At 44.2% G+C, this 57,671-nt stretch carries 50 protein-coding genes, 3 tRNA genes and 5 pseudogenes (2 of these 58 cut by a window edge); 39 read left to right on the top strand and 19 right to left on the bottom strand.

Going from position 1 to position 57,671, the window contains the following annotated elements; all coding sequences use genetic code 11:
• The 4 genes in view from GT348_RS01170 to hflX are tightly spaced (at most 28 nt apart) and all read left to right on the top strand, a layout consistent with a single transcriptional unit that may run on beyond the window.
• Positions 1–1,429 carry the 3' portion of a sensor histidine kinase NtrY-like gene (locus tag GT348_RS01170; protein WP_236646533.1) on the top strand. It extends 926 nt beyond the left edge of the window, so only the last 1,429 of its 2,355 coding nucleotides appear in the window; the start codon falls outside the window, past its left edge; its stop codon occupies positions 1,427–1,429.
• A gap of 9 nt (positions 1,430–1,438) precedes the next feature.
• Entirely contained in the window at positions 1,439–2,857 is a 1,419-nt protein-coding gene (gene ntrX, locus GT348_RS01175; RefSeq protein WP_160618168.1) for a nitrogen assimilation response regulator NtrX, read from the top strand.
• A 28-nt stretch (positions 2,858–2,885) separates the two neighbouring features.
• A complete protein-coding gene (gene hfq / locus GT348_RS01180; protein ID WP_160618169.1) occupies positions 2,886–3,146 on the top strand; it encodes an RNA chaperone Hfq in 261 nt (86 codons plus the stop codon).
• Positions 3,143–4,468 (top strand): GTPase HflX, encoded by a 1,326-nt coding sequence (gene hflX, locus GT348_RS01185; protein ID WP_160618170.1) that lies wholly within the window; start codon positions 3,143–3,145, stop codon positions 4,466–4,468. Before hfq ends, hflX begins: the two co-directional genes overlap by 4 nt.
• A 41-nt stretch (positions 4,469–4,509) precedes the next feature.
• On the opposite strand, the pseudogene GT348_RS01190 reads toward hflX, so the two are convergent.
• Positions 4,510–5,969: pseudogene (locus GT348_RS01190) on the bottom strand (SulP family inorganic anion transporter).
• 214 nt (positions 5,970–6,183) lie between these two features.
• On the opposite strand from GT348_RS01190, the gene GT348_RS01195 reads away from it, so the two are divergent.
• Positions 6,184–6,259, top strand: a tRNA-His gene (locus GT348_RS01195).
• 52 nt (positions 6,260–6,311) lie between these two features.
• On the opposite strand, the gene GT348_RS01200 is transcribed toward GT348_RS01195, so the two are convergent.
• Entirely contained in the window at positions 6,312–7,865 is a 1,554-nt protein-coding gene (locus GT348_RS01200; RefSeq protein ID WP_160618171.1) for a hypothetical protein, read from the bottom strand.
• Between the two features lie 378 nt (positions 7,866–8,243).
• On the opposite strand from GT348_RS01200, the gene rplM reads away from it, so the two are divergent.
• The 4 genes from rplM (at position 8,244) to GT348_RS01220 (ending at position 10,929) form a co-directional block, all read left to right on the top strand.
• The gene (gene rplM, locus GT348_RS01205) at positions 8,244–8,717 is read left to right on the top strand and encodes a 50S ribosomal protein L13 (RefSeq protein WP_160618172.1); all 474 of its coding nucleotides are present in this window, start codon (positions 8,244–8,246) and stop codon (positions 8,715–8,717) included.
• Positions 8,718–8,727: 10 nt separating this feature from the next.
• The gene (gene rpsI / locus GT348_RS01210; RefSeq protein WP_160618173.1) at positions 8,728–9,231 is read left to right on the top strand and encodes a 30S ribosomal protein S9; all 504 of its coding nucleotides are present in this window, start codon (positions 8,728–8,730) and stop codon (positions 9,229–9,231) included.
• A gap of 295 nt (positions 9,232–9,526) precedes the next feature.
• Positions 9,527–10,609 (top strand): branched-chain amino acid aminotransferase, encoded by a 1,083-nt coding sequence (locus GT348_RS01215; protein WP_160618174.1) that lies wholly within the window; start codon positions 9,527–9,529, stop codon positions 10,607–10,609.
• Positions 10,610–10,626: 17 nt separating this feature from the next.
• Complete coding sequence (locus GT348_RS01220) at positions 10,627–10,929, top strand: hypothetical protein (RefSeq protein WP_160618175.1); 303 nt, start codon at positions 10,627–10,629, stop codon at positions 10,927–10,929.
• Positions 10,930–11,136: 207 nt separating this feature from the next.
• On the opposite strand, the gene GT348_RS09285 is transcribed toward GT348_RS01220, so the two are convergent.
• The 5 genes from GT348_RS09285 to GT348_RS01245 all read right to left on the bottom strand — a co-directional run bounded on the left by GT348_RS09285 (position 11,137) and on the right by GT348_RS01245 (position 14,082).
• Positions 11,137–11,583, bottom strand: a complete 447-nt coding sequence (locus GT348_RS09285; RefSeq protein ID WP_236646534.1) for a tetratricopeptide repeat protein — start codon at positions 11,581–11,583, stop codon at positions 11,137–11,139.
• Between the two features lie 148 nt (positions 11,584–11,731).
• Positions 11,732–11,817 (bottom strand) — tRNA-Leu (locus GT348_RS01230).
• Positions 11,818–11,894: 77 nt separating this feature from the next.
• The gene (locus tag GT348_RS01235) at positions 11,895–12,566 is read right to left on the bottom strand and encodes a M48 family metallopeptidase (RefSeq protein ID WP_160618176.1); all 672 of its coding nucleotides are present in this window, start codon (positions 12,564–12,566) and stop codon (positions 11,895–11,897) included.
• 27 nt (positions 12,567–12,593) lie between these two features.
• On the bottom strand, positions 12,594–13,064 hold the full coding sequence (locus GT348_RS01240; RefSeq protein ID WP_160618177.1) for a YcgN family cysteine cluster protein: 471 nt from the start codon (positions 13,062–13,064) through the stop codon (positions 12,594–12,596).
• 4 nt (positions 13,065–13,068) lie between these two features.
• Entirely contained in the window at positions 13,069–14,082 is a 1,014-nt protein-coding gene (locus GT348_RS01245) for an extracellular solute-binding protein (RefSeq protein WP_160618178.1), read from the bottom strand.
• 218 nt (positions 14,083–14,300) lie between these two features.
• On the opposite strand from GT348_RS01245, the gene GT348_RS01250 reads away from it, so the two are divergent.
• From GT348_RS01250 to GT348_RS01270, 5 genes and pseudogenes are all read left to right on the top strand, one after another.
• The gene (locus GT348_RS01250) at positions 14,301–14,588 is read left to right on the top strand and encodes a hypothetical protein (RefSeq protein WP_160618179.1); all 288 of its coding nucleotides are present in this window, start codon (positions 14,301–14,303) and stop codon (positions 14,586–14,588) included.
• Positions 14,589–14,702: 114 nt separating this feature from the next.
• Complete coding sequence (locus GT348_RS01255; protein ID WP_160618180.1) at positions 14,703–15,149, top strand: hypothetical protein; 447 nt, start codon at positions 14,703–14,705, stop codon at positions 15,147–15,149.
• 321 nt (positions 15,150–15,470) lie between these two features.
• A complete protein-coding gene (locus tag GT348_RS01260; RefSeq protein WP_160618181.1) occupies positions 15,471–15,665 on the top strand; it encodes a DUF1656 domain-containing protein in 195 nt (64 codons plus the stop codon).
• 12 nt (positions 15,666–15,677) lie between these two features.
• On the top strand, positions 15,678–16,589 hold the full coding sequence (locus GT348_RS01265; RefSeq protein WP_160618182.1) for an efflux RND transporter periplasmic adaptor subunit: 912 nt from the start codon (positions 15,678–15,680) through the stop codon (positions 16,587–16,589).
• A gap of 1 nt (position 16,590) precedes the next feature.
• Positions 16,591–18,092: pseudogene (locus GT348_RS01270) on the top strand (efflux transporter outer membrane subunit).
• On the opposite strand, the gene GT348_RS01275 reads toward GT348_RS01270, so the two are convergent.
• Entirely contained in the window at positions 18,070–19,035 is a 966-nt protein-coding gene (locus tag GT348_RS01275; RefSeq protein ID WP_160618183.1) for a glycosyltransferase, read from the bottom strand. The pseudogene GT348_RS01270 and the gene GT348_RS01275 overlap by 23 nt on opposite strands.
• Before the next feature lie 133 nt (positions 19,036–19,168).
• Here GT348_RS01275 and GT348_RS09155 point away from each other — a divergent pair, with 133 nt between their 5' ends.
• From GT348_RS09155 to GT348_RS01290, 4 genes and pseudogenes are all read left to right on the top strand, one after another.
• The gene (locus tag GT348_RS09155) at positions 19,169–19,330 is read left to right on the top strand and encodes a hypothetical protein (RefSeq protein ID WP_201740050.1); all 162 of its coding nucleotides are present in this window, start codon (positions 19,169–19,171) and stop codon (positions 19,328–19,330) included.
• Positions 19,327–20,231: pseudogene (locus tag GT348_RS01280) on the top strand (DnaJ C-terminal domain-containing protein). The gene GT348_RS09155 and the pseudogene GT348_RS01280 overlap by 4 nt, the downstream one beginning before the upstream one ends.
• A gap of 5 nt (positions 20,232–20,236) precedes the next feature.
• A complete protein-coding gene (locus GT348_RS01285) occupies positions 20,237–20,395 on the top strand; it encodes a hypothetical protein (RefSeq protein WP_160618184.1) in 159 nt (52 codons plus the stop codon).
• A gap of 39 nt (positions 20,396–20,434) precedes the next feature.
• Positions 20,435–21,943: a peptide MFS transporter gene (locus GT348_RS01290; protein ID WP_160618185.1), complete on the top strand. Its 1,509-nt coding sequence runs from the start codon at positions 20,435–20,437 to the stop codon at positions 21,941–21,943.
• 210 nt (positions 21,944–22,153) lie between these two features.
• Here the strand turns inward: GT348_RS01290 and queF are convergent, their stop codons facing one another.
• A complete protein-coding gene (queF, locus tag GT348_RS01295) occupies positions 22,154–22,642 on the bottom strand; it encodes a preQ(1) synthase (protein ID WP_160618186.1) in 489 nt (162 codons plus the stop codon).
• A gap of 116 nt (positions 22,643–22,758) precedes the next feature.
• Between queF and typA the strand changes: the two genes are divergently transcribed.
• Together typA and GT348_RS01305 are read left to right on the top strand one after the other, a co-directional pair.
• Positions 22,759–24,579, top strand: a complete 1,821-nt coding sequence (gene typA, locus GT348_RS01300; protein ID WP_160618187.1) for a translational GTPase TypA — start codon at positions 22,759–22,761, stop codon at positions 24,577–24,579.
• Between the two features lie 239 nt (positions 24,580–24,818).
• Entirely contained in the window at positions 24,819–25,115 is a 297-nt protein-coding gene (locus tag GT348_RS01305; RefSeq protein WP_236646535.1) for a putative quinol monooxygenase, read from the top strand.
• 487 nt (positions 25,116–25,602) lie between these two features.
• Here GT348_RS01305 and GT348_RS01310 read toward each other — a convergent pair.
• Positions 25,603–26,621, bottom strand: a pseudogene (locus GT348_RS01310) (NAD(P)/FAD-dependent oxidoreductase).
• 936 nt (positions 26,622–27,557) lie between these two features.
• Between GT348_RS01310 and tsaE the strand changes: the two are divergent.
• The 8 genes and pseudogenes from tsaE (at position 27,558) to GT348_RS01340 (ending at position 37,206) form a co-directional block, all read left to right on the top strand.
• Complete coding sequence (tsaE, locus tag GT348_RS01315; protein ID WP_160618188.1) at positions 27,558–28,007, top strand: tRNA (adenosine(37)-N6)-threonylcarbamoyltransferase complex ATPase subunit type 1 TsaE; 450 nt, start codon at positions 27,558–27,560, stop codon at positions 28,005–28,007.
• Complete coding sequence (addB, locus tag GT348_RS01320) at positions 28,004–30,772, top strand: double-strand break repair protein AddB (RefSeq protein ID WP_256375723.1); 2,769 nt, start codon at positions 28,004–28,006, stop codon at positions 30,770–30,772. Before tsaE ends, addB begins: the two co-directional genes overlap by 4 nt.
• A complete protein-coding gene (locus GT348_RS09550; RefSeq protein ID WP_256375727.1) occupies positions 30,658–31,089 on the top strand; it encodes a PD-(D/E)XK nuclease family protein in 432 nt (143 codons plus the stop codon). The genes addB and GT348_RS09550 overlap by 115 nt, the downstream gene beginning before the upstream one ends.
• Before the next feature lie 9 nt (positions 31,090–31,098).
• Positions 31,099–33,855 (top strand): UvrD-helicase domain-containing protein, encoded by a 2,757-nt coding sequence (locus GT348_RS01325; protein WP_369692612.1) that lies wholly within the window; start codon positions 31,099–31,101, stop codon positions 33,853–33,855.
• 53 nt (positions 33,856–33,908) lie between these two features.
• Complete coding sequence (locus GT348_RS09640) at positions 33,909–34,682, top strand: PD-(D/E)XK nuclease family protein (protein WP_369692613.1); 774 nt, start codon at positions 33,909–33,911, stop codon at positions 34,680–34,682.
• A 118-nt stretch (positions 34,683–34,800) separates the two neighbouring features.
• Positions 34,801–35,130 carry a thioredoxin TrxA gene (gene trxA, locus GT348_RS01330; protein ID WP_160618189.1) on the top strand — a complete coding sequence of 110 codons (330 nt, stop codon included), beginning with the start codon at positions 34,801–34,803 and terminating at the stop codon, positions 35,128–35,130.
• A 78-nt stretch (positions 35,131–35,208) separates the two neighbouring features.
• Positions 35,209–36,401 (top strand): annotated as a pseudogene (gene rnd / locus GT348_RS01335) (ribonuclease D).
• Positions 36,402–36,525: 124 nt separating this feature from the next.
• Positions 36,526–37,206 (top strand): GcrA family cell cycle regulator, encoded by a 681-nt coding sequence (locus GT348_RS01340; protein WP_160618190.1) that lies wholly within the window; start codon positions 36,526–36,528, stop codon positions 37,204–37,206.
• A gap of 75 nt (positions 37,207–37,281) precedes the next feature.
• On the opposite strand, the gene GT348_RS01345 is transcribed toward GT348_RS01340, so the two are convergent.
• Positions 37,282–37,896 carry a bactofilin family protein gene (locus tag GT348_RS01345; protein WP_201740051.1) on the bottom strand — a complete coding sequence of 205 codons (615 nt, stop codon included), beginning with the start codon at positions 37,894–37,896 and terminating at the stop codon, positions 37,282–37,284.
• 284 nt (positions 37,897–38,180) lie between these two features.
• Here GT348_RS01345 and GT348_RS01350 point away from each other — a divergent pair, with 284 nt between their 5' ends.
• Complete coding sequence (locus GT348_RS01350; RefSeq protein WP_160618191.1) at positions 38,181–39,182, top strand: adenosine kinase; 1,002 nt, start codon at positions 38,181–38,183, stop codon at positions 39,180–39,182.
• Here the strand turns inward: GT348_RS01350 and hpnK are convergent.
• From hpnK to GT348_RS01370, 4 genes are all read right to left on the bottom strand, one after another.
• Positions 39,179–40,015 (bottom strand): hopanoid biosynthesis-associated protein HpnK, encoded by an 837-nt coding sequence (gene hpnK, locus GT348_RS01355; protein WP_160618192.1) that lies wholly within the window; start codon positions 40,013–40,015, stop codon positions 39,179–39,181. The two genes, GT348_RS01350 and hpnK, sit on opposite strands and share 4 nt — an antisense overlap.
• Before the next feature lie 96 nt (positions 40,016–40,111).
• Positions 40,112–41,536: a hopanoid biosynthesis associated radical SAM protein HpnJ gene (gene hpnJ, locus GT348_RS01360; RefSeq protein ID WP_160618193.1), complete on the bottom strand. Its 1,425-nt coding sequence runs from the start codon at positions 41,534–41,536 to the stop codon at positions 40,112–40,114.
• A complete protein-coding gene (gene hpnI, locus GT348_RS01365) occupies positions 41,536–42,789 on the bottom strand; it encodes a bacteriohopanetetrol glucosamine biosynthesis glycosyltransferase HpnI (RefSeq protein WP_160618194.1) in 1,254 nt (417 codons plus the stop codon). Before hpnI ends, hpnJ begins: the two co-directional genes overlap by 1 nt.
• Before the next feature lie 74 nt (positions 42,790–42,863).
• Positions 42,864–43,532, bottom strand: a complete 669-nt coding sequence (locus GT348_RS01370) for an ABC transporter substrate-binding protein (protein WP_160618195.1) — start codon at positions 43,530–43,532, stop codon at positions 42,864–42,866.
• 334 nt (positions 43,533–43,866) lie between these two features.
• On the opposite strand from GT348_RS01370, the gene hpnH reads away from it, so the two are divergent.
• The 7 genes from hpnH (at position 43,867) to GT348_RS01405 (ending at position 50,745) form a co-directional block, all read left to right on the top strand.
• Positions 43,867–45,060, top strand: coding sequence for an adenosyl-hopene transferase HpnH (gene hpnH, locus GT348_RS01375; RefSeq protein ID WP_160618196.1), 1,194 nt, complete (start codon positions 43,867–43,869; stop codon positions 45,058–45,060).
• Positions 45,061–45,133: 73 nt separating this feature from the next.
• Positions 45,134–46,426 (top strand): hemolysin family protein, encoded by a 1,293-nt coding sequence (locus GT348_RS01380; protein ID WP_160618197.1) that lies wholly within the window; start codon positions 45,134–45,136, stop codon positions 46,424–46,426.
• 180 nt (positions 46,427–46,606) lie between these two features.
• The gene (gene dksA, locus GT348_RS01385) at positions 46,607–47,020 is read left to right on the top strand and encodes an RNA polymerase-binding protein DksA (RefSeq protein WP_160618198.1); all 414 of its coding nucleotides are present in this window, start codon (positions 46,607–46,609) and stop codon (positions 47,018–47,020) included.
• 51 nt (positions 47,021–47,071) lie between these two features.
• A tRNA-Thr gene (locus GT348_RS01390) sits at positions 47,072–47,146 on the top strand.
• A gap of 327 nt (positions 47,147–47,473) precedes the next feature.
• Complete coding sequence (locus tag GT348_RS01395; RefSeq protein WP_160618199.1) at positions 47,474–47,824, top strand: ArsC family reductase; 351 nt, start codon at positions 47,474–47,476, stop codon at positions 47,822–47,824.
• A gap of 475 nt (positions 47,825–48,299) precedes the next feature.
• Positions 48,300–49,622 (top strand): amino acid permease, encoded by a 1,323-nt coding sequence (locus GT348_RS01400; RefSeq protein WP_160618200.1) that lies wholly within the window; start codon positions 48,300–48,302, stop codon positions 49,620–49,622.
• Positions 49,623–49,665: 43 nt separating this feature from the next.
• Entirely contained in the window at positions 49,666–50,745 is a 1,080-nt protein-coding gene (locus tag GT348_RS01405; RefSeq protein ID WP_160618201.1) for a RidA family protein, read from the top strand.
• Between the two features lie 13 nt (positions 50,746–50,758).
• On the opposite strand, the gene GT348_RS01410 is transcribed toward GT348_RS01405, so the two are convergent.
• The gene (locus GT348_RS01410; protein ID WP_160618202.1) at positions 50,759–52,225 is read right to left on the bottom strand and encodes a glycosyltransferase family 2 protein; all 1,467 of its coding nucleotides are present in this window, start codon (positions 52,223–52,225) and stop codon (positions 50,759–50,761) included.
• Positions 52,215–52,691 carry a hypothetical protein gene (locus GT348_RS01415; RefSeq protein ID WP_236646536.1) on the bottom strand — a complete coding sequence of 159 codons (477 nt, stop codon included), beginning with the start codon at positions 52,689–52,691 and terminating at the stop codon, positions 52,215–52,217. The genes GT348_RS01410 and GT348_RS01415 overlap by 11 nt, the downstream gene beginning before the upstream one ends.
• Positions 52,692–52,846: 155 nt before the next feature.
• Between GT348_RS01415 and gap the strand changes: the two genes are divergently transcribed.
• Together gap and GT348_RS01425 are read left to right on the top strand one after the other, a co-directional pair.
• A complete protein-coding gene (gene gap, locus GT348_RS01420; protein ID WP_160618203.1) occupies positions 52,847–53,869 on the top strand; it encodes a type I glyceraldehyde-3-phosphate dehydrogenase in 1,023 nt (340 codons plus the stop codon).
• A 2-nt stretch (positions 53,870–53,871) separates the two neighbouring features.
• Positions 53,872–55,086: a phosphoglycerate kinase gene (locus GT348_RS01425; protein WP_160618204.1), complete on the top strand. Its 1,215-nt coding sequence runs from the start codon at positions 53,872–53,874 to the stop codon at positions 55,084–55,086.
• Positions 55,087–55,249: 163 nt separating this feature from the next.
• Here the strand turns inward: GT348_RS01425 and rpoH are convergent, their stop codons facing one another.
• The gene (gene rpoH, locus GT348_RS01430) at positions 55,250–56,146 is read right to left on the bottom strand and encodes an RNA polymerase sigma factor RpoH (protein ID WP_160618205.1); all 897 of its coding nucleotides are present in this window, start codon (positions 56,144–56,146) and stop codon (positions 55,250–55,252) included.
• A 262-nt stretch (positions 56,147–56,408) separates the two neighbouring features.
• Complete coding sequence (locus tag GT348_RS01435) at positions 56,409–57,383, bottom strand: RluA family pseudouridine synthase (protein ID WP_201740052.1); 975 nt, start codon at positions 57,381–57,383, stop codon at positions 56,409–56,411.
• A gap of 4 nt (positions 57,384–57,387) precedes the next feature.
• Between GT348_RS01435 and GT348_RS01440 the strand changes: the two genes are divergently transcribed.
• Positions 57,388–57,671, top strand: partial view of a hypothetical protein gene (locus GT348_RS01440; protein WP_201740053.1) — the 5' portion only. Its footprint extends 145 nt past the window's final position; only the first 284 of its 429 coding nucleotides appear in the window; the start codon lies at positions 57,388–57,390; its stop codon lies off the right edge, out of view.

Here is a 57,671-nt window from a genome sequence, read left to right on the forward strand (position 1 = left end):
TTTTGCATTAATGGGGCTGCTCGTTTTAGCAGTGGGTATGCTAACAGGCCTGGCTTTAGCGAATCGTATTGCTCATCCTCTTAGTCTATTAATTTTAGCATCTAAGCGTATTTCTCGTGGCGATTTGGCTGTACGCGTGCCAGTTGATACAAAGTTGGGAGAGCGTGATGATGAAGTTACAGCTCTTTCACGTGCTTTTAATAAAATGACAGATCAATTAGAGAGCCAACGCAAGGAATTGATGGAGGCTTATGATCAGCTTAATGAGCGTCGTCGTTTTACAGAGACCGTATTAGCCGGCGTTACAGCCGGCGTTATTGGCCTGGATAAGCATCAAATTGTTGAACTGCCAAATCGTATGGCTTCGAGTATTTTACAGCGTAATCTGGAAGAAAAAATTGGCAGTCCCCTGGCAGAAACTGTTCCAGAATTTGCGGCTCTTTTAAAAGGTGTTAGTCAGACTCCTGACCATGAGCACACAGCAGAAATTCAGATCGATATAGCAAAATCATCTGCTCCTGGAGGGCCGGGAGAAGGAGGTGGAGCTGGTGCCGGGCGTACACTTTTAGTGCGTATTGTTGCTGAATGGCGAGAAGAAGAAGTAGAAGGCTATGTCGTTACGTTTGATGATATTACCTTGCTCCAGCTTGCCCAAAGAAAAGCAGCATGGGCCGATGTGGCACGTCGGGTTGCTCATGAAATTAAAAATCCTCTGACACCCATTCAATTAGCGGCTGAACGGCTGAGAAAGCGATTCCAAAAAGAGATTTCAACTGACCCTGAAATGTATGGCCAGCTTATTGAGACGATTATACGTCAGGTTGGTGATATTGGGCGTATGGTCGATGAGTTTTCAGCCTTTGCGCGTATGCCGCAACCAGTTATCAAGCCTTATGATTTAGTAAAGCTTTGCCTTGAAGCCTTGATTTTGCAACGTCACGCTCATCCTGAAATTATTTACACGACGCAGGGATTAGATCAGGGTCCTGTTGTAGCCCTATGTGACCGGCGGATGCTTGGACAAGCGTTAATTAATCTTTTACAAAATGCAGCAGACGCTATTTCAATGGCAGGACGTGTCAAAGAGGATGGGTCTGTGATAGGTCATATTACGTTATGCTTAGCGATAAGTCATCATGAAGCTATTATTACTGTTGAAGATGACGGTATAGGCTTGCCGGAACATGAACGCCATCGCTTAATAGAGCCTTATGTTACTCATAAACCGAAAGGTACAGGTCTTGGCCTGGCCATCGTAAAGAAAATTATGGATGCTCATAAGGGAAAGCTGCTTTTAGAGGATAGGTATAATATGTCAGCTTCTGACCAGCCTTCTATTCCTAAAGAGATATTACAGGGAACACGTGTTTCGCTTCATGTTCTCTTGTCAGATAAAGATGGGAAAGCTCAAGGGCTCATCAGATCATGAAGGTGTAGCATGGATTATGAAATTCTAATTATTGATGATGAGCCAGACATTCGTTTCCTTTTAGAAGGGATCTTAAACGATGACGGTTATCTCACACGCAGTGCTAAAGACTCTGATCAGGCTTTAGCAGAGTTCCGAGAAAATAGACCTTCTCTTATTATTCTTGATATTTGGCTCCAAAATTCCAAAATTGATGGTATGGAACTTTTGAAGATCTTCAAAGATGAAGACCCATCAGTGCCAATTCTTATGATTTCAGGCCATGGCACGATCGAGACGGCAGTATCAAGCCTTCATCATGGTGCCTATGATTTTATAGAAAAGCCCTTCCAGTCCGACCGGTTATTGGTAGTTGTTCAGCGTGCCCTCGAAGCTGCACGATTAAAACGTGAAAATGCCGAATTACGAACGCGTGCAGACTCTGAAATGAGCTTAATGGGCCATAGTTCATTAATGGTTAGTGTGCGCAATCAAATCATGAAGGTGGCGCCAACAAATTCGCGTGTTTTAATTACAGGGCCAGCGGGAGCGGGTAAGGAAGTAGCAGCGCGCATGCTGCATGCTCAGTCTAAACGTGTTGATGGGCCATTTGTTGTGCTTAATTGTGCAGCTTTAGCACCAAGTCGTTTTGAAGAAGAATTATTTGGTGTTGAAAAAAATGGTGACCGTCCCACTCGGCAGGGCTTGTTAGAACGTGCTCATCACGGCACCTTATTGCTTGATGAGGTTGCCGACATGCCTCTTGAGACCCAAAGCAAAATTGTTCGGGCGTTACAAATTAGAACATTTGAACGTATAGGCGGCGCCACAAGCGTAAAAGTAGATGTGCGTGTTATCGCGACAACAAACCGTAATTTACAAGAAGAAATTAGAGCAAGGCGTTTTAGAGAAGATCTGTTTTACCGCCTTGCTGTCGTGCCGCTCCATGTTCCTGCACTGAAAGAGAGGCCAGAAGATATACCGGCCTTAGCGAGTTATTTTTTGGAGAAATGTGCACAATCTGCGGGTTTACCCAAGCGTGATCTGTCAGTGGATGCTCTTGCAAGTCTTCAGACTTATGAATGGCCAGGTAATGTGAGAGAATTGCGTAACCTTATGGAACGCATGCTGATTATGGCGCCTAGCAACCCTGCTACGAGTCACGAGCCAATTCGTGCCGATATGCTACCAGAAATGGTGAGCAAAGGCGCACCTTCAATGACCAGACTTAATGCTGAAGCAGATGTAATGAGTTTACCCTTGCGAGAAGCGCGGGATCTTTTCGAAACACAATATCTTCAAGTGCAATTAATGCGTTTTGGGGGCAATATAAGTCGTACTGCAAATTTTGTGGGAATGGAGAGAAGTGCACTTCATCGCAAGCTGAAGCAATTAGGGGTTACGCAAGAAGATCGTCTTGGTGTTCACTCCTCCAACTCTGCTTCTTAGAAACTAAAGTGAGGAATAGGATTTGGTTATGTCGTCACCTATATTAGATTCAGTACAAGATATATTTTTACAGCATCTCATCGCACATGAAGAGCCCGTTACGGTCTTTTTAGTGAATGGCGTTAAGCTACAGGGAATCGTAGTGTTATATGACGCCCATACGCTTTTATTAAGACGCGAAGGGCATGTGCAGCTTGTATATAAAAATGCAATTAGCACTATTATGCCTATCGCAGCCTTAGCTAATTTTATTGTCTCTATAGAAGATAATACAGAGGATCATCTTTGAAGAAACCTGAAGAAACAGCACGACCAGCCACACGTGCCGCCGTTATTCTCCCTTGGGAAAAAAACAAGGCATCGGACTCACCGCGCGCTGCTGACTCTCGCTTAGAAGAAGCGGTCGGTCTGACTGCCTCTATTGGTCTGGATGTTATTTACCAGACAATTTTTCCTTTAAGAGCGCGTCGGCCAGCTACCTTGCTTGGTGTTGGACATCTTGAACATCTTTCAGAAATTGTTCGTTCAGAAGAAATTGGTGTCGTTGTTGTTGATGCAAAGCTTTCTCCTGCGCAGCAAAGGAATCTGGAGAAAGCTCTTGCCTGTAAGGTCGTGGATCGTACTGGGCTGATTTTAGATATCTTTGGGGCGCGTGCCGCTACTCGTGAAGGTGTTCTACAGGTTGAACTTGCTCATCTAGAATATCAGCGTTCGCGGCTTGTGCGTTTATGGACTCACTTAGAGCGCCAACGGGGGGGCTTTGGCTTTCTTGGCGGGCCGGGTGAAACGCAAATCGAAGCTGATCGCCGTATGATCGGTGATCGTATTGTGAAACTCCGAAAAGAGTTGGACCAGGTTAGAAGAACGCGCGGATTACATCGTCAGGCACGCCGCCGCGTGCCGTTTCCGATTGTAGCGCTCGTAGGTTATACGAATGCTGGAAAATCCACTCTTTTTAACAATTTAACGGGTGCCGAAGTCCACGCAAAAGACCAGCTTTTTGCGACACTAGACCCAACGATGCGTGAACTTAAACTTCCTTCAGGTCGGCATGTTATTTTGTCAGACACCGTGGGATTTATTAGTGAGCTTCCTACAGAGCTGGTAGCTGCATTTCGTGCCACTTTGGAAGAAGTGGCCGAGGCAGATATTATTTTACACGTACGTGACTGTGCCCATCCTGATAGCTTAGCGCAGCGGGATGATGTCCTGTCTGTATTAGAGGATATGACCAAGGATGGGATGATTGACCAATCATGGCCAGATCGTACCATAGAAGTGCTCAATAAAGCCGATTTATTAGGTGGCGTTTCGCATGTTCCTGCCAGCCAGGGATCGCTGCCAGTTTCAGCTCTTAAAAGCGAGGGTTTATCAGACCTGCTTGAAAGATTGGATCAGGTTTTATCCCGGTCCATGCAGGATTATGATGTAACCTTGCCCATTACTGATGGAGCTGCTCTGGCGTGGCTTTATGAGCATGGGGATATTATAGAGCGTTCAGATAATGAAGAGCATATAGAGCTTCATGTTCGTCTCACACCGTCCAATCAAGAGCGTTTTATGTGCCAGTTCCTGGCCTGTTCAAGCCAGGAACGTCTTTCAGCTAAGTGAAAAAAAGGCCCCATTGGAAGGGGCCTTTTAAAAAACTAAACCTAATTTTGCGATTGCAAAACGTCTTCGTCAGACTGATCGGCAATAATGGCATGCTTGGTTTTGTTAAAGCCAATCATTTCTATTTTTTTGCCTCTGCTTCTGAGTTTTTCTATTATTTTTTCCAATTCTTCAACAGATGTAATGTCCCAGAAATGGGCAGAAGAGAGATCAATAATAACTTTTTTTGCTGGGGTGTTATAATCTATCGCTTCACTCAAAAGACTTGCTGAAGCAAAAAAGACCTGCCCTGTAACCTGATAGGTTAGAGTGGCGTCAGTTTCTACTTTCTTGACGTGAATAAGATTTGAAGTGCGCCAGGCAAAGAAAACACCTGAAAGCAACACCCCAACAACCACACCTGCTGCCAGATCATGCGTTAAGACGACGACAAAGACGGTGACAATCATAACCAGGCTTGAGAGCTTGGGATGACGCGTGAGAGCTTTTAAACTACTCCAGGAAAATGTGCTAATTGACACCATAATCATAATGGCAACCAGGGCCGCCATAGGGACTTGAGCAACCCACTTATGCAGCACGACCATTAAGAGTAAGAGAAAAGCGCCAGCCGTGAAGGTGGAAAGCCTTCCTCGCCCCCCATAGCGTAAATTGCCAACTGTCTGACCAATCATGCCGCAGCCAGCAATACCACCAAAGATACCCACAAAAACGTTAGATATGCCCAGTCCTGTGCATTCACGTTGTTTTTCACTATGGGTGTCAGTGAGGTCATCCACCACTGTAGCTGTCATAAGTGATTCTAGCAGCCCTACAGCAGCCATTGCGAGCGCATAGGGAAAGACAATTTCCAGAGTCGTAAAATTAAGAGGAACGTGGGGAAGTGTGAAATGAGGCAAACCTGTAGGAAGCTCACCTAAATCGGCGACTGTACGGACAGGCATGGGATGAATCATTGTGATGGCAGTGAGTATCACAATGCAAATCAGCGGGGAGGGTATAATTTCTGTAAGCTTGGGCAGGAGATAAATGATGATTAGGCCCAGAAAAATGAGCAAATAAGTATGCCACGTTACCCCAACCATTTGCGGTACTTGAGCAGAAAAAATCAGAATTGCCAATGCATTAACAAAGCCTGTCCTGACTTCGCTTGCTACAAAACGCATGACAGCCTGTAAGCGGCATAATCCAAAAAGAATTTGCAATAATCCCGCCATCAAAGTGGCTAAAATCATATAGTTTACGCCGTGATGATGAACGAGCGGCGCAACGACTAAAGCGACTGACCCAGCAGCCCCGAGATCATACCGGGGCGACCACCAAATATGGCAATAGAAACCGAAATGACAAAAGAGGCGAAAAGAGAAACAGCAGGAGAAACGCCGGCTATATAGGAAAAAGCAATAACCTCTGGAATAAGGGCAAACGTCCCCACCATGCCCGCGAGTATTTCACGCACCGGGCGTTGCGTCCATTGCTGGACGTAAACGGAAGCTGACATAAAAACTTTGAACCTTCTCAATTTTAAGGAAAAAGATAGGGTGCGCCGTATTCAGGCCCGGAGCGGCAATGACACTTTATTTAATAGGCATTTTTGACAAACATGTGAAGCCTGAAGCCCGAGGAGGAACAAAAAATACGTCTAGGAACAAAAAAATATTAAAAAGGGGCTGGACGAGACGCTCAGGATTATCTAAATCTTCCTCTGCTGTGTGGCGGATGTAGCTCAGTTGGTAGAGCGCCGGTTTGTGGTACCGGTGGTCGCGGGTTCGAGCCCCGTCATTCGCCCCAGCAGTTTTCCCCTCAAATTTATTTACCTTAATCTCCTGGTGAGATGCGCTTTTTATCGCGCATTTACCGAGGTGACATGAAGGGAATCTATAATATTCTCCGCAGATGCTGTAGGTGAGAGCTTGCTAAAGATAGCAGGAGATATGTTTCCCAAACTGATACTTAAAGTGCGATCACGAGGATCAGTCCAGAAATCTGCTAGTGGGCTGATAAAGGAACGCACTTCGGCTAGCTTATCTAAGTTGTGAATAATATCTTCACGCAGACTTTCACGCGTTTCCAAAGGCTCAAGCTGCTGTGCAAAAGCAAGCCCCAAATCTATAAAATGGTCACCATGCATCGTAATGATTGTATTATTAAATTCGGTGGCCTGTGCAAAAGAGCGTGTTAATCCAGTCTTTTTATAAAGTGGATTATAATCTGGGTAGTTATAGTGGCTGTTAAGCGTCAAATTACCAATATTATTTAAAGACAAACGTGCAGTAGCATCACCTTGCCACAGATTATTTTCACGGTGATTTTGTAATGTAAGGCGTAAAGTGCTTTGTGATCCATTAACTGAAAATGGCAGGTTAAATTTCTGTGTAGGCCGGAAATGGAAGCCTTTAAGAAGGGCCTCTGTGCGGATACCGTTATTATCGTCTCTACGTGAGATAGAAAGTGAGTCTAGCCGTGTGCTATTTTGTACCGAGTCCTTGTTAAAAGCTAATTTTAAATCATTAACACTAAGATAGCCTGTGTTGAGCCATGGTAAATCTAATGGCCTTTCCCAGAAAATCCTGGTGATCTGTGAATCACCTTTGAAAGGGCGCTTCAAAAGATGTGGCGTTCCTTCTCTAGCTTCTAGATAAGAGAGGCTAAGCGTGGCTGGTAAAGGTGTTTTGGCATTTTTCCCCTTGGGGAAAAGAAGAGCACTCGCAAATGTTGTTCCAAATGAATTCAGATCATTTTTGCTTAGATTGATCCCTAAAGAAAGATTTTTCAGCATGCCGTAAACACGCTTTCCGTGGCCGTAACCTTCTAAAGTTAGGGACTCGGTATGAGCTTCACGAATCGTTAAGTTATTATAAGATGTTTCAATAGCTTTAGGGAAAAGAAGATTAAGTGCTTCTATATGAGTACGCGAAAAACGTAGGGAAGTCAGGTTTTCTGGATTAAAGGTCAGGATCATTGCTAAAGAGCGCATGCTGTTAGCTGTGAGATCAGACCCTTTTATGATGCCTGGAGCCGCAGGAATCAAAAGATGTCTAAATATAATTTTCTTTATATCAAGTTGTAATTTGGGTGTTTTATAGCCGGTATTTTTTAATAGAAGGCTTGAGAGAGTTAGCCTGCCTCCCGGTAAAAACTGTGGATGACCTAAACGTATGAGTTTGGCATGAAAAGAGCTGGAGCCGTTTTTAAATGTGACATCATGTAAAGTGACGCCTCTAACTAAAAACGCAGGACTTGCCGAACGATAGGTAAAAACAGTGCCTTTAGGAAGGGCTGCCTGAAAGCGCTCAACAGCATGCTCCAACTCTAGGCTGGCATGGCGATAAATGCCCATGCCGGCTATGGCAAACACCAGGGCAATCAGACATAGAGCGAGCCAAGGTCTTTTCACAGAGTTTTCTCCCGAACTTATCTCTATCTGATAAAGAAAGTTTAACCAAAAATGATCATAGACCAAATATCATTACCGAATCCTGCCTAAGGTCGGCAAGTTTTTCGGTTTTTTTTAGGTATAAAGATAAAATTTATTGTGTGGTATAATGATACCACAAGTAGTTATTTGTTGAAGAACTGCCAAAAAATTAGTGCTGCTTTTAGAAAAAAGACTTGACGTGCCTCTTGCTTATAGCGATAACACGCCAACTTATACCAATCTCATAGTTTGGTTTTCTCCCTCTTCTTAATGTTGCATGGGTCAAAGCTAGCTTGAGGTGGGATTCTTTCCTGGTGCGGCGATGAGCGCAGCACCGCTAGACCGGAAATGTCACTAATGAAGACCACACTTTCGCTGAAACCTGCGGAGGTAACAAGGAATTGGATTTTGATCGACGCCGAAGGGCTCGTTCTAGGTCGCCTTGCAACGATTATTGCTAATCGACTCCGTGGTAAACATAAGCCTCAATTCACGCCACATGTTGATTGTGGTGATGCAGTTGTTGTTATTAACGCTGACAAAATTGCCCTTACAGGCAATAAAGTTGGCCAAAAGCTCTTTCATTATCACACAGGTCATCCTGGTGGTATTAAAGAACGCAGCATCACACAGCGTCTGGAAGGTAAAAATCCAGGTCACGTTGTGATGAAAGCGGTTGAGCGTATGATTACGCGCGGCCCGCTTCAACGCGCTCAGATGAAGCATCTTTATATCTACGCTGGTACAGAGCACCCCCATGGTGGTCAAAACCCTGTGAAGCTAGATGTTGCGGCTCTGAACCGTAAGAATACCTTGAACAGCAAGTCGTAAGGCCTGTATCATGTCAGAAACTCAAGAGCGCCTCGTCGCCGAGCGTACCGGCACGCTGCAGGATCTCGCTAGCGTTGCTCCCGTTACCACGAATGCTGCACCCGTTTATGAAGCAAAGCGTGACGCCCAAGGGCGTTCCTATGCAACTGGACGTCGTAAAGATGCAGTAGCTCGTGTATGGCTCAAGCCAGGTAAAGGCGATATTATCGTCAATGGCCGTTCCGTAACGACTTATTTTGCACGTCCTGTGCTTCGTATGCTGATCACTCAGCCATTCTTGGTTGTTGATCGCTATAACCAGTTCGACATTTACTGCACCGTAAAAGGTGGTGGACTTTCTGGTCAGGCTGGTGCCGTGCGTCACGGTATTTCACGTGCTCTTACTCATTATGAGCCAGAACTTCGCCCTGTTCTTAAAGCGGCTGGGTTCCTTACACGTGATAGCCGTGTTGTTGAGCGTAAAAAATACGGTAAAGCAAAAGCACGTCGTTCCTTCCAGTTCTCAAAACGTTAATCCTAGACGTTTTGGCGGATTGTTACGCTTATGGAGAACCCTGGAGGCAAATAGTCTCCGGGGTTTTTCTTTAAGCCAGACATATTATTGTTTTATTCGATGGCTAAATGTCGTGGTGTAATTTTATTAGTTAAAAAGACGATTATTTGATATATTTGACAAGATATTATTGCTAATTCCTTATAGATTCTTTCAAAATTTTATGACTAATATCCTAAAATAGGGTTTCCCAATAAAAGAACCTATGTCAGGGTAGAGAAAATACGAGTGTTACATTTCTGGGAAAGCTGGCCTCATGACACAATTCACTTTTGAAAAAACACCTAATCCAATCTCGCAAGAACGCCGTCAAGCTTTATTGCAAGATCCAAAATTTGGCCGTGTCTTTACCGATCATATGGCTGTTATTCGTTATAATGATGAAAAAGGATGGCATGATGCAAAGGTAACGCCGCGCCAGCCACTGCCTATTGATCCAGCATCTACCGTTTTGCATTATGGGCAGGAAATTTTTGAGGGCCTGAAAGCTTATCGTGGTGAAGATGGTCGCCCGCTGCTTTTTCGCCCTCAAGCCAATGCTGCCCGCTTTGCAGCATCTGCTCGGCGGCTTGCTATGGCAGAATTGCCAGAAAATCTCTTTTTGGGTGCTATTGAGGCCCTGTTGAAATTAGATCATGAATGGATTCCCTCTGGGGAAGGGCAAAGCCTTTATTTGCGTCCTTTCATGATCGCAAATGAAGTCTTTCTTGGAGTAAAGCCGGCAACCGAATATCTCTTTGTACTTTTAGCCTGTCCTGTAGGGGCCTATTTTGGTTCGGGTTGTGTACCGGTCTGGGTGACCGAAACATATAGCCGCGCCGCACCAGGCGGTACAGGAGAAGCGAAATGTGGTGGTAATTACGCTGCAAGCCTTGTTGCGCAAATGGAAGCCAAGGAAAAAGGCTGCGAGCAGGTGCTTTTCCTTGATGCCGTTGAAAAGCGTTATATTGATGAAATGGGCGGCATGAATGTCATGTTTGTGCGGCGTGACGGTACTGTTGTAACGCCACCTCTAAGCGGCACTATTTTAAGAGGCATTACGCGTGATAGCTTATTGAAATTGGGCCGTCATTTAGGAATTTCGATGGTTGAAGAAAAACTATCCATTGATGATGTTTTTGCTCAAGCTCAATCTGGTGAAATTACAGAAGCTTTCGCTTGTGGAACAGCTGCTGTTATTTCTCCTATTGGAGTTTTGAAACGTCCTTCAGCTATTGCGCAGTTTGGTGATGGAAAAAATCCTGGCCCTGTCACCTTGCGTTTGCGCGAGGCGCTTACCACGTTGCAACGTGGCCAGTCAGAAGATCCTTTTGGTTGGCGTTATAGCGTTACCCTCTAATATTAGCGAGAAAAGCCGTGGCGCGATCTGTACTTATTCGTAACACAACTTCGGGAATTACCCGTGAAGGATATGTCGGCTTTAGCTGGACTTATCTTTTTTTCGGATTTCTTGTCCCACTTTTTCGTGGGGAAATTGCTATAGCGGCTTTTCACGCTATTTTGACGTTTTTAACAGGCGGGTTGTGGCAGATATTATACTGTTTTTTCTATAATCGCCATTATATGACACGTATGTTGTCTCATGAGGGTTATGTCTTGGCTGACACGCCAGAGCGTAATCAGATGGCCGCCTGGCAGCTCAACATCACCCAACTTTGATTCTTAATGGGGGTAGGCTCTAGGGAGCGGCCCCTTTTTGAGAATAAAACTCTTCTAGCCGCTTTTCTAAGCGGCTTTTTAGTGCCAGGTCGGATGGAAGATCAGGATTTGAAAGCTCTTTTTTCATAGCCAGAAGAATATCTATTGTGGCTGTCTCAACAGCTTTATGCCACCAATAAAGGGCTTCTTTGGAACGCTGGAGACTTACTAGAGCTGTGGCGTAATTATGCTGCCCTCTATAATCTCCCCCTCGGCAGAACGTTTATACCACTCTAAAGCAGCTTGAGGGTTGCGGGGTGTTTCCCATCCTTCTTCTATAAAACGTGCAAGAAGATTCATAGATTTTGCATGACCTTGTAGAGCTGCTTTTCGAAATAAAAGATAAGCATCAGCACGGTTTGCTTGGATACCCAAACCACGTAAGGTCATAATCCCAAGATTATAACAGCCCCATAAATCACCTAGTTGAGCAGCTTTTTGGTAGTAAGAGACAGCCTGAGAAAGTTCACGGTCACATCCCCATCCAAAATGAGAACAACGCCCTAACATATTATAAGCCGGTCCATATTGCGCTTGAGCCGCAATTAAAAACCAGGAGCGTGCCTGTTCATGGTCTGGTTTAAGATAGGTGCTGTTAAGAAGTATTTTCCCCATAAAACTTGCTCAAGAGCATGCCCATTAGCCGCTTTTTGATAAATTTCAGCTATGTCGGGGGGGAGTGCAGGAACGGAATTCCTGGAAAGAACCCGCTGTAAGAGGGTAAGTCCTATCATGGTACAGACCCTATATAAAATTTCTTGAGTGGTGCGCACTGCGGGACTTGAACCCGCACGCTCTTACGAACCCGAGATTTTAAGTCTCGTGCGTCTACCATTCCGCCAAGCGCGCTACCTGGGGAGGCTTATAGACTATTTATAGTTTCATGGGAAGTAGGGGATGCATTAATTTTACGTTCAAAGCCAATATTAAATGATACTGAGCAAAACTGGACCATGCACTTTAAGCCAATTTTCAGCCGAAACGCGTCCTTCTTTCCCCTGAGGGCAATATTGATCAACTAATGACCAAAACTCAGAACCATGGTTAAAATATTTTAAATGAGCAAGTTCATGAATAATGACATAGTCCCGAATATTAGCCGGAGCTAATAAAAGACGCCAGTTAAGCATAAGACGGCCTTGTCTAGTGCAACTTCCCCAGCGGCTACGCACATCTCGTAATGCAAGAGTGCTTGGAAAGAGGGCCATGTTTTGACTATAAATTTTAACAAAAGGCGTTATGCGCTCTATTGCCAAGCGCCTTAGGAAATCTTTCAAACGCCGTTCATGATGTTCTGCATTTCCACTTATATGGATGCCAGACTCATCGAGCCAAACGCCTCTTTTTGCATTGGGTTCAGTAAAAAGGGGTATATTTATGCCCTCAATTAAAATTGACCTAGCATCCAGAGCCTTAAGAGGAAGCTCTTCAAAGGCTCGTCTCACCCAAAGAGACTGGCTATGTAAAAAGGCAAGTCCTTCTTTTTTACTGATGCGTGGCGGTAAAGTGATAATGACGGCCCGCTTTGCAGGATCAACCCGCAGAGAGAGCCGCCTTGCCCGAGAATTTTTTCGCCAGATCAGAGGTGGTGATAGCATATAATGGCAAATATTTGAGAAAAGGCGTTACTCTTGCACTTTGGCCGTTTCGGGCCATTTTCCGGGCCAGTCAGTGATATAATCTTCTATGATATCGACATAACGCTCATTAATAAAACGTTGTCTTACCGAAGCGCCTGACTCGTGAATAGTGTCAAAAGACCCACTAACGAGTGGGTGCCATTTTGGTAGATCAAATCCATCTCTTAATAAGCGATAAGCGCAACTGGCGGGAAGCCAATCCGTTTCTTCTAAAAGTTCTGGAGTAAGTGTGATGCAATCCCGTATACGCTTATGACGTTTCTCATAATCCTTACAACGGCATGTCTCTTTATCAAGCAGGCGGCACCCAACATTTGTCCATAAAATTTCGTCTGTCTCATCTTCACGAAATTTATGCAAACAACAGCGTCCGCACCCGTCACATAGAGATTCCCATTGTTCTCTGGTCATGTCTTTTAGGGAAGTTGTTTTCCAAAAAGGAATTTTTTCGGTCATAAATTTAATGTCTTAGGTGAGTCGGGGCTGTGATCGGCTTAAAATCCGAAAAGTCAGATTTCAACCATTTTTTAAAAAGGGGTTCCAGTGTAGGACCATGGGCCATCCAAAACCTATCATCAATAAATAAACTAGATGCTGGTAATTTTTTTGGCAGGGACGATAAATGTGGTTCTGAGGTGTCAAGACTTTCTTCAATGAGTTTTATCCGATTTTTAGACAAATAAGAGGGGACACCCCAATAGCGTCTAGAATAAAAAGAATACTCAAGTTCTGGGACAAAATATAAGTTTTTATGTTTTTTGTCATGGGGTGGAAGGGTACTTAAAGGTGCAACGCCAAAAATTATACTTTTTGAAAGCAAAAGCTCTTTATATTCATTTGGTGTGCGGTACCAAACAATATAGGGCCTGAGCTGTTCTAATAAGTTAAAGGCTCTTTGTAAGCCTTTCTGAGTGGATAGGGTTGCATATATTTTTGCAGGAGGCACACCATTAGCAAGTAAGGCTGTTTCTAATGTGCCGCGTGCTTGCTGAGGGAATGATCTTTTTCCAGGAAAGCGAATAACATCCCATAATGCAGCCCAGTTAGGTGGTTCTACAATTCGTTTTTTATCCCAAATCAAAGCACTTTGAAGATAGCCAGCCGAACGCCCACACTCATTTTCATGAAAAATTTTCAACCACCCCTGAGCGCATCCAAGTGCAAGATTATTTTCACTTACCATGATGGCATCCCATAAGGGAGGATGACTTAAGCTGCCATCATGTAGGGTGGATAAAAGTTCATCCCATGTAATGAAATGGCCCTTAAAGTTATCTGGTATAAAAAGCCAGTTCTTACTCAGTAATGTTTCGGGAACTGCAAAAACAAGTGGTTTTAAAACTGTATTTTGAGCAAATGCCTGCGGTAAAAAATTACAACTAATGAGTAAAATTGAAGTCGTGAATGCAATAAAAAAAAGAAAACAGAAGCGTTTAAAATGGTCATAAATGGATTGTAATGAAAGACAACTCACGTGATGGATCACCATTTAAAAAATAAAAGAAGAAAGAGCACGACTTTTGATGACACAAAAATAACATATTCTAGAATGAGAATTAAAGTTTATTTGGTAAATATTTTATTACCAAAGAGGAAATGAGGTTTTTGACTTCAAATTTTTTTAATAAATTATCTTTTTTTTAAGAGTGTCTCCAGAAAACTATAACCTCATTTTCTTATGGAGTGATTGTCATGGCTAAACAGGTTAAAGAAAAAGTAGAATCAGCTTCTGATACGGTTCAGGACCAGTTGAACAATTTACGTAATCAGATGCAGGACTTTATGAAAAATCACAAAGATCTCCCTTTAGATAATGTAAAAAAAGGCCTGGAAACCCATCTGGAAAAAGCTTCAGATCAGTTAAATAGTCTGGAAGGGCCACATATTGAAGGTTTTTGCAAAACAGTTAGTCAAAGACCTATTAGCGCTGTGCTTTTATCAATGTTTGCCGGATTTATTTTTGGTAGATTATCAAAATAATTCCTTCTTATTTGATAAATATGACCTAAGGTGAAAGCTGAAAGCTTTCACCTTGAGATATTTGTCGCTATAAGAATTGAAAACGTTTTCGAGAGAAGAGGTTAAAGGATTATTATGAGCAGCCCGATCGAATTAGGCCAAGAAGTTCTGGCCGCTCAGGGACGAGTTTTTGCCCAGACAGTAAAACGCCATGGCGTTAGAGTCGTTTTTGCTATCATAGCGGCTATTTTTCTCTTATTTGCCGCTATTTCACTTCATGGTGTTTTATGGACACTCTTTTTGGGAGTCTGCCATTTTAGCCCATTAAATGCGGCACTCTGCGTTATGGGAATCGATATTCTCTTTGCCCTCATTTTTCTCTTACTGGCAATGCGTGCCCGCCATTCTACTCCTTCTGAGGAGAGAGCTATTTTGGCCCGGGATCAAAAACTTCAAGAACTTAAACGCTCCATTGGGCTTTCAGCTTTATTAAGTGTGGCTTCCGGTCCGGTAGGACGTTTTGCAGGTGGTCGCGTTTTAAAAATGGTAAAGCTTCCATTTGGGCGTCGTAAAAAAAGATAAGACCACGTCATTGATTTTCCGTGAAAAATAGTCACGAAGTTTTAGGCCCTCTTCTTTTATTTTTAAAAGAAGAGGGCTTTTTTGGTTCGGGCAGTGTTGATAAACATGGAAAAAGGCGCGTTTATTTTTTTATTAGTAAAAATTTATTTTTATAGATGAATGTAATGACTAGTCAGAGTGCTGGTGATTCGATAACTAAAGACCATGTCAGTTTATCCATGGCATAGAAAAGCCTTATAGAGCTTTATTGGGGAAGAGCGTGACTAAGAAGGTTAGATCACCAAAGGCTACTATCCAGCAGCAAAGCAAGATAGTCATATAATGCTTGCGGAAGTTGATCTCTTCGGTATTTTTGTTTCGCCTATTGCTGTTTACGCTGTTGCGGCAGTATTGGTGACACTCTTATGTCGTTATTTTTTGTGGCGTGTGGGTGCACTTAGCTGGTTTTGGCATGTTGCTCTTTTCGAAATTGCCTTTTTCGTTTGTGTGCTGTGTCTCATGGTGATCTATGTTTGATAGGGGAGCGCCATGAACTGGTTGCGTCGCCTGGTTCGGCCGTTATTGACTTTATTAGTCGTCTGTCTTGCTTGTGGCTTGGGCTATGTTGTTTGGGATCTTTATGTCCTCGATCCCTGGACTCGGGATGGCAGGGTTCGAGTCTATGTTGTAGCAACGGCCCCCGAAGTAGCCGGAACTGTTGTTTCAGTTCCTGTAAAAGATAACCAATTTGTCCATAAGGGTGATCCCCTTTTTAGAATCGACCCGCTGCGCTTTCAGATTAAAATTGATGAAGCAAGAGCGCGTGTTTCTGGTGCAGAAGAAGATTATCGTTTAAGTCTCTCAAATGCGCGTCGTCGCCATAATTTGAGTGGCGTTGTATCGCGCGAAGAGCAGGATAATTTTAATTCTGATGTCACAAGCAAAAGAGCTTTGTTGGATGAAGCCAAGGCAGCTCTGGATACGGCTCTTTTAAATCTTCAGCGTGCAACACTTTATGCTTCTGTCGATGGTTATGTGACCAATCTTAATTTACGTGTTGGAGATTACGTCCAGGCAGGGCATCCATATTTATCGGTCATTGATGCCAATAGTTATTGGGTGAACGGGTATTTTGAAGAAACCAAAATGCATGGTGTGCATGTTGGTGACGAAGCCCGCATAAAGTTAATGGGTTATCGTAAGGTTCTTAAAGGCCACGTAGTGAGTATTGGCCGTGGTATTAATGACCAAAATGGCAGTTGGGACCAGCTAGGGCTACCAAATGTTAACCCTATTTTTACATGGGTGCGTCTGGCCCAGCGTATTCCTGTTAGAATAGCTCTTGATGATGTTCCTCCTAATGTTATCTTATCTGCCGGCATGACAGCGACAGTTGCCGTTGGTAAGCAAAAAAAGGGCGGACGAGGCCTTTTAACAACGTGGCTACAGAATCACCTTTAGAATGAAAAAATTCTTACCCTTTCTTGCTTCTGGTCTTTGTCTATTGTCTTCTTGCACAGTAGGGCCTGACTATAAGCCAGATCACTTTCCTCTTCCCAATCATTTTGCGGGACAGCCTCACCCTGCTACGAAAGAGGAAATTGCTTCAACCGAAGCATTGTTGAAAGAATGGTGGGCTCATTTTAATGACCCAGTACTCAATGATCTGATAGAAAGAGCCATTAAGGGAAATTATAATCTTCAGTCTGCTTCTCAGCATATTTTGGCAGAACAGGCTGTTAGGCGTCAGGCCGAATCAGACTGGTATCCTCAACTTGATGCTAATGCGGGGGAGGCGATACACGTTATTCGATTAGTGTCGGAAACTGGGTCAACCGGCCTCCCAATCCTTTAAATCATCCTCACGCGTCTCTTTTGACATGGGGTGCGCGAGCAAATTGGGAAATTGATATTTTCGGGCGTATTTCGCGCCAGGTTGAAGCCCGTAAACGCATAGTTGATGAAACGATAGAAGAAAGGCGAGGTATTCTCGTCTCTTTATTAAGTCAGCTCGTTAGTGACTATATTAGCTTAAGGACTGTTCAGGAGCGGTTAAACGTTACCGAACATGCCATTAAGGTTGCTCATGATGGCAGTCTCTTAGTTGAGCGGCTTTATAGTAATGGTGTAGGAAATACGCTGGCTATAGCTCAGGCCAAGGCAGAAGAGCATACAGAACGTGCGAGGCTTCCGTCGCTTTTTGCCCAGCAAGAGCGTTTGATTCACGCTATTGCCGTATTAATGGGAGAAATGCCGGGGACGATAGAACCCGAGCTGCAAAAACGCCACAAGCTCCCTCTTATACCCTCTTTTCCGTCAGCCATTCCGTCTATTGTGGTTGCTAACCGCCCTGATATTCGAGAAGCTGAGCGTCATTATGCTGAAAATACGGCGCGTATTGGTATGGCCGTTGCGCAGCTTTACCCCAATTTTAGCATCCCTCTGACATTTGATCCCAACTCATCTGCTCTCGCAGAGGCATTTAAACTTAATGCAATGAGTTGGAATATTTTAATGATGATGTCTATTCCTGTGCTTCATGGTGGTAAATTTGGGGCGCAAATTATGCAGGCCCGTGCCGAAGCTGAAGAGAGCCGGTTACAATATCGTCAGACAGTTCTTAATGCTTTTCGCGAAGTTGAGGATGCAATCGTCAACTGGCAGCAGGATAATGAGCTTGTATCTCAGCGTGGCGAGGCGGCAAAGCAGGCAGGTTTGGCCCGTGACAGAGCCAGAAAGCTCTTCACGGCGGGCTTAACTGGTTATCTAAATGTTTTAAATTCACAGCAAACAGCCTTAACAGCTCAGGATGAAGCCGTGCTGGCAAGGGGCAAAAGGTTAGATGACGCTGTAACGCTATATGTCTCTATGGGGGCAGGCTGGCAGGGGCGGGAGCTTGCAGATACGCGGCTTCCCATAGAGAAAAAAGAACATAGCGTTCTTATGAGGGCTTTCGCGCGTTAGCCATTACGTCTGGATAGAGGCTTGCAAAGCGCAAACTCATAAATTGTTCCTGGTTTTTTTCGTCGCGTACGCTGGTTTTGACGTTAAGATCAAGGCGCATCTCATCATGGCCTGCAAGATGAATAATTCCTGCGGGGAAATGAGGATAAGTTAGCTCACAAATTTTCTTTGTTTCTGTATTGAAATGCCAGGGCCCCATATAGTTGCACCCCGGGGGAAGAAATTCGACAGGTAGCTTATCAACATGGCCACAGAGTGAAAGCGATAATTGATCTGAGCAAAAAATCTTACCGTGCTTCAAAACTATTTTTTGCCATTCTTGTAGTTTTTTCCAGTGGGGGGCAGTGCGTGATAGGGCAAAAATACCGCCATTTAAAGTGGGGCGAACCCCAACATAGCGACGAATAGAGCGCGGTAATCTGGCAATAGTTGTATTTTTGTAAAGAATAGAGCGAATTTGGGCGAGATTGAATGGCAGCCATCTCAAACGGAATGGTTTGTGCAGAAAAAGTTCAGGAATGGTGGCTAAAGCAGGGTTTTCTGTTTCTGTGGCTGAAAATAAAAGCTCTAATGCTGAGGATTCTTGCACCCAGCTATCAGCATCAAGCCATAAGATACTGTCAAACTCAGGAAAAAATTCATTAAGCCAGAGTTTAGAGAGCCCAATGGCCAGACTGGGGCGTTTTTTCAAAGCCTTTTTAGATATGGTTTCAGGAATATAAGGTGCCTGAACCGGAATATTTTTTCGGGCAAGACAACGCAGATTGTCAGGGCTCAGTCCGCCATCAACACAGGCAATTGCAAGATTTTTTGCCTCAGGGAAACGCTGGATAGACGCAATTAGCTCTTCAAGTAGAGGAAAATAGCGAGAATCACATCCTGTAACGATGAGTCTTTTTTTAGGAGTGTGAGCGTTAAGAGGGGGTAAAGGTGAAGAGAGCATAATATTTATGATTGACCTTAACTTGCTAATTAAGTCGTTGATTTACGGATTAGTGATGGTTTGTTGCCTGATATAAGATTACTCTATTGAACTTCGTAAAGTCTGTACATATTTCTTCTGAAAGGAGAAAGTTATGAGTAATGTGGAGCCATTGCCCATTGCTGATTTTTTGCGGCCCAAATTGCAGAAAATCGTTTATGATGGTGTGCAGGCTGGTTTTTCTTATGACCAAATTATAGCTGTTTTAATTGATCTCGTTGATGATACTGATTTGAAGGATCCAGAGAAACAATGATAGACCCATATGCCACGCTAGGCATCGCTAAAACAGCGACTGACAAAGAAATACGCAGTGCCTATCGTCGCCTGGCAAAGCAATACCACCCGGATCACAATCCCAATAATGCCAAAGCTGAGGAGAAATTCAAAGCCATTGGTAAAGCCTATGGTATTTTAGGCGATAAAGAAAAGCGCGCACGCTTTGACCGCGGTGAAATTGATGAAAATGGCCAGGAGCGCTCGCCCTTTGGTGGGGGATTTGGGGAGGCACGCGCGGTTACGGCCAGCGTCAGGGCTTTCAAAGCGAAGATGATCTTGGGGCCTTTTTTTCCGATATGTTTGGGGCAGGCGGTTTTCGCACGCCGCCACGACCAAGACGAGGTGAAGATCTTCATGGCGAAATAACCATTAGCTTTGAAGAAGCTGCCCTGGGGGACAAGCGTGAAATTGATCTGGGAACAGGGCAAAAAATCGCTGTAAATATTCCTCCTGGTGTAGAAGAAGGCATGACCCTGCGTGTCAAGGGTAAAGGTATGGCGGGGCATCCAGGACATGATGGTACAGTCGGCCCAGCAGGGGATGTCTTGCTCAAAATTCACGTAAAGCCCGACCCTTATTATGTGCGTGAAGGGCGTAATTTACGTGTAACGCAAGATATTGATTTAAAAACAGCTTTGCTTGGTGGAAAAATTCCCGTTCGTACACCTAAAGGGACTGTAGCTGTATCGGTAGCGGCTCATTCTGACAGCGGTACAATCTTACGCTTAAAAGGGCGAGGGATTGAGGCACATGGCAGGTCAGCTGCAGGTGATTTGCTTGTAACGTTACGCGTTGTGCTTGGTAAGCTCGATTCTGAGCTGCAAAAGCTTATAGAGGGTTATTACCAGCAAGAAGCTTCTTCTGAAAAAGCGTCATAATCATTATGGTCAAAAGCGTATTTCGATTTTCGGCTCTCGGTAATGGGGTTCGTAACCGTGAAATCATTGGTTTAATTGTTGCGATCTCGTTAGTAGCAGTGCTTTTTGTGCTTGGATTTTTGGGTGTGAGTCTTATAGATGGCTTCCATCTTGCAGGGGGGTAAGGTTAAAACACTTACCCTTCACCAATAGCCGGTATTTTTATGTTCCCAGCCTCGTCTTCACATTCTTCTAGCTCACTGCAACGGGGCAAAGCCTTCTCGGTTGTTTTAGCAATCGAGATTTGGGAGCGGTTTGGTTATTATGGCATGCAGGCTGTTCTCACCGTATTTATGGTGCAGAACCTGCACATGCTGGATAAAGATGTTAATTTGATGCTCGGTGCTTTTGCCGTGCTTGCCTATAGCTTACCTATTGTGGGGGGGATTATAGGCGATTACTATCTTGGCACACGCCCTACGCTCGTTATAGGAGCCTGTGGGCTTACATTAGGTTATGCTCTCCTAGCTATTTCATTACAGCAAAGAGCTTTTTTTCTGCCAGCTTTGGCGTTAATCGCTTTATCCAACGGGCTTTTTAAACCTAATGCCGGCAACCTTGTGAGGCGTGTTTATAGCGGTGATGATACAGCTTTAGATGCAGCTTTCACGCTTTATTATATGTCGATCAATGTAGGGTCAGTTATTTCGATGATTCTTCTGCCATGGGTGCAGAGTCATTGGGGACCGGCCATTGCTTTTGGTGGTTGTGCATCAGGCTTGCTAGTGGGTTTGAGCTATTATATATGGCGTGCCTCGTGGCTTAACCCCTTTGCGCCAGCACAGCTCTTACAGAAAAAAAGCAAATTCTTATTTTTTTGCTTATTTATTTTTCTGCTTGTTGCTTTGTGGAGCCTATCAGTTTTAGTCCTGGCAAAACCATCTATCGCACAATTAGGGGTTATTGCCGCAGGAGTGGCTCTTGCTATTTTGTCGGTTTATCTTTTGAGATGCGTAAAATCTTTTGAAAAACCTGGACTCATTCTCACATATATTTTGTGCTTACAGACCGTTGCTTACCAAATATTTTTCCAGCAGATGCAGACGTCTCTGACACTCTTTGCTCTTAGAGCAGTGTCTGGGCAATTCAAGATTGGCTCTATTTACTTATTTACTTTATCAGCAGGGCAATTTTACGCGCTCAATCCTTTCTGGATTATGGTTTTTAGTCCTATTGCGGCTTATTTTTATCACCGTTGGGCCAAAAACGATAAGGACATAGCTCTATTTTATAAAATACTCGCTGGATATGTCATGGTGGGGGCTGGGTTCCTGCTATGGTGGCTTTCGGCCAAACACGCAACGGGGCTTGTTTCACCCTGGGTTATGGTAGCAGGTTATGGCTGCGTTTCTTTTGGTGAGATCCTTACAGTTGGGTTGGGCCTTTCTATCATTGCGCGTTATGCCCCTGTTCGTATGAGCGCCATATTAATGGGTGCGCTATATATGCTGTGGGGAATAGGGATGTATGTTGGTAGTCTGGTTGCAAATGGTGCGGCTATAGCGTCTGTGCCACATCAACAAGTTGTGGCAGGTTTATATGCTCCACTCTTTGGTCATCTTGTTTTGGGTGCCGTTATTTTATGTGCGGTTATAGTGCTTTTGCTGCCGTTCATGAGAATTTTGGATAAAAAACATAATGAGCTGCGCCCTCGTACAGAAAAAACAGCATAATAGTTTTTACTATGAGGCAAAGCTCACTCTGGGTGCAAAATTAGCGTGTAATATTTCTAAGTCGGAATGAAACAGAATTTTTTTCAAAGTTTTGCGAATCGGCTCGAACTGTTTTTGTGATGAAATAAAATTCCTTTTAATTTTATGGCCTGATTTTAAACATAAGTCATGCATCTTTTTTACAGATGCATGACTTATGGCCTTTAGAATTTAACCGCGTCCACGATAACCAGGCACGTCCTGAGCCGGTATCCAAACATCCTGAGGCGCTGATCCTGTCTGCCAAAATACATCAATAGGAATACCCCCGCGCGGATACCAATAAGCACCAATGCGTAGCCATTCAGGATCTAATAACTCAACAAGTCTGGTTGCTATTGTTACGGAGCAATCTTCATGAAATGCACCATGATTTCTAAAGCTGCCTAGAAAAAGCTTGAGAGATTTGCTCTCAACAATCCAATCTTTAGGAATATAGTCAATGACGATATGAGCAAAATCTGGCTGGCCCGTAACGGGGCAAAGAGAGGTAAATTCAGGCGCAGTAAACCGTACAACATAGCGCCGTCCTTTATGAGGAGAGGGAACGCGTTCAAGTACGGCATCTTCAGGCGAATGAGGAAGGGCTGATTGCTGGCCAAGCAATTGCAGATCATCGGGCTTGGAATGTTTTGAATCGTGAGAAAAACTCGAACTCATAGTGTAAATCTTTGCCTTTAATGTGTTAGAGAGAAATGCATAATTTGCAAAATAATCTAATTCAGTGCAGAAGACAGCACATTCTGTCTTAAACTATTGTTCCCTGGAAGATCGCCATGGATATTCGTAACATTGCCATTATTGCCCATGTCGACCATGGGAAAACAACACTTGTTGATCAGCTCCTGCAACAGTCTGGTTCTTTTCGTGAGAATCAGCATGTTGCTGAACGCGCTATGGATAATAATGATCTAGAGCGTGAGCGTGGTATCACCATTCTCGCTAAATGTACGTCAGTTGTCTGGAAAGATACGCGTATCAATATTGTTGACACCCCAGGCCACGCCGATTTCGGTGGTGAAGTTGAGCGTATTCTCAGCATGGTTGATGGCGCTGTCATTTTGGTTGATGCTGCTGAAGGGGCTCTCCCTCAGACAAAATTCGTGCTTGGTAAAGCATTAGCACGCGGTTTACGCCCTATTGTGGTCGTTAATAAAGTTGACCGTAGCGATGCACGTCCTGACGAAGTGCATGACGAGGTTTTTGATCTTTTTGCAGCGCTCGACGCCTCAGAAGAGCAGCTTGACTTCCCCATGCTTTATGCATCTGGTCGTCAGGGCTGGGCTGACATGGAGCTTGATGGGCCTAAAAAAGACCTTTCACCACTCTTTGATCTTATCCTAAAACATGTGCCTTCACCCGGTCTTGATAAAGATAAGCCTTTTGCGATGGTTTCAACGATCCTTGAAAGTGACAACTTTCTGGGCCGTATCTTGACCGGACGCATTGAGCAGGGCCGCGCCAAGGTCAACATGCCGATTCGTGTTTTCAGACCGGATGGTACGATTGTTGAAACAGGCCGCGCCACAAAGCTTCTTGCTTTCCGTGGACTTGAGCGTGTGCCCGTCGACGAAGCCGAAGCAGGCGATATTGTCGCTATTGCAGGGCTTTCCGAAGCAACAATTCCTGACACATTTGCTGATCCTGCTCTTGAAGGTCCTCTTCCTTCAACGCCTGTTGATCCGCCAACCTTGTCCATGACCTTCCGTATCAATGATGGTCCGCTCGGTGGCCGTGAAGGCAAAAAGGTAACATCGCGTCAGATTCGTGACCGCCTTTTCAAAGAAACCGAAGGTAACGTCGCGATTAAGGTATCTGATAGCCCCGAGAGTGAGGCTTTCGAAGTTGCGGGTCGTGGTGAGCTTCAGCTTGGTGTGTTGATTGAGACAATGCGTCGTGAAGGTTTTGAGCTTACAATTGGCCGTCCTCGCGTTCTCTTTAGAGAGAACACCGAAACAGGTGAGCGTGAAGAACCTTTTGAAGAAGTTCTCATTGATGTTGACGAAGAATTTTCCGGTTCTGTCGTTGAGAAAATGTCCTTACGTAAAGGTGTGATGCAAGATATGCGTCCTTCTGGAGGAGGAAAGCTTCGTCTTACCTTCCTCATCCCTTCACGCGGACTTATCGGCTATCACAACGAATTTTTGACCGATACACGCGGCACAGGGATTATGAACCGCCTGTTCCACGACTATCTTCCTTATGCTGGACCAATTGAGGGACGTCGCAACGGCTCTTTAATCTCAGCTGAAGATGGCAATACAACACAGTACGCGCTCTTCTCATTGCAGGATCGTGGTACATTATTTGTTGGTGCTGGCGAGAAAATTTACACAGGAATGATCTTGGGTGAGCATTCTCGTGAAAATGATCTGGAAGTGAATGCTGTTCGTGAGAAAAAACTCACAAATATGCGTGCTGCTGGTAAAGATGAGGCTCTTCTTCTTACGCCACCTCGTAAAATGAGCCTGGAACAAGCCATTGCTTATATTGAGGAAGATGAATTGGTTGAAGTTACACCTTCTGCCATTCGTCTCAGAAAACGCTATCTTGACCCGCATGAACGTAAGCGGGCAGCCCGTAGCAAAGAAGCTTAAGATACTTCAAGAAAAGGGCCGGGTTTACCGGCCCTTTTTTTGTTCCCCGGTGGTTAAAGGGGGCTGGTAAGCAAAAATTTTAATGAGATAACAATTATCGTTACTTAGAACTTGTCTAAGAAAAAGTGCGAGAGGGGCATATAAAGTCTCTCTCACAATTTTCTGCAATGCATCTTCTTTCAGATAGGTATATGACTAAATAAAGGAATTTTTCCCTTATTATACAAAGGACATGATCCATGGCGATGAAAAATTTATATGCCACAATGCGCGCTCTTCCTGATTGTCGTGAAAAACTCCGCACACTTCTTACTGGTCTTGCTCATAATGTGCGTAACGAGCCTGGTAATGTCCGGTTCGTGGTTTACACCCTGGCGGAAGACCCAGATTTATTTCATGTAGAAGAAACATATAAGGATGAGGACGCTTTTCGTGCTCATATGGCGACAGAGCATGGAAAAATCTTTAATAATGCTATTAAAACACTCGTCGAAAATGGTGGCTCTAAAGTCGTATTTCTTGACTTGGTGATTTAAAAAAGCCTGTCTTTTGATTCTGCGGTGAGGCCTTCTTGGCTCAAAAAAAATTCCGAGAGGCTCTTATGAAGAGCTAGTGAATGAAATATCGAATAGGAGTCATCGCTTCAAAAGAGGATTCAATCTTTCCATATTACTCCGGTCACATTCGCATTTTATCTTTAAATTCAAGGGCGACTCGTAAGCGAGGCTTATGGGCACGCTCTTGTTCCTATTTATGCAACAATTTGTATAAGTAACAGAAAGCAGGGCGCTGCTTTTTCGCTATCTTTGCTTTTTAGAAAGGCTTGGGACCTTAACAAGCTTTATTTTGCTATTCTGATAATTATGCTTGTGCGTAATCAATAGTGCCACAAAAAGGCCGGGGCCAGAAAATTCTGGCCCCGGTCATCACTGTTAATTACAGCCTCGTTCAGCTCTGGACAAAGACATTATATCGGCTTGCTCATAAGTTTGGAGAACTAACCCTGATGGTTTCCCTTATTTCTTATGAAGGTTTACCGCGGCTTGTGGAATGCTCAAAACGCAAGGCGGTTTCAGGGTAGGCGATGGGATAAGCGGCATGAGCCGCCATAGCGCCCTCTGAAAAACCTTGTAAGATAAGTTTTAATTTTCCAGGATAAGAGGCAACATCACCAATGGCAAAAATACCTGGTGTGCTTGTTTCTAAAGTAGCTGGGTTTACCATTACCGTACTGCGATGGGTTTGTATGCCCCATGTTGCAATAGGACCTAAATCAGTAGACAGCCCATAAAAAGCGAGTAGATGATCGACCTCTAAGTGACGGATTTCATCTTCGAGGGAAATAACATCAACTCCCGATAAAAGGCCATTTTGTCCTTTTAGGGCGTGAAGCTGATAGGGAACAATTTTTTCTATTGCTCCTATTTTTACCTTTTCTTCGATTTGAGCCAGTGTTTCGGGGGCGCCGCGAAAGCGGTCGCGACGATGTAAGAGATAAACATGTTCGGCAATGTCAGAAAGAGACAAGGCCCAGTCTAGGGCTGAGTCTCCGCCACCAGCAATAAGAAGGCGCTTGCCCGCAAATTCTGCACGTTTGCGAACGTAATAGTGAACTGTACCGCCAGTTTCATAATCATCTAGCCCTTCGAGAGGGGGCGGTTGGGCCCGAATGCACCCGCACCTGCTGCAATGATTACAGCTTTGGCATGAACTTTATCCCCGCGTTCATTTCCAAGCACAAACTTGCCTCTTACTCCCTCAAGGGTCGTCACACGGCTACCCAGGAGTTTAGGAATATCAAAAGGCGCTATCTGAGCTTCTAGAGCTGCGATTAGATCACCCCCTGTTATAGAAGGATGTGCAGGAATGTCGTAAATTGGCTTTTCTGGATAAAGGGCGGCGCATTGGCCTCCTACACTATCGAGAACGTCCATCAGTACGCAGTTAAGACGTAGCATCCGACACTCGAAAGCGGCAAAAAGAGCGGTTGGACCTGCACCGATGATGGCAATGTCAGTAGTGTAAGAAAAACTTTGAGTCATAATAGTGCTTCATAAGCCCTTTTTAAGTATTCTGGTAGGGTTTAAGGCCAGGAACTCCCAAAAAATAACATTTTTACTTCAAAATGAATCCATTTCTTTTAAAGCAATCTCTCATAATTAGCTTTTAAGGAGTGCCTAGAACCAGATGAAGGGGATGTGTGAGTGTCGCAATATTCCACTTATTCCTGACAATGGGCCTGGTCCGAAATTTACCTGCATAAAGCTCTTTGTTTCAAAATCTGTTATTGCTTTCACCCAAGATATCAAACAAATGGTTTTGGTAGTTTTTGACGAGATAAGTGAGTTTACAGCCTTTTCCGTAAGGGAGGCTCAATTCCCAAAAATTGTTTCGATAATTAAGTATTTTGCCGGTCAATGCCCAGAGGCTCGACGTAACCTTGTCAGCTCTGATTGAAATAAAGCTCTAATATGCGAAGATGGGCACCGGGGTTAGTTGTAGGAAAGCTCACTCAGGATTAGATTTTGAGTATTATGAGTTTGCCCGTAAAAAAGTCCGATCTCTTTTTCCGCTTAGCTATGGTCTTTCTCATACGAAATTTGATATAAAAGAGCCTGATCTTTGCGTTATGAGTCAGACAATGACAGCTAGCGTGATAATCTCTGATAAAGACAAATAGTCAGTGCTACAGCCCCTAGGGGCCTGACGATGATAAAACGGGTTTTTGACACGTCCGATGGGCTTTGAAAGTGCATTAGGCCCTATGCGAAGGCCGTTATGCTGAAGTTGCAATAGAACTTCGCTTACTAGCTTGCTTTGATGCAAAGACGCGTTATTGGGTGATCATTAAAGGTAATTATCACATTGCAGTTGGAAAAAATTCCGAGACGGTTTTGGCAAAGCAAGTATCACTCTTGCCGGAGACTATACGCGCACTTCCAAAAAGACTTTTATGACGTAAGAGGAGAGACATTAAAGTGCTTTTGACTCTCTCTTCTCCTCAAAAAACAGTCTCTCTTGCGGCTCAGCTAGCTGCAAGAATAGAGCCGGGTGATTGTTTGGCTCTAACAGGTGAACTCGGTGCGGGCAAAAGTACTTTTGCCCGTGGTTTTTTGCGGGTCCTGAGTGAAGATCCTGCTCTGGACGTGCCTAGTCCTAGCTTTTCTCTCGTGCAGCCTTACGACACGGTGAAAGGACCTGTATTTCATTATGACTTATGGCGCCTCTCAGGCCCTGATGAGCTTTATGAATTAGCATGGGACGATGCTTGTGAGGCTATTATGATCGTAGAATGGCCACAAAGAGCAGAGGAGCTTTTGCCAATAAATGCGCTCCATTTAACATTTAGTTATGGAGAGGCTGAAAATGAACGCAAGGTTTTATTAGAAGGTTGGCCCGAAGAGCGCTTAACTGGGCTGGCATTATGACGGTAGCAACCATTCCCGCATCATGTTCATTTTTAGATAGTGTTGCCCAATCCTGGATAGAAAAGATTGGGTTGGGCGGGGTGCAGGATGGAGATGATCTAGGCGAAAGGGGGCTCATTCTAGTCCCTGGTCGACGCGCCGCCCGAGCCTTGATGGAAGCTTTTTTACGCGTGCTTGATGGCCGTGCGGCTCTTTTGCCTGATATTGTTGCTATTGGTGATGTTGGTGAAAGTGATTTATTTACGCTGCCACTTGAAGCAGAACTCGCACCACCAGTTGATCCCATGCGACGCTTGTCAGTGCTTTCACAATTAATTTTGCATGCCCCTCTTTTTCGGTCAGCACAGGGTGATGAGGCAGTAAGTTTAGAGCGTGTCTGGCCACTTGCCCGAGCCTTGGCTGAATTAATGGATGAGGCTGAACGGTGCAATATTGATTTAAAAGAAGCACTTCCTAAAGCTGTTGAAGAAGAATTTGCCCATCATTGGCAACAAACACTTTTATTTTTACAGATTGTTACAGAGTTTTGGCCAAAATGGCTAAAAGAGCAGGGCCTTACGAACCCCGTTGCGCAACATGCAACCCTTCTTAAAACACATGCGGAACTTTGGCGGCGCCATCCTCCTTCAACGGTTGTGTGGGCTATAGGGTTTTCGGATGGATTAAGTGGTGTCGGGGATTTTTTAAAAGTTGTTGCTTCTTTGCCAAAAGGGGTTGTGATTTTACAGGCCGTAGATATGGCTCTTGAAGACTCCTTATGGGAAGCTTTATCAGAATCTCATCCGCAATTTTTATTTCGTGATCTTTTGGCTGAATTACATGTTGAGCGATCTGAACTCGAAATTTGGGGCAAGCCGGTCAATCCTCAGCGTGAAGATTTATTGCGAGAGGTGCTTTTACCTGAAGAAGGTCTTGCCTCCTGGGCTCATAGAAAAAATTTTATTGATCTTTCAGCCTTATCGCTTTTGAAGGCGGCTGATATTCAGGAAGAGGCTGTAACAATTGCTCTTATTTTGCGCGATGTTGCCTCACATCCTGGTAAATCAGCCGCTCTGGTAACGCCTGATCGTGATTTAGCAAAAAGAGTAAGAGCTGCGTTACTGCGTTATGGGATTCACGCAGATGATAGTGCTGGTGAATCATTAAGCCGTACTCCTGTTGCAGTTTTTTTAAGGCAAATTGCTCAGGCAGTTTCTAGCCAGTTGGCGCCTGTGCCTTTATTATCACTTTTAAAACACCCATTTGCTTCTTTGGGAATGAAGCCAGGAGAATGTCGCTCTCTGGCAAGGCTCTTGGAAAAATTCGTGTTGCGTGGGCCTGCGCCTGAGGCAGGTTTTCCTGGTCTTTATGCTGCCCTGGAAGAAAGATTATCTTCTGGGCGTGGTGTTTATAAGGCTGAGACGCAAAATATAGAAACATCCTCTTTAAAGCAGCGTTTAAAAGCTTTTCTCGAAAAACTTGAAAAAGCATTTGCCCCCCTTTTAAACCTGACGGGCTTTCATCCTATGCCTGTCTGGTTAGAAGCTTTAGTTCGTTGTGCTGAATCTTTGGCTTTCGTGGCTGAAAATAACGAACAGCCTTCTTTGCTTCAGGCGCCTCTCTCTCCTTTATGGCGAGGAGATGATGGGGCCATGATGTCACAGCATCTCATTGATTTGATGACCTATACCGAGGATCTTCCACAGGAAGCAATCAGTGGCGTGGAGGGTTTTCTGACTGTCTCAATGGCTGATATGACGCTGCGAGGTCTAAGAGGCCACCAAGATGGTATAGAGCTTGCTCATCCGCGCATTTCAATTTTGGGTGTTTTAGAAGCACGTCTTTTATCGTTTGATACCGTAATATTAGGGGGGCTGGTTGAAAATAGCTGGCCCCCATCTGCTGACCCTGGTCCGTGGCTTAGTCGCCCCATGCGGCAGAAAATTGGCCTGTTATCGCCCGAAAGAACAATAGGGCAAAGCGCTCATGATTTTACAATGGCCATTCTTTCAGCCCAAAATGTCGTATTTGCCTATGCAGGTAGAGAAGGGGGAAAGCCAACTGTTCCCTCAAGGTGGCTAGCGCGTTTTGAAGCTTTTTTATCGGGGCAGGAAGTTTTATCGGCTAGTGAACAAAAATTACCCTCTCATCCTGCTCTGGATTGGCAGTCATATATCGATTTGCCTTTGGGTGATGCCAAGCCTGTATCTCCTCCTCAGCCACGGCCGCCTTTGGCACTAAGACCGAGGCAGTTATCAATAACTGACATAGACACGCTCATTAGAGATCCGTACGGTCTTTATGCCGAGCGTGTCTTACAGTTAAGAGCACTCCGCCCGCTTGAAGAAAAGGCTGAGCCTTTCGTCTTTGGTTTGGTGGTTCATAGCGCTATGGAAGCGATGACACGCCGTTATCCGCGACAATGGCCGGCTCAGGCTCTTAATGAGCTTTGTCATTATTTTGATGAGGCCCTAAAGGCAATTTCAATTCGTGCTGCTTTACATGCCTGGTGGAAACCAAGATTAAAGCGCATTGCTCAATGGGTTTACGAGCAGGAGCGTGTCATCAGGAGTGCTAAAGTTCCTTTTCGTTCTTATACGGAAATTGAAGCTTCTTATAAATTTGAGGCTTTACCAGGGGGGCAATCCATCTTACGGGGCGAGCAGATCGTATTGATGTTTTCGATCATAATGACGAAGGCACTCATTTTGCCCAGATTTTTGATTATAAAACTGGTGCTCTTCCAGAAATTAAAAATGTGCGCCAGGGATGGAGCTCACAGCTAATATTAGAGGCTGCCCTTTTAGCAGAGGGAGCATTTAAGGGACTGAATCCCGCTCGTATCAAAGAATTAACTTATTGGAAATTAAGTGGGGCCGCGCAATCTGGTGAAGTGCGTCATCTGCTTTCACTTGATAAAAAGCCGGAACATCAAGATATTATTGATCAGGCTTTGGACAATGTGCGCCATTTACTTCATGACTATGATCAGCCAGACCGAGCTTATCTTTCAAGGCCCAGAATAGGGTACGCTCCTCAATATTCTAACTATACGCAACTCGCTCGTGTTGATGAGTGGTTCTATAATTCAGGCGATGAGTAAGCATTTTTCATGCAGAATTCTTCCATAACTCAAGATGATGCCATTGCCACAGCCGACCGGGCACAGCGTTTAGCGTCTGATCCACAAGCATCTGTGTTTGTATCTGCATCAGCCGGATCAGGAAAAACGAAGCTTCTGATTGATCGCTTATTACGTCTTATGTTGCCTATAGAAGTTGAAGATGAAGGAAAGACCATCATCTTGGAAGGCACACATCCAAGGCGTATTTTATGTTTGACCTATACCAAGGCGGCGGCGGCCGAGATGGCGAGCCGTTTGCAATCCCGTCTAGGGAAATGGGTCACCCTTTCAGATGAGGCTTTGGGACAAGAACTAGATGCCCTGGCTGTGCCAAATACCGAAAAAACACGTGCTTCTGCTCGTGGTTTATTTATTAAAGTCCTGGATTTGCCAGGAGGTCTCAGGATCGAGACGATTCATGCTTTCTGTCAATCTCTTTTGCGACGTTTTCCGCTAGAAGCGGCTCTGGACCCTCATTTCTCCCTTATTGAAGAAACAGAGGGGAGGTTGCTGCTTAATCAAGCTTTTGAAAGTGAGATAGCGGCCCATCCTGAAAAAGCAGTTTCGCTTGCTGGTCAGGTGTCTCTTGAGACGATGCTAAAGATTTTGGGAAAATTTATCGAAAAATCTGAAGATTTTAGTGCCCTTATGAAACGCTGGAGCCAGTTCCCACATGAAGGTGAGCTGGCTTATCGTGAGCTCTTAAATTTACAGGATCTGACTTTAGAAACGTTAGAAGAGCAGGATCGTTTTTCCCCTTTTGAAAAGGAGCTTATAGCACAATTTGAATTGGCTGATTCTGCACTGACAGCAAAGGGCCGTGATTTAAGCCAACCTCTTTTGGACTGGCTAAGGCAGCCTCCAGCTCAGAGACAAGCCTTTTCTTTGGATTCTGTTTTTATGACAAAAGAACAAAAACCAAAGAAAATGAATCTTCTTGTCTGTAAAGCTGCCCGAGAGCTAGCGCCTGAGCTGCTTTCTTTATTGGAACAGGAAGCAAAAAGACGGTACGAAATTTTTCAGGCCAAAAAGGCTTTTGAGCTTATTACATTAAACAAAGATCTTCTCGCTTTAAGTTTGCCGCTTTTTGCTCGTTTTCAGACTGAAAAAAACCGCCGTGGTTCGGTAGATTATGGTGATCTTATTACCAGAACAAGGATGTTGTTACGTGATCCTGGTGCAGCATGGGTTCTCTATAAGCTCGATGGGGGTATAGAGCATCTTTTACTTGACGAGGTGCAGGATACATCTGGTCTGCAATGGGAAATAGCAGGGGCCTTAACGTCAGAATTTTTTTCTGGTGAAGGGGCACATGAAGCGTTAGTGCGTCCACGCACTATCTTTGCTGTGGGTGATTTCAAACAGTCAATTTACAGCTTCCAAGGTGCTGAGCCAGAGCAGTTTCATAAATGGCGTAAGGAATTTGCCTTACGGGTCAAAAGAGCAAATTTGCTGTGGCGTGAACCAGAACTTAATGTGTCTTTTCGTTCTGTAACGCCTGTTCTCACATTTGTTGATGAGGTTTTTGCAAGCGAGATTGCGGCAAAAGGTTTGGTAGAAGAGGGCAGTCATGCCCCTGCGCGTCATATTTCTGCACGTCCTGGTCAAGGGGGGCGTGTGGAGCTCTGGCCTCTTGTCCCTCTTAATGAGGCAGATGATGATAATGATGATTCACCGTGGCGTGCTCCGTTGCATAATCAGATGCAGCAAACAGCGATGCAGCAATTTGTAGAGTCTCTGGCGCAGTGGATTAGAGATAAAATAGGTACAATTCCTCAACCAGGAAAAACTCCCTTAAAAGCGAGCGATATTTTAATTCTCGTCTCAAAACGGTCTGCTTTTATCCCGGCTCTCATTCGTGCCTTAAAAACGCGTTCAGTGCCCGTTGCAAGCTTTTTGCGTGCTAAAGTAACAGAGCAGCTGGCCGTGCGTGATTTGCTCACTTTATGTGCAACGCTGCTTTTACCTCAAGATGATTTGAGCTTGAGCAGTGTTTTGACTTCTCCTTTTGGTGGGGTAAGTGATTCCTCTTTAATGGATCTGATTACGAACAATAAAAAGCGTATTCTTTTAGGTAAAAAAGGTCGTCCTTTATGGGATGTACTGCGTGATCGTCATCAGGAAAGACCCGAATGGCAGGATATATGGGAGCGCCTATCAGCTCTTTACCGAAGGGTAGATTTCGATTCACCTTTTGAGCTGTTAATGCAAGCGCTTGGCCCTCTGGGTGGCCGTAGCCGTATTTTTGCTCGGCTTGGGCCTGAGGCATCTGAATCGATAGATGAACTTTTGTCGATGGCCCTTACTTATGAAAGTGAATATGCGCCTTCTTTGCAGGGTTTTCTGCAATGGGTAGAAGAAAGCGCTATTGAAACACGCAGAGAAGCCGAAACAGTTTCGGATGAAGTGCGTATTATGACTGTGCATGGGGCAAAAGGGCTTCAGGCGCGGATGGTTATTTTACCAGATACAACATCATCTCCGAGAGAAGAGGCTGATCTATTGTGGCCTCATTATAGTGGTCAGTCTTATCCTTTTTGGGTACCGCGTGCTCCCATGGCGACTGACAGCATTAATGAAATGCGGAGTCAGCTTAAAAAACGTGCTGAAGATGAAAGTCATCGCCTGCTTTATGTTGCCTTAACACGGGCAAGTGACATGCTCATTATTTGTGGATGGGAAAAGAAAAGAGCCCCAAAGAAGGCGCTTGGTATCATTTATGCGAAGAGGCTTTTAAAAGGATAAAAAATAGTTCTCAGGAGGAACTGGAATTTTCCTGGGCAGAGACCAAACATGTTTTGGAAGAATTACCCGAAACTGTCTCTCATTTGCCGGTGTCTTTTCCAAAAAAAGCGAAATCAGCGCCACCTGCCTGGAGTGGCACAGCTCCACATTGGATTGCAGAAAAGGCTCCATTAGAAAATGCTCTGGCCCGTCCCCTCACGCCAAGCCGTCCTGAAGGGGTAGAGTTTGGACCACCACCGGCGGCACGCTCACCTCTGGATATTTTATATCGTAAGGATCAAATTGCTTCGGCTCAGGCTAGCAGGTTAAAAGCCCTGCAACGTGGCCAGTTAATTCACCGCTTGTTGCAGCGTCTTCCAGAGGTGCCTCGAAGTGAACGCTATCAGGTGGCCAAATCCTGGCTGTCTCGACCAGCATGGCAGTTAACTCAGAAAAATATAAATGCGTTATTGCGTGAAATTTTTAACGTATTGGATGACCCTCGTTTTTTACCTTTATTTGGCGAAAATAGTCGTGCTGAACAGTCAATTTCTGGCACTTTGAGTGCTGCTGATATAGGTGAAGGCAGTGAAGGGCGCGTTGTTTTAGGGAAGGTGGACCGCTTTAGCCTGGAAAAAGACAGTTTGTGGTTATGTGACTATAAAACAAACAGGCACCCGCCACAGCATGTTTCCCTAACGCCAGCTCCTTATTTGAGGCAAATGGCGGCTTATAAAGCTGTGATGAAACAATTATACCCACGCCACGATATAAGATGCTTTTTGCTTTGGACCGAAGGGCCAGAAATAACTGAGTTGCCGGATAGTTTATTAAAAGGGCAACTTTAAATTTCAAATTTATTATCATGCAAAAGAGCTAATGGGCTCTTGTGATTTCACAAAGGGCTACAATATCAAAGGGAGTAAAATTACTCTATTTTGAGAAAAAACGTGAAAAGGTTAGCTCATGGGCGCTCATACAGTTGCAGTTACAGATCAAGGCTTTGAAGATGATGTTCTTAAAGCCTCCGGTCCTGTCCTTGTTGATTTCTGGGCTGAATGGTGTGGTCCCTGCAAAATGATTGGTCCAGCTCTAGAAGAAATTGGAGCTGATTATCAGGGCAAGTTAAAAGTGGCAAAAGTCGATATTGATAGTAACCCACAAACACCAACGACTTTTGGCGTTAGAAGTATCCCAACTTTAATGATTTTTAAAAATGGCGAAGTTGTTGCCCAACAAACGGGTGCTTTGCCTAAAAGTCAGCTTAAAGCCTGGATTGATAAGCACTTAGGATAAAATTTTTTAGTGGAGAGGGGGATGAAATTACCCCCTTAACACCGAAAAATATGGCTAGTTTCAAAAGGATTGTGTAGGATGCGCGCCATGTCTAAGCGTCCTGCCTTTTCCGAACCAGTTATGCTCACTTCTTCTGAGGAAGTGGCACGATATTGTAACTCTTTAGCGCAAGAAGAGTTCGTTACCATAGATACGGAATTTGTCCGTGAGCGGACTTATTGGCCGCAATTATGCCTTGTTCAATTAGCAGGCGTAAAAGATGTTGTGCTGATAGATACATGTGCTCAAGGGCTTGATCTTACCCCGTTAAAAAATCTTTTGGCCAAAAAAGAGTGTTTAAAAGTTTTTCATGCGGCGCGACAGGATCTAGAAATTTTTCTTCATATTTTTGACGAAATGCCTGTTTCGGTTTTTGACACACAAATCGCTGCTATGGTTGCAGGATTTGGAGAGCAGGTAGGTTATGATAATCTGGTTGGCTCTTTAACAGGATGTCGTATCGATAAAGCTCATCGTTTTAGTGACTGGGCGGCAAGACCGCTGCGTCCCGCCCAAATCACTTATGCTGCAGCCGATGTGACTTACTTGCGTCTTGTTTATCAAAAATTGCATCAGCAATTAGAAGAACAGGGACGGCTAGAATGGGTCAAGGTTGAGCAGACTAGCCTTACAGACGTAGCGACTTATCGGCCTGACCCTCGTAATTTATGGCGTAAATTAAAGGCCAGAACCAATAATCGCCGGATTTTGGGAATTTTGCAGGAATGCGCTGCATGGCGTGAAATTGAAGCCCAAAAATTAGATTTGCCACGTCAAAGAGTTATACGTGACGAAAGTCTTATGGAAATTGCGGCAGTTAAGCCCAAAACACCGCAAGATTTAGCGCGTATTCGTGGTGTGACAAATAACTTTGCTGAAGGTAATTCTGCTCAGGGTTTGTTAAATGCCATTAATAGGGGGAGGAGATGGATGAAGAAGATTTGCCCATTTCTCCTTTTAAGAAAAAACCTGACGCGAAAAAAAGTCCTCAGGCTGTTATAGCGCTTTTGAAAACATTACTGGTTTTGAGAAGCGAGGCACATCATGTTGCTGCACGATTAGTTGCTTCTGGCGATGAGCTGGAAAAGTTAGCTAGTGGTGAAACTGATCTTCCCGTTTTAAAGGGGTGGCGCTATGAGATTTTTGGTCAAGAAGCGCAATCTCTTTTAGCGGGGAAAAAGGCCTTAATGATTAAAAATGGTGAGTTGCACTTTTGTGATGCGCAGCAATGACTTAAGACTGGTTTAAAGGTTTCAAACTAAAATTCTTCGGTTTGTGAGTTAGTTTTGCTATCAAGCGTTTTAGCATGCGCCAAATGTGAAATTACGTGGTTTGTAAGAGAAGGAAGCGGATAGTATGGACTGGACAGATGATCTCATCGCCAGATTGAGGGATTTATGGAGCCAAGGGCTTTCGACGGCGGAGATCGGGCGCCAGCTATCTATCACGAAAAATGCTGTGGTGGGCAAGGCACATCGTCTCGGTTTACCTCCACGTCCCTCGCCTATTCGTAATAAGGCAGTAAAAGACGGCGAGGTTGCAGTACCGGCGCGCCGTAAACCCCCTACAAAGCGGGTGAAAAAGGTAAAAGAAACAGCTGAAGGTCAGTCAACAGATAAAGATGCTGCTGAGGCTGGCACAAGAGTTAAGAATATTGCTGAAACAAAGAAAAAAGCTGAAGCTACGCAAAAAGCTTTATTTCCAGAGCCCAAAAATACAGTTAAAGCCCGGCTTTCTGAAGGAGAGAAAAGGGCAGATGTAAAAAAACCAGTCTCCAAAAAAGAGGGTAAGACTACTAAAATAGCTGCGGCCAAAACAGCACCTACAGCTGTGGTAAAGCCAATTGTACGTCCTAAAAGAGTGCGTGATATTATGGAGCGCCCTTTAAAGCGTGGGCCTTCTTGTCAGTGGCCACTGGGCGACCCTGGAACACCAGAATTTCATTTTTGTGGCGCAACGCCTTTGCCTGGTAAGCCTTATTGTGCCGAGCATGCAGCTATTGCCTATGTCAGGATTCGCGACCGCCGAGATGGTTAGTTAATGCTGCCATTGTGATTTAATAAAAAGCCGCTCGTAACAGAGCGGCTTTTTATTAGAATATTAAGGGCGAAATTACTTAGACTCTGGAGTTTGATTTTCTGGCAGCTTTTTACGCAAAGGTGAAGCAGGCTCCTGAGTGCTGGTAATCATTTCGAGCTGACCGGTGATTTGACCGCCATCCTCAACTTGTAAGCGGTGACAGGCAGCCTTGCCAATTAAACGCCCTGTGGAATGAACTGTTAGGCTACCAAAAGCTTTTAGCTCACCATCAATCGTACCTGCTACTTCAGCAGTTTCAGCTTCTACTGTTCCGCGGAAGATGCCGCCATGGGCAATAACAAATTCTTTCGCTTTAATGATATTTGCTTCAACCGTGCCTTCTACAACAAGGCGTTCAGCATCCTGAATAGAGCCCTGGATACTGATACCGTGGCTAATAACAAGAGTTTTTAAAGAACCATGCTGATTTTGCGAAGATCGTGTGCCGGTTGAGGAAGATGAAAGCGATAAGTTAGGTCTTGGGCGAGGTGTCAGCGCAGATACTGGAGAAGGAGGTGTGACTTCGCGATTTTGTGTGGGCGAAGCTGTATCTGCGGAGGGCTCGACAGGAGGTTGAGGAAATACAGGTCTGGAGACAGTATTCTCGATAATATTCTTTTCGTCATTTTGTCGGTTTTTTTTGAACAAGGGAGCCTCATAGTGTCTGGTTTATCGAGTGCGTAAGATGTTTATTTTATAATACTGAGCTGTAAGGTGAAATAAAACTCAATTAGACCTAAACATCCTCATTATTTTTGGAATTATACGCACCATAAAGTGAACAACAAGCGAAACTGTGACAGATTGTTTGTTTTTCTAATTTAATAAGCTGCTTTTGTTGAAAATTAACAAAATTGGCCGATTTCCAATATTGATTCGGATTTAAGAACCACTATGCTGGAATAATCATCTAAAGTTTGTTTGGAAATGTTATGAGTAACTCTAATAATTCTGTCCAGTATGATCTTCTGTGTATTGGTAATGCGATTGTCGATATGACAGCATCGATTGAGCCAGAAATATTAAAAGAATTTCGGGTGGCACCCGGTAGCATGACACTGATTGATGCAGAGACCGTACAGCGTCTAACTCAAAATGTTGCTATTACTCAGGTATCAGGTGGCGGTTCTACCGCAAACTCAGCCGTAGTTGCAGCACGCATGGGTATTAAAACAGCTTATCTAGGAAAAGTGGCGATAGATGAGGCAGGAGAAGATTTTGCTGCGGATCTGAAAGAACAGCATATTCATTTTCCTTCCAAACCTCTTGGTTCTTCTAAGGGTGATGAAGAAATACCAACAGCATGTTGCATAGTACTTGTTACACCAGATGGGCAGAGAACAATGTTCACCTATCTGGGAGCATGTGTTGAGTTTGCTCCTGAAGATGTTCTTAAAGATGTTGTTGCTGATTCGGCAGTGACCTATCTCGAAGGTTATCTTTTCGATCGTATTAAAGCCCAAAAAGCCTTTTACGAAGCTGCTAAAATTGCTCATGAAGCCGGACGGAAGGTAGCTTTGACCTTGTCCGACTCATTTTGTGTTGAGCGTCATAGAGATGACTTCAGAAAATTCATATTAGAGTCTGTCGATATTCTCTTTGCTAATGAAAGTGAGATTTTGTCTCTCTATAATACCCACAATCTTGAAGAAGCTCTGGCTCAGGTTTCTCAGGAGACAAATATTGCCGCTATCACACGCGGTGAAAAAGGGTCTGTCATTATTGTTGGCGCAGATCGTTATGAAGTGCCAACAAGGTCAGTAAAGGTTGTTGATACAACCGGTGCAGGTGATGCATTTGCTGCTGGTTTCCTAGCAGGCTATGCTAAAGGGCGTGATTATTCAGAATGTGCACGCCTGGGTAATGAAGCTGCTGGTGCCATTATCACACATCTGGGTGCACGCCCTACAGATAATTTTGCTCTTAAGGTTTAAAGATCGCTCCAACCTATAGAGCTGATATTTTCGCTTTCTAAAATATGGCGGGTTGTAGGAGAAATGAGGGTTTCAAGCTCTCGCTCTTGCTCATAACCCGCCATAAGACTGCTCATTTGCGCATTTTGCCGTGTAGCTGGATGAAAATAAACTTCACTGACTCCTTGGGGGAGGTGAGGGAGTAATGAGTGTATTTTTTCAGGCACCATGTGGCCTGACCAGCGTAGCCCAAAGCAATAATCATTGGTTTTCATGCCGGCTCGACGAATTTGCCTTCTTAAAATTTTTGTCCATTTTTCAAGTGCTGCATCGCCTAAAGTGAGTTTGGCTCCAAGGGGTGAGGCAGGTTCCATAGGGGTTCTTACAGCTTTTAAGCTGTAATCCTGTCCTGTCTGAATTAAGAGCTTTCCTACAGTTGGATGAAGATGCATGTGTTTATGAGCGTTGGCGTGATCTAATGTCAGGCCACTTTTCATGAAAGCACGGAACTGAGCTTCTATTTCTTTTTTCAGAGCGGATTTTTTTGCCAAATGGAAAAAATAAGAAACACCTAGCTTAAGCTGGTCTCGTCCAAACCATCCTTTTTCATCAGTAATAAGAGGGTCTTTTAGTACTGAGTCACCTTCTATGACGACAAGATGCAACCCTAAGCGTAAATTGGGTAAACGGCGTGCTCTTTTAAGGGCATCTTCAAAAGCAGGACCAGCAACCATGAGACTCGCTGTTGTGAGAACGCCATCACGGTGAGATTTTTCAATAGCCTCATTAACTTCCTCACTCATACCGAAATCATCGGCAGAAATAATGACACGGCGTTGTGGGAAAGAGAGCATAGATTAATCTCGGACAGTGAAATAAAAAAGCTTACATAAAAAAGGTATGGCCAAAGACCATACCTTTCTTTACGCCCAAAAAGGCAAAATTTGTGCTTAAGAAGCGTGACGTTGGCGAAGGAACTGGAAGAATTCCATACCTTCACGTAAGCGGCGTTTCATCATTTGTGGGTCACGGATCATCTCATTGAGAATTGAGAAGATTTTAGAAGGACGGAAATAAAATTCTTTATAGAAAACTTCAACGCTCTTAAAAATCTCTTCGTGAGAAAGATGAGGGTAATGAAGTGGTGCAATTTGAACACCATTTTCATCAATCAACTCAGCTTCATTCTCGTTGAGCCAGCCATTTTCTGTAGCTTGCTTGTGTAAGAAGGTGCCTGGATAAGGTGCAGCAAGAGAAACCTGTAATGTGTGAGGGTTAATTTCTTTAGCAAAATTAATTGTCTCACGAATGGTTTCTTTGGTTTCTCCAGGGAGACCAAGAATGAAAGTGCCGTGAATTTTAATGCCGAGATCATGGCAGTTTTTAGTAAATTCACGCGCTACCTCAATACGCATACCCTTTTTAATATTATGAAGGATCTGCTGATTTCCGCTTTCATAACCAACTAAGAGCAGACGTAGGCCGTTTTCTTTCAGAACTTTTAATGTGCTGTAAGGCACATTGGCTTTTGCATTACATGACCAGGTAATACCCATTTTGCCAAGTTCACGCGCAATAGCTTCTGCACGGGGAAGGTCGTCGGTAAAAGTATCATCATCAAAGAAGAATTCTTTGACCTGAGGGAAATACTGTTTAGCCAGGCGAATTTCAGCAGCCACATTTTCGGGGCTGCGTGTGCGGTAATGGTGTCCGCCCACTGTTTGAGGCCAGAGGCAGAATGTGCAGCGTGATTTACAGCCACGACCAGTGTAAATGGAGATATAAGGATGTTTAAGATAGCCGATAAAATAATCTTCAATCTTAAGATCACGCTTATAAACTTCAGTTACGAATGGCAGGCCATCCATATCTTCAATCATGGCGCGGTCTTTATTAGCGATGATTTCGCCATTTTCATTGCGCCATGTGATACCATCAACTTCAGCTAAAGGCTTACCTTCAGCAATTTCTTTAATGGTGTAATCAAATTCGTTACGGGCAACGAAATCGATAGGATCACCTTTTTCCAAGCTTTCATTAGGTTGCACGGCAACCTTAGCGCCAACCATACCGATGATAAGCTTTGGATTAACCTCTTTAAGCATTTTAGCAACGCGTACGTCAGACCCAAAAGATGGGGTTGAAGTATGCATAATGACGAGGTCACGATTTTTAACATCTTCTAAAATGGGGCCCATGCCCATTTTAGCAGGTGGCGCATCAATAAGACGAGAGCCGGGGACAAGGGCAGCTGGTTGAGCGAGCCAAGTAGGATACCAAAATGAACGGATTTCACGTTTTGCTTGGTAACGGGAACCGGCACCGCCATCAAATCCATCAAAGGAAGGGGGTTGTAAGAAAAGGGTTCTCATCATTATCGGGCACTCCTGTTAATACCGGGTGGGCTGTCTATAGTTGAATTAGAGGCTGCTGTCTGGGAAGACTTTAGGGCAGAGGCTCCATTAGCATTTGCTGAATGTGATTTTGCAGAAGTGATATGCACAGTTTGCCCCCGCCATGCAACGCGTGAACCGGTTGCACTTGCAACCATAATAAGAGCTGAGAACCAGTCACGTATAATAAGGAAAGGAAAAATGCCCGGAAGTGGGCATTTCGTCAAACGAGAAATTTTTTTAACCACTATCCCCCTGATGATCCACCCTAAAGCTAGAATTAACCATGAAATGGGTGAGAGAGGAGAAAATACAATAGTTAAGGAAGCCCAAAAGAGAGGGAACTGGATAGATGATAAACCATATCCCAAAGGCTCTACAGAGCGGACAGTTCGCCCCCATCTAACTTCATGAGAATAAAGCTCATGGAAGCTTTCTTCTGTAACAGTGGTGCGGCAGATTGTCGGTGCCAGTGCAACATGTTCCCCTCGGTCTCTAATGAGTTTGCCCAAAAGAGCGTCGTCAGCAACATGATGAACAAGAGACTGAAAACCGCCAATATTAGCCAGTTTCTCTCTCGTAAGAACCATAGTTGCTCCCAGGCAGTCTTCTCGCCCTAAAATGCGAGACATCATAACACCTGGAAGAAAATTAGCATTGATAGCAAGAGCGCCCAATTGCCGTACTAAGCGCGAATCAGCAGCGAAGCCGGCATATAAAGTTGTGACAAGTCCCACATTTGGCTGCTCTAATGTAGCAACAATATGTTTTAGGTAATCTGGCTCAACGTGAATATCAGAATCGGAAATAACGAAGATATCGTAGCGACATTTTTTCTGAATATTGATGAGGTTGCCGACTTTGCGATTAATGCCATGTTGTGATGTGTCAATAACCACTGAAACTTGTTGTTTTGGGTAACGCTGGCATAGTTTTTGTACGACTGGTAAGGCTGTATCTGTAGAGTTATGAAGTCCAAACACAATTTCATAGCAGGGATAATCTAACTGAAAAAAGCTTTCTAAAGCATTTTCCAATAGAGGTTCATCCCCACTGAGTGGTTTTAAAATGCTTATAGGCGGCCAAGAGCGTTTTTCTTGGTCAAGGGTATCTTTGAGTTTTTTCGCCTTTTGTGAAAAACGCTCAAGAAGTGTGCTGCCAAGCATAGTCTGAATCTGACCTGCTAGAGATATAACTCCCGTCAAGCCTGATAAGAGCGGTAAAATACTTATCACGTGAGCTTATGGCCCTAGAATAAACTTCACTCCCGCCATATATAACGGGAGTGAGGCTAAAAGACGACTTTGGCTTATTCACTTAAAAAGTCGTTCGCTTTCTGATTTAAAACATGCGTTAAGGCCTTGGCGCCACCCTGAGCAAAAGCGGCTTTGAAATCAGAGCGCTGGGCAGCAACCTGGCTGATATGACCATCGAGGAGGACGTCTGTAATCTGCCAGCCTTTGTCTGTTTGTTTCATAACATAATCAATAGAGGTAGCATTGGAAGAATCGGCTTTGCCACCAATGGTTGTATGAACCAGAGTCTGACCTGTCTGCGTCGTTTTGACGGTTGGGACAATGGTAAAGACAGTGTCTGAACCTGGTTTAAAGGTTGAAACGTAGCGTGCTACCGTAAAATTACGGAATGCCTGTAAAAGGGAGGCCCGCTCATCTTTATTGAGGTTATTATAATGCAGTCCAATGGAGCGGTGCATAATTTCATCGAGGTTGAAAGCGTTATCAACGGCAGGTTCAACAATGTTCTTTCGCTGAGAGACCCCTTCAGAAGATTTAACGATCTTTGCGAGAGCGTCATATAAACCCTGGACAGGAACAACGGGGTTGGTAGCAGGGGCAAGCTGCGCTGCTTTCTCAGCCTGGGCAGCAGAAATTGGAGAAAAATTCCCTCCTACGAACGCTAAGCTTCCAAGAACTAAAGCTGTGGAAAAAGTGAGTTTAGTAAGATGAGTCGTGAACATGCTCTTTCTCCTAATTAGAGTTTCGTGCAAGAGGATTTTCACCCTTTTGCTTTCTTTTATACTATTAACGCATCAAAGGCTGTGTCAGATATGTTACAGCTCAAATGATAATATAGTGCTTAACCGTTGAAGAAATATTGTCTAACAGGATATATGCAGGCTGAATAAGTGTGAATTTGCTCCTATGTGAGTCATACAGTTTTTTTAAAGCTGTCTGTCCAATATAAGTTAGAGAGGCGATTTTTTCGTATTTCTGATGGGACGGCCACGTCAGGAAGTGTGCGAACTCAATAGAGCCGAATCAAGGCTCTGAGAGAATGACTAGAGGATTATAATGGCTGTACCATTGATGCAGGCTGTCCGCGTAGGGCGGTACGTTGTTAAACAGCACCTGACGGGGCGAAAACGCTACCCATTGGTGCTGATGCTTGAGCCATTGTTCCGTTGCAACCTTGCCTGTGCGGGATGTGGCAAAATCGATTATCCGGCTCAAATCTTGAATCAGAGAATGAGTTTGCAGGAATGTCTTGATGCCGATACGGAAGCTGGCGCTCCTGTGATTGCCGTGGCAGGGGGTGAACCTTTGCTGCATAAAGAGATGCCCCAAATTATTGAGGGACTCATTGCACGAAAAAAATATGTTTATTTGTGCACAAATGGTTTGCTTCTAGAAAAGAAAATCAACGACTATAAACCGTCTCCTTTCTTTTCATGGGATATCCATCTTGATGGCGATAAGGCTATGCATGATGCCTCTGTCTGTCAGGAAGGCGTTTATGACCGTGCGATTGCTGCAATAAAACTCGCCAAGTCGAAAGGGTTTCGCGTTTCTATTAACTGTACACTTTTTGATGGTGCACAGCCTGAGCGCGTTGCTGCCTTTTTTGACGAAGCCATGAAGCTGGGTGTTGATGGTATTATGACGGCTCCGGGTTACGCTTATGAGCGGGCGCCAGATCAGGAGCATTTCTTAAACCGTCAAAAAACGAAACAGCTTTTCCGTGACATTTTCCGTTTAGGAAAAGGCCGGAAATGGCGGTTTACGCAATCACCTCTATTTTTGAACTTTTTGGCTGGTAATGAAAATTATCATTGTACGCCTTGGGGTAAACCTTTGCGTACGGTCTTTGGCTGGCAGCGCCCTTGCTATTTGCTTGGTGAAGGTTACGCCAAAAGCTATAAAGAGCTTATGGAAGACACGGCCTGGGATCAATATGGTACAGGCGCTTACGAAAAATGCGCTGACTGTATGGTCCATTCTGGTTACGAATCAACAGCTGTGATGGATGCTGTGCGTCGTCCCTGGCATATTGCTAAAGTTGCATTTTCAGGACCAGAAACAGAAAAGCCGATGGTGCCTGAAATTTCTTTAGCTAATCAGCGTCCAGCTGAATATGACTATGATGCTCAGGTTGAAGCTCAGATGGAAAAGCTTTCAGCCAGTGCTAAGCCAAGCCGTGGGCCACGTGTGCGCGTTAATGGCAAGGCTGTTACATCGTCAGCCGAAGCTGTCGGTGCAGCGGAATAAGGGGAGAGATTAGGCCGTTAAGGGGAGAAGATATTTCTTATTTTGAAGTATTTTCTTCGCGAGGCCGTTTTTTATGATCGTTTCTCTTATCATTATTATTTTGCTAATTCTCCTTAATGGCTTATTTGCAACGGGAGAATTAGCACTCATATCAGCCAAAAAAACGCGCCTTGCAAATCTTGCCAGGCAAAATATGCCAGGCGCAGAGCGGGCATTGAGACTGGCTGAAAACCCGCAAAATTTTCTTCCGACAGTTCAGATTGGCATGACTGTTGTCTCTATCATTGAAGGGGCTTTTGGTGGCTCTCAAATAGAGATTGACGTTCAGCACTGGATCGTTCACTGGGAAGTGCTTGCGCCTTTCTCAAGTGAATTATCAATCATTATTGTCGTAGCGCTGATTACGTTTGCCATGCTGGTTTTTGGCGAGCTAGTGCCGAAGCAGATCGCTCTTCAGCAGCCAGAATTTATTGCTATGAAGTTATCGCTTTTTCTAGAAGCTTTAGCTTTTCTAACAAAGCCGATTGTTTGGCTATTAAGCAAAACGTCTTCCTTTGTTCTGAAACTGGCAGGTATTGGCACACTTCCACGGGCTGCCGTGACAGAAGAAGAATTAAAGGCAGTTTTGATTGAGGGTACCCAGGCAGGAATTTTAGAGACTGAGGAGCGCGCTATGATTGAGCGCCTACTTAGACTCGCCGATCGCCCTGTAAGGGCTATTATGACGCCAAGAAACGAGCTTTTTTGGGTGGATCGCAACGCAGATCAAGAAACTATTGTCAGCAAATTAAGACAAAGTTCTTTTGGCCGCATTGTTGTTTGTGATGGTGATGTTGATCATCCAGTGGGTGTGATTTTAGCCAAAGACATTATGGATCGCCTGTTGCTGGGGTTACCAATCTCTATTAACGCTGTCTTGCGTAAGCCTCCGGTGATTCCCGATAGCTTAACAGCACAGGCTATGATTGAGCGCTTGCGTGGTATTACGCTTGGAATCGTTTTTGTACTTGATGAATATGGTTCATTTGAGGGTATTGTCACAGCATCCGATATTTTTGATGCAATTATTGGTGAAGAGACCACAGAACCCAAGTCAGCACGTATTGTGACGTCACAAGGGCAGGAAGATTATATTTTTGACGGGTTCATGCCTGCTGATGAAGTATCTTCTAAACTTGATATTGCTCAGTTTCCTGGGGCAGGGAGCTATCATACGCTTGGTGGAGCCATGATGGCTTTATTAAAACGTGTACCTGCTAAAGGCGATAAGGTCGTTTTCTCAGGATGGTTATTTGAAGTTCTGGAAATGGAAAAAAGGCGCGTATTGCGTGTTCGGGCAAGCCGTTTGGCTCTGGCGCAAAACTAAGCTGTAATGCCGCGATGAGGGTATATATAAAGTGTCCGTGAGTACTAGCTAAGGCCTAAAATCATATAGGGTCTTGGCTATCCAAGACATACGGGATATAAACCCCCGAACTGGCCCGTATTTAGCAGCCGTTATGTGATGCAGTAAATATAGGCTTCATGTCGGGATAGGGATTTGCGCATGAATACGCTCTCGCCGGACTATCGTCCGTCTGACGATGAAGAGTTCATGAATGAACGTCAGCTTGAGTATTTTCGCCAAAAATTACTTCGTTGGCGCACGGAACTCCTCAAAGAGTCGGGTGATACTTTAGCTAGCCTTTCAGAAGGTGGCATTCATGAAGCGGATATTACAGACCGCGCCACTGTTGAAACAGACAGGGCTTTTGAACTCCGTACTCGTGATCGGGCACGAAAGTTAATTGTAAAAATTGATTCGGCTCTCTTACGTATCGAAGATAGATCTTACGGTTTTTGCGAAGAAACGGGTGAACCTATATCGCTTCAACGCTTGGAAGCCCGGCCGATAGCAACACTCTCTATTGAGGCGCAGGAACGTCACGAACGCCATGAAAAGGTGTATAGAGACGATTAAAGGGGTTGCATAAATGGCATTAACAGGGTAGGAACCCGTCCATGCCCTCGGGCTGCTGTAGCTCAGTGGTAGAGCACTCCCTTGGTAAGGGAGAGGTCGCGAGTTCAATCCTCGCCAGCAGCACCACTGGAACCTTTTAAAAAGGTTTCCGCCTCTTCCAAAGTCCTTTTGGATATGTGCCCTCAATTTGGGGGTATTATCACGCTTATAATACCGTTTAGATGATTATGCTTATTTTCAAGGCATGTCTTTTTTAAATTAGGCTTTATAAATTCTGTTCTGGCTAGAGCGTATTTTTAAAAAGCAGGTATTCATATCCTAAGCTTATACCCTTTTTAAGGGTATTTTTTGAAACTTTGATATTGTGATGAAGATTTTGAATAATAATCTTATTGATCGTGAGTATGATGAGTTTCAATATTCTTTAAGTGAAATTTTTGTAAGGATATTACGTTGACTCCTTCTGTTCATATTTATGGTATCAAAAATTGCAGCACTGTTAAAAAAGCTCTTACATGGCTTACAGAGCATAATATTAGCCATGTTTTTCATGATTTCAAAAAAGAGGGCGCAAATAAGGAAAAGCTCGCTGAATGGATAAAACAAGTAGGGTGGGAAGCTCTGTTGAACAAACGGGGAACGACATTCCGCAAGCTTTCTGACGAAGAAAAAGAAAATTTAACCCAAGAAAAAGCTCTCTCTTTAATGACCGAGCACCCTACGCTCATTAAAAGACCAGTTATAGAAAATTCTGGCGTGATTTTAGGTTTTAGCGAAAACGTTTATACGGAAAATTTTCTTTAAATAGTTTTGCACATTTAAAAGCAATCCAAGCTGTTATTAGAGAGGGGCAAGATTCCTTCTAATTCCAAAGAGTTCTCTAGTTTACTAGCTGTGAAAAATGCTTTTCTAAACGAAAGACTCTACCTACGAATGGCTCTGCGGCTATTGCCAAAATCGTAGGCCATTATTCTGCAATCAGCAGAATTAGTCACTTCATGGTGAAGTAGGCTGTCATGAATGCAGCTAGTCATTATAAAATGACGTGAGTTCCTAAGTCGCATTTATGCAATTTTCGTCGGTTCTTATTCTACTGAATAAGAACGTATAATTATGTCAAGGAGGCAAAATTTTTGAGAGAAAACTCATCGTAAGATACAAGAATAATACAATTCATAAAATTTTGTGCACAAGCTCCGTTTTTAATAAAATTCTCTCTTGCATGTTTTGTGTGCATAGCTGCTATACTAAAAAGTAATATAGGAAAAAGGAAGAGTTCATGTCGCATCCCGACCAGCTTGCTCATACACTCCGTGCCCGTCATATCACGATGATTGCCTTAGGTGGCGTCGTAGGAGCTGGCTTTTTTGTTGGTGCTTCATCAGCTATTTTAAAAGCTGGGCCGGTGGTTTTTGTTTCTTACATGCTGGCTGGTCTTCTTATTTATCTTGTTAATCTTGCACTGCGAGATTTGGCTCTTGAAGGCCCTGGTAAGGGTTCCTTCATGATGCAAATTCGCGAAACATTGGGTTTCAAAGTAGGTTTTCTGGCAGGTTGGGCGTACTGGTTAACCTGGGTTATCGTTTTGGCAGCTGAAGTCATTGCTGGCGCAGCGATGCTTAAACCCTTTATTCCATTGCCTTATTGGGTGATTGAATTATCTCTTTTATTGTCAATGACGGCTGTGAATCTGCTTTCAGTAAGGGGTTATGCCGAGTTTGAATATTGGTTTTCGCTTATCAAATTGGTAGCGATCGGTGTTTTTGCTGTTATTGCGATTTGGGCCTTATTTAAAGGTTTTATGGGGTGGGGCGTGACGGTGCCAGTCCATCATAATTTATTCGATTTTGGTGGTCTTATACCAAAAGGATGGCCTGCCATTTTAGCCGTTATTCCCACCATTCTCTTTTCTATGACGGGAAGTGAGATTGTTACAGTAGCGGCTCTTGAATCAGATGATCCAGACGGTAATATTGTGCGCATCACCCGTACGATTGCCTGGAGAATTCTAGGCTTTTATCTCACATCCATAGCCTTAATTCTCTGTTTTGTACCGTGGTCTGATTTAATACCAACAAAATCACCCTTTTTGGTTGTTTTAAACCAAATTGGAGTACCGTTTTCTGAGACTTTCGTTTGGATTGTTATTTTCTCAGCTGTGCTTTCAACATTAAATTCTGCTGTTTATGTCACATCACGAATTTTATATGAATTAGCAGAAAATGGCGATGCTCCTGCTTTCTTTCTTAAAGTAGATGCAAAAAAGAAGCTTCCTGTAAGAGCCATTATGGCGGGAACTCTTGTCGCCATTTTGATTTTACTGACTGCGATCGTTTCGCGTGATCAGTTTTTTGCTCTTTTATTGAGCATAACAGGGACTTTGATGTTATTTAATAATCTACTGATTATTCTGGCACAGATGAAAATTGATAAAATACATACTATTGGCCCCAAATTAGCGTGTCTCCTTTTAGCTTGTTCGTTTGGTGCTATGTTGTGGGTTCCTGAAACGCGAAGCCAGGCTTTACTCGGGTTTCTTGCCATTTTTGTTATTTCTATTGCGTCTTGGTGGCGTTACCGGCTTGTTTCTGCAAAGGACTAAGCTTATCTGATTATAAAATAATTTGATAAAGGGATGAGGGTCGGTGATGGAGGTTTTTTCAAGACGTTCACGTAACCTTCCAAAAGCTGATGAAAAAAATAATCTCACCCCTTTAGTGACACCAGAAAGATTACAATCTCTTTTTGTCAGTCGTTTAAATGAAATATGCGCCCGCTTTGAGGAATGGTCTTACCCATTTACGGTTGTAGGTCGTCTGGGAACTGTTCCTCCTGATAGTTGGCGGCGATATGAACCGCTCCCTTTGCTAGATTTGCAAGGTCAAGCAGAAATTGGCCTTGAAGTGACGCTCTCACTTTTGGAAGAAGCAGGTTTAAAGGCTGGCGATGTCGTACAAGCGACAGGTTTTTTGAGGGCACGACTGGTAAAGGGACAAGTAAGCCCCCGTTTTGAAACAGTCAGTTTGTGCCGTAATGAAAATAGTTCTGATGCTGCCCTTCAATCAGAAGCAAATATTCTGTCTCTTTTAAGAGATTTACCTGCCGAGACGCATAATTTTCCCCATAGAGATGACTTACGGCTTCTTTTGGTTAATTTGAGCCTACCGCCAGAATGTTTGCAGGATTTGAAAGGGGCTCTGGGGGCTTTATGGCATGAGCGTTCTATTAGAAGTTTAACGATAAAACCGACTGACCGGCAAATGCTGCTTCAAAGCCTTTTAACCATGACAGAAGATATTGTGGTTATATTAAGCGGAAATGAAGGCTTGCCAATGCTCGAAAATAGCTTTGTCTTAAAAGCAATAACAGCCTGCAAAGCCCATCGAATTTCAGTTCTGGAAAATAGGCGTCTTGAGAAGAAACTTGACGAAAAAAAACCTGCCTTAAGGTCAGTCGCAAGCCATTTAATGGACCGTCACTTTAGCTCTGCTCTTGAGGCGGGGCGCTATATCAGAGAGCAAAGTGGCCAGACATGGCAAGCACGTGAAGAAGAGCGTGCCCGTCAGGAAGAGCTTAATGCTTTGAGAGATAGTCTTGCCCGCTTTGCTGATTTGCCTGATGTTTCCCGAAAATTTGGTGTATGGCGCGGCATTATAATTGGTGTTGCTTTAGGAATTATTTTAGTTGTGGTTTGTTTACTCGTTATGAGGTTGTTAGGGTTTTGAGCTGTTTTCTGGCTTAGGGTAAAAAGGGTTGAAGTGCAGGAATAAGCTTGCCCAGTAATTTTGCGTCTTTTGACGTCAAAAGAGAGAATCCTCTTCTAATATCATGATGCTGTGCCTCTGGGTGTGTTGCTAACCACTCAAAAAGACCTTCCAGGCTTAAACCTTGTTGCTCATTACAAACAGGTAAGGGCAAGAAATAGGGTACCACATTTTGCGGCGAAGGCAGCATTTCGTAGAAAAGCCTGTCATGCCCGCTTTCTTTAGGTAATGTGACAATATTTGATCTGTAAGTTGGTGCTGTTGGTACAACGGCTAGACCTTCAGAGCAGTTAATGTCTCCTAGCTGAAACTTGTTATTATCAATAGAAATAAGCGTGAGTAAACGTGGGTAACGGTCTTGCGTTACACATAGCAGCAAACTGGCCTTTTCATGCTCATTGCTATCAGTCAGTAAATATTTATTATTGTTAGTTCTTAGCAGCCAGATACGGGTTGTATCTGCGGGCGGAAAAGCTTGTTTTGAAAGTAGAAGAGATTCTTCTTTATTTAAACGGATACGGCGATAAGAAAACCCAAAACGTGTTGCCTCATCAGGGAGTATAAGATCGTCATCGTCACGAATAGTGCTATTTTTAATATCTAATTTATAAGCGTCTATAAGGGCTTCAAACTGTGTCAGGCCGGCGGCAAATAACGTTTCTAAAAGGCGGGCCTTAATCTGGCGTGTTGCTCCCAAATGACGATAGCCATAGGTGTCTTTTATATCGCTGCGATTATAATAACGCTGGAGGATATGATCTAAAGTGTTTTCACTGCTGGTTTTGTCATAATTTGAACAAACATAGTGAAGAATGCGCCCTCCTTCCCATGTGACGTCGGTTTGTGGGGAATAAGGCTTACCTGATGCTGTTTCCCATTCAGAAGGTAACAAGTTATATGTTACGGGATCGTTAATCTTGTTTGTGTGAATAATGGCTGAAAGGCGAACGAAAAGCTTGACGAATTTATGGTCAGGAAAGGAGATATCAGCCCGCCATGGGTGAGCTGTAACGATATGGCCTTTAGGTCGTTCTCTATGGTTATTTGCACCAAAAATACACCAATTTAATGCGATAGCTTTTGTTTTGGCGCGGCATTTTAAAATATTGGCGAGGGTACTGTCAGGGCAAAAATATTCATCAATGTCCAAACAAAGCATCCAGCCGCCTTTGTCAAAAAGAGACTCTATAGCCTGCTTTATGAGCCCAAGGCGCTTTTCCTGAGGGCCTGTTTCAGAAACCAGAGAAGGGGAAAACCACTTTACCGGCCAGGTTTTCTCGAACTTCTGAACAATATCTTTTGTTCCGTCGTCGGAACCAGCATCAACAATAATAATACGCTGAAAGCCAAATGTTAGATGCCATGACAGCCAGTCGATAATATCTTTTTCTGCATTCTTAACAAGCAAAACAAGATAAGCGCGGGGATTTTTAGCGGACATTGATGCGTACCACAGCCTGTTTTAACAAAGGGGCTGTTCGCAGCCTCATATCAATCTGGATAGGAAGTGCACCTGCGTCACTAATTTGCGTGGCAACGGGTACGACAAGTTCATTCAGCAATGCTGTCATATGCGTAACTTGTTCTTCTGGTGTCTTTTGAAGTGGAGAGAGACCTTCAACTATAAATAAAATGTTCTTTTTTTGCGTTAAAGCCGCTTTAACAGCCTTTTTTAATGGTGCTCCATACACATCCTGAGATGTGCCCTGCACAATTTCTACAAATGGCTTTTTGTCAGGGGTAAAATAATGCTTTTTATGAAGTACTGGCGGCTTTCCAGCATCCGCATTGAAAGTGCGCTGATCGATGGGCGTGCAGCCTTGCAGAGCAACCAAAAAGAAGCCAAGCAAAAGCAGCTTTAAATGCGCCTTTCGACGTAATGAAGAGGGGGAGAAAAAAATGGGCATATTAATTCAATACTTTGCAAGGAACGAAGCTGAGAAGCAAGAGAATAAAAATAGCTAAAAATAAAAACCTTTTTACCCCTGTTGTTATCTTCATAGAGTGTTATTTATCAATAGAGCCACATATAAAGTTCTCAATTTTGTGAAGGGATCAATCAATGGCTATTAAGATTGCTATTAATGGTTTTGGGCGTATTGGACGCCTGGTATTGCGCGCTATCGTTGAAAGCGGGCGGACAGACGTCACTCCCGTATTAATTAATGATCTTGGCTCTGTAGAAGCTAATGCTCACCTGCTCAAATATGACAGTGTACACGGGCGCTTTCCTGCAGATGTAGAAGTCGTCAATGGCGACCTCCTCATTAAAACTCATGATGGCCGCACAGTTGGCCCTATCAAGGTCACAGCTCATCGCAACCCTGAGGAAGTTCCTCTTGCGGGCGTTGATGTGGCCATGGAATGCACAGGCCTCTTTACCACACGTGAAAAAGCAGAGCTTTTGATCAAGGCTGGTGCAAAGCGTGTGCTGATTTCTGCACCTTCAAAAGATGCAGAAGCTACTATTGTTTATGGCGTGAATAACGATGCCCTAAAACCAGGCATGAAAATCGTTTCCAACGCATCCTGCACAACAAACTGCTTGGCCCCTATCGCTTCAGTGCTTGATGAGAAATTCGGCATTGAAACAGGCTATATGGTCACGATTCACTCTTATACAGGTGATCAACGTACCGTTGATACTCTGCATAAAGACCCTCATCGTGCCCGTGCAGCAGCACTTAACATTATTCCAACATCTACTGGCGCTGCACGCGCTGTTGGCCTAGTGCTTCCTCAGTTAAAAGGTCGTTTGGATGGAACAGCTGTCCGCGTCCCTACACCTGATGTCTCTTATGTGTCTTTAGACTTCATTCCTAAAAAGACTCCTTCTTCAGTCGAAGAAGTAAATCAGGCTCTTCTTGAGGCGTCTCAAGGTCGTCTAAAAAATATTTTAGACTATAATACAGACCCTCTCGTAAGCTCAGACTTCATTCATGTCCCAGCATCTTCAACTTTCGATGCAACTCAGACAACATTAGTTGATGGCGGCAAGCTTGTTCGTGTTGTTGCTTGGTATGACAATGAATGGGGCTTCTCAAACCGTATGGTTGATACGGCAGTTTTGTTGGGGAACGTCTAATCATGGCGTTTCGCACGCTTGATACTATAGAAGCACGCGGCAAACGTGTGCTTCTACGTGCTGATCTCAATGTGCCTGTGCATAATGGGGCCATCACAGATACGACGCGGATTGAGCGTGTTGTTCCGACAATCCGTGAATTAGCTCAAAAAGGTGCCAAGGTTATTGTTCTGAGCCACTTTGCCCGCCCAAAAGGCAAAGTTGTTCCTGATATGTCCTTGGAGCCAGTAAGCGCAGCCTTATCCAAACTCCTGGCTCAGCCTGTCACATTCGTACATGATTGTGTCGGTCCTCAAGTTACAGAGGCTGTGCAGTCCATGCAGGATGGGGATGTTCTTCTGCTTGAAAATACACGTTTTCATGCAGGGGAAGAGGCTAATGACGCGGCTTTTGCAAAAGCTCTTGCCGAAAATGGTGATCTCTATGTTGATGATGCCTTTTCGGCAGCTCATAGAGCCCATGCCTCGACCGAAGGCGTTGCAAAAATCCTGCCTTCTTTCGCAGGTCGCCTCATGGAAGCTGAGCTTGGTGCCCTAACAGCGGCTTTAGAGACTCCAGAGCGTCCCGTAGGGGCGATTATTGGTGGTTCTAAAATCTCTACCAAGCTTGATCTGATTGGTAATGTCCTTGAAAAAGTCGATGTTCTTTTCATCGGCGGCGCCATGGCCAATACATTTCTGGCAGCTCAGGGCTGTAATGTCGGCAAATCTCTGCAAGAGGCAGATATGCATGACACGGCTCTCCAAATTGCCAAACATGCAAAAGAGAAGGGCTGTGATATTGTCCTTCCTGTAGATGCTGTTGTGGCACGTGAATTCAAAGAGAATGCTGAAACATGGGTCTATCCTATTGATCAGATTCCTGATGATGTCATGATTTTGGATGTCGGACCAAAGACAGTTGCTCTTATGGAGCAGCGTTTAGGACAGCTAAAAACTTTAGTGTGGAATGGTCCTTTAGGCGCATTTGAAATTGCACCTTTTGATCGTGGCACAAATGAAGTTGCACAAGCTGCTGGCAAGCTGACAAAAGAAGGTAAACTGAGAACAGTTGCAGGGGGCGGTGACACAGTTTCGGCTCTCAAACATGCAGGTGTTTCGCAGGATATGAGTTACATCTCTACTGCAGGCGGTGCTTTCCTAGAGTGGTTAGAAGGTAAAATTCTTCCAGGAATTGAAGTTCTTCGCACTGCGGGGCAACAGCTTGGTTTAGGCTAAAAGCTCGCATTATGAGGAGGGATGTTATCAATCTCTCCTCATACAGTTTTAAAAGAGCTTTGGAATAGAGCTTAAGAGTCGCTCTTATATAAAACCCGCTTCATATTTTAAAATATGAAGCGGGTTTTTAATTTAACGACTTATCTGAGGGACAGAATTTTGATTAATCTTCAAGTCCTTGATCTTTACGGCGCCGCTCAACAGCTTCTGCCATAGCTTTTTGTAACTTCTCCATGGCACGAGCCTCAATTTGACGAATGCGCTCACGTGAGACGTTATAATGATGAGATAGTTCCTCTAAAGTGGAGGTCTCTTCATTCAAACGGCGTTCGGTAATGATATGGCGTTCACGCTCATTGAGTGTTTGCATAGCCTCAGATAAGAGGGCTTTGCGGCCATTAAGCTCTTCTGACTCAGCCAAAATATCTTCTTGGCTTTCTTGCTCATCAACAAGCCAGTCCTGCCATTCCCCTTCACCATCCATACGTAAGGGAGCGTTAAGGCTGTGGTCAGAGGAAGAAAGACGTTGATTCATAGAAATCACATCTTGCTCAGGCACATCCAGAGTCTGCGCTATTTTGCTAACCTGCTCTGGTTTTAGATCACCTTCCTCAAAAGCTTGCATCTGACCTTTAAGGCGACGAAGATTAAAGAAAAGTTTTTTCTGTGCGGCAGTCGTCCCCATTTTAACAAGAGACCAGCTATGTAGAATATATTCTTGCATAGCAGCGCGGATCCACCACATTGCATAAGTCGCTAAACGGAAACCCCGTTCAGGATCAAAGCGGCGAACAGCCTGCATCATGCCAATATTACCTTCGCTAATCAGCTCATTAAGAGGCAGACCGTAGCCACGGTAGCTCATGGCAATCTTTGCAACCAGACGAAGGTGAGATGTGATGAGACGGTGGGCCGCCTTTGTATCATCATTGTCTCTTAACCGCCGGGAAAGAGTGAGTTCTTCATCAGCCGTAAGCATGGGGAAGCGGCGAATTTCCTGTAAATACCGCGTTAGGTTGCTTTCAGGACCAATGTTGGGAATGGCAACAGGAGAATTCATATGTTTCGACTCCTTGCACCGAGATGACGAACCAGACAGAGAGACAACTCCATTTTGTCTATATTTCTGAAAGATTGACATACTCCCGGTTTGTGACGCTGTTGAGGAAAGGACATTGCTACTACGTCACCGCCTCTTACCCCTTATATGCGGCAATGAAGAAGCGGCACGTCCGTTCCGGCGATGCGCCAGATTCGTCGGATCAAGTGTATTTCTAATAGGTTTTGCTAAATTTGTCAAACATTAAATAAAGTTTAGCCGATTAATGCGCACTCAAATGAGCAAGCAACTCTTCAAAATCAAAGGGAAGAGGTGTGCTAAATTCCAGCTCTTCTTTTGTACGGGGGTGAATAAAACCCAGAGTCGCAGCGTGAAGGGCCTGTCTGGGAAAATCAAGGCATAAGGCACGTAGCTCTTTATCAAGCTTTTTTGCCTGAGCTGGAACACGTTTTAGATAAACAGGATCACCCAAAAGCGGGTGCCCTGCGTGAGAAAGATGAACCCTTATTTGATGGGTGCGGCCAGTCTCCAGGCGGCATTCAATAAGGCTAATAGAGTCATGAAAAACAGAAAGGGTCTTAAAATGCGTCAAAGCATGCTTACCCCCTGATTGTACAACGGCCATTCTTTTACGATCGCGCTTATCGCGGCCAATATTGCCTTCTAGTTCTCCCTTTGGGGGTAATACGCCCCATACTAATGCACGATATGAGCGTTTGATTGTGCGGTCAGCAAAAGCTTCGGAAAGATGCTGATGTGCTAAAGGAGTTTTGGCAGCAACCATAACGCCAGAAGTGTCTTTATCGAGGCGATGAACAATGCCGGGACGTTTTTCTCCACCAATGCCCTCAAATTCTGGTCCACAATGACCTAAAAGGGCATTGACTAAAGTGCCTGTCTCATTACCCGGGGCTGGATGAACAACAAGCCCTGCTGGCTTATCAATAACAATGAGGTCACGATCTTCATATAAAATAGTGAGGGCAATGGTTTCTGCCTGAGGGCGGGCGGGTTCTGGGGGAGGAATAGTGAGAGAAATATTCATGCCCTCACGTGTGATAAGAGACGGGTCACGCTTAATGTCACCATTACAGCTTAAAAAACCCGATTCAATAAGAGCTTTTACACGCGAACGAGAAAGAGATTTATTCTGTTCGGCTAAAAGACGGTCTATACGTTCTCCTGTCTGGTCAGAAGATATGACCAGATTCAGAGTTAAGGCGTTATGAGAGGACATAGATATGGGAGAAGACTCAGAAGTGAAAGCATCAGACATGAAAAAGAGTGTAGCTCAAACTGTGACGATGGGCGAGATAGCTCATGATGCGCGTCCGTCTCGTTTTTTATTAGGCGCTGTTATTATTATGGGCCTGTTAATTGTTATCGGAACAGCCATTCTTTTATGGGTGATTGTTCACCGTGCCTTACATCATAATGATGTGGCAGCACCTCAGACAAAAGCAGCTTATCATAATGTTTTGGCTACGCCTTCAGTGCTCAGCCTCGTCCCTCGTCCCGGAGAGAA

The sequence above is a fragment of the Aristophania vespae genome, from assembly GCF_009906835.1.
In the GTDB taxonomy this organism is placed as follows: Bacteria; Pseudomonadota; Alphaproteobacteria; order Acetobacterales; family Acetobacteraceae; genus Aristophania; species Aristophania vespae.

Excerpts from the sequence above, each read along its gene's own strand:
- GT348_RS01265 (WP_160618182.1), top strand. The coding sequence starts at position 15,678 with ATGAACTGGTTGCGTCGCCTGGTTCGGCCGTTATTGACTTTATTAGTC.
- GT348_RS01240 (WP_160618177.1), bottom strand. The coding sequence starts at position 13,064 with ATGACCGAAAAAATTCCTTTTTGGAAAACAACTTCCCTAAAAGACATG.
- GT348_RS01410 (WP_160618202.1), bottom strand. The coding sequence starts at position 52,225 with ATGTCCGCTAAAAATCCCCGCGCTTATCTTGTTTTGCTTGTTAAGAAT.
- GT348_RS01285 (WP_160618184.1), top strand. The coding sequence starts at position 20,237 with ATGGTCAAAAGCGTATTTCGATTTTCGGCTCTCGGTAATGGGGTTCGT.
- queF (WP_160618186.1), bottom strand. The coding sequence starts at position 22,642 with ATGAGTTCGAGTTTTTCTCACGATTCAAAACATTCCAAGCCCGATGAT.
- GT348_RS01370 (WP_160618195.1), bottom strand. The coding sequence starts at position 43,532 with ATGTTCACGACTCATCTTACTAAACTCACTTTTTCCACAGCTTTAGTT.
- GT348_RS01415 (WP_236646536.1), bottom strand. The coding sequence starts at position 52,691 with ATGCCCATTTTTTTCTCCCCCTCTTCATTACGTCGAAAGGCGCATTTA.
- GT348_RS01400 (WP_160618200.1), top strand. The coding sequence starts at position 48,300 with ATGTCGCATCCCGACCAGCTTGCTCATACACTCCGTGCCCGTCATATC.
- typA (WP_160618187.1), top strand. The coding sequence starts at position 22,759 with ATGGATATTCGTAACATTGCCATTATTGCCCATGTCGACCATGGGAAA.
- rplM (WP_160618172.1), top strand. The coding sequence starts at position 8,244 with ATGAAGACCACACTTTCGCTGAAACCTGCGGAGGTAACAAGGAATTGG.
- GT348_RS01380 (WP_160618197.1), top strand. The coding sequence starts at position 45,134 with ATGATCGTTTCTCTTATCATTATTATTTTGCTAATTCTCCTTAATGGC.
- GT348_RS01350 (WP_160618191.1), top strand. The coding sequence starts at position 38,181 with ATGAGTAACTCTAATAATTCTGTCCAGTATGATCTTCTGTGTATTGGT.
- gap (WP_160618203.1), top strand. The coding sequence starts at position 52,847 with ATGGCTATTAAGATTGCTATTAATGGTTTTGGGCGTATTGGACGCCTG.
- rpoH (WP_160618205.1), bottom strand. The coding sequence starts at position 56,146 with ATGAATTCTCCTGTTGCCATTCCCAACATTGGTCCTGAAAGCAACCTA.
- hpnH (WP_160618196.1), top strand. The coding sequence starts at position 43,867 with ATGGCTGTACCATTGATGCAGGCTGTCCGCGTAGGGCGGTACGTTGTT.
- GT348_RS01275 (WP_160618183.1), bottom strand. The coding sequence starts at position 19,035 with ATGCTCTCTTCACCTTTACCCCCTCTTAACGCTCACACTCCTAAAAAA.
- GT348_RS01305 (WP_236646535.1), top strand. The coding sequence starts at position 24,819 with ATGGCGATGAAAAATTTATATGCCACAATGCGCGCTCTTCCTGATTGT.
- hfq (WP_160618169.1), top strand. The coding sequence starts at position 2,886 with ATGTCGTCACCTATATTAGATTCAGTACAAGATATATTTTTACAGCAT.
- GT348_RS01215 (WP_160618174.1), top strand. The coding sequence starts at position 9,527 with ATGACACAATTCACTTTTGAAAAAACACCTAATCCAATCTCGCAAGAA.
- GT348_RS01435 (WP_201740052.1), bottom strand. The coding sequence starts at position 57,383 with ATGTCCTCTCATAACGCCTTAACTCTGAATCTGGTCATATCTTCTGAC.
- dksA (WP_160618198.1), top strand. The coding sequence starts at position 46,607 with ATGAATACGCTCTCGCCGGACTATCGTCCGTCTGACGATGAAGAGTTC.
- hpnJ (WP_160618193.1), bottom strand. The coding sequence starts at position 41,536 with ATGATGAGAACCCTTTTCTTACAACCCCCTTCCTTTGATGGATTTGAT.
- GT348_RS01290 (WP_160618185.1), top strand. The coding sequence starts at position 20,435 with ATGTTCCCAGCCTCGTCTTCACATTCTTCTAGCTCACTGCAACGGGGC.
- GT348_RS01250 (WP_160618179.1), top strand. The coding sequence starts at position 14,301 with ATGGCTAAACAGGTTAAAGAAAAAGTAGAATCAGCTTCTGATACGGTT.
- rpsI (WP_160618173.1), top strand. The coding sequence starts at position 8,728 with ATGTCAGAAACTCAAGAGCGCCTCGTCGCCGAGCGTACCGGCACGCTG.
- ntrX (WP_160618168.1), top strand. The coding sequence starts at position 1,439 with ATGGATTATGAAATTCTAATTATTGATGATGAGCCAGACATTCGTTTC.
- GT348_RS01425 (WP_160618204.1), top strand. The coding sequence starts at position 53,872 with ATGGCGTTTCGCACGCTTGATACTATAGAAGCACGCGGCAAACGTGTG.
- GT348_RS01255 (WP_160618180.1), top strand. The coding sequence starts at position 14,703 with ATGAGCAGCCCGATCGAATTAGGCCAAGAAGTTCTGGCCGCTCAGGGA.
- GT348_RS09285 (WP_236646534.1), bottom strand. The coding sequence starts at position 11,583 with ATGGGGAAAATACTTCTTAACAGCACCTATCTTAAACCAGACCATGAA.
- trxA (WP_160618189.1), top strand. The coding sequence starts at position 34,801 with ATGGGCGCTCATACAGTTGCAGTTACAGATCAAGGCTTTGAAGATGAT.
- GT348_RS01325 (WP_369692612.1), top strand. The coding sequence starts at position 31,099 with ATGCAGAATTCTTCCATAACTCAAGATGATGCCATTGCCACAGCCGAC.
- GT348_RS01340 (WP_160618190.1), top strand. The coding sequence starts at position 36,526 with ATGGACTGGACAGATGATCTCATCGCCAGATTGAGGGATTTATGGAGC.
- GT348_RS01260 (WP_160618181.1), top strand. The coding sequence starts at position 15,471 with ATGCTTGCGGAAGTTGATCTCTTCGGTATTTTTGTTTCGCCTATTGCT.
- hpnK (WP_160618192.1), bottom strand. The coding sequence starts at position 40,015 with ATGCTCTCTTTCCCACAACGCCGTGTCATTATTTCTGCCGATGATTTC.
- addB (WP_256375723.1), top strand. The coding sequence starts at position 28,004 with ATGACGGTAGCAACCATTCCCGCATCATGTTCATTTTTAGATAGTGTT.
- GT348_RS09155 (WP_201740050.1), top strand. The coding sequence starts at position 19,169 with ATGAGTAATGTGGAGCCATTGCCCATTGCTGATTTTTTGCGGCCCAAA.
- GT348_RS01235 (WP_160618176.1), bottom strand. The coding sequence starts at position 12,566 with ATGCTATCACCACCTCTGATCTGGCGAAAAAATTCTCGGGCAAGGCGG.